The sequence below is a fragment of the Mycobacterium neumannii genome (genome assembly GCF_048452905.1).
In the GTDB taxonomy this organism is placed as follows: domain Bacteria; phylum Actinomycetota; class Actinomycetes; order Mycobacteriales; family Mycobacteriaceae; genus Mycobacterium; species Mycobacterium neumannii_B.
The window spans coordinates 57,240-114,910 of sequence record NZ_JBCGVF010000004.1 but is presented as its reverse complement, the minus strand read 5'-3'; the positions used below and the strand labels follow the sequence as shown (position 1 = coordinate 114,910).

General features: G+C 64.7%; 16 protein-coding genes and 2 pseudogenes (2 of these 18 cut by a window edge). 11 read left to right on the top strand and 7 right to left on the bottom strand.

Annotated features, from left to right (window positions below; translation table 11 throughout):
- A pseudogene (locus tag AAHH99_RS16675) lies at window positions 1-1,317 on the top strand (condensation domain-containing protein); its annotated part reaches 2,013 nt to the left of the window's first position; the annotation flags it as partial.
- Window positions 1,318-1,401: 84 nt separating this feature from the next.
- On the opposite strand, the gene pks2 reads toward AAHH99_RS16675, so the two are convergent.
- Entirely contained in the window at window positions 1,402-7,695 is a 6,294-nt protein-coding gene (gene pks2 / locus AAHH99_RS16670; protein WP_418769721.1) for a sulfolipid-1 biosynthesis phthioceranic/hydroxyphthioceranic acid synthase, read from the bottom strand.
- Window positions 7,696-8,032: 337 nt separating this feature from the next.
- Between pks2 and AAHH99_RS16665 the strand changes: the two genes are divergently transcribed.
- From AAHH99_RS16665 to AAHH99_RS16655, 3 genes are all read left to right on the top strand, one after another.
- Window positions 8,033-9,763: an AMP-binding protein gene (locus AAHH99_RS16665; protein WP_418769740.1), complete on the top strand. Its 1,731-nt coding sequence runs from the start codon at window positions 8,033-8,035 to the stop codon at window positions 9,761-9,763.
- A 118-nt stretch (window positions 9,764-9,881) separates the two neighbouring features.
- Window positions 9,882-11,816 carry an ABC transporter ATP-binding protein gene (locus AAHH99_RS16660; RefSeq protein ID WP_418769720.1) on the top strand — a complete coding sequence of 645 codons (1,935 nt, stop codon included), beginning with the start codon at window positions 9,882-9,884 and terminating at the stop codon, window positions 11,814-11,816.
- A complete protein-coding gene (locus AAHH99_RS16655; protein WP_418769719.1) occupies window positions 11,813-13,657 on the top strand; it encodes an ABC transporter ATP-binding protein in 1,845 nt (614 codons plus the stop codon). The genes AAHH99_RS16660 and AAHH99_RS16655 overlap by 4 nt, the downstream gene beginning before the upstream one ends.
- 118 nt (window positions 13,658-13,775) lie before the next feature.
- Here the strand turns inward: AAHH99_RS16655 and AAHH99_RS16650 are convergent, their stop codons facing one another.
- Entirely contained in the window at window positions 13,776-15,134 is a 1,359-nt protein-coding gene (locus AAHH99_RS16650) for a hypothetical protein (RefSeq protein ID WP_418769718.1), read from the bottom strand.
- 466 nt (window positions 15,135-15,600) lie between these two features.
- Between AAHH99_RS16650 and AAHH99_RS16645 the strand changes: the two genes are divergently transcribed.
- Window positions 15,601-16,476, top strand: a complete 876-nt coding sequence (locus AAHH99_RS16645; protein WP_418769717.1) for a sulfotransferase family protein — start codon at window positions 15,601-15,603, stop codon at window positions 16,474-16,476.
- A gap of 30 nt (window positions 16,477-16,506) precedes the next feature.
- Here AAHH99_RS16645 and AAHH99_RS16640 read toward each other — a convergent pair whose 3' ends face one another.
- The 3 genes from AAHH99_RS16640 to AAHH99_RS16630 all read right to left on the bottom strand — a co-directional run bounded on the left by AAHH99_RS16640 (window position 16,507) and on the right by AAHH99_RS16630 (window position 20,278).
- Window positions 16,507-17,277 (bottom strand): GAP family protein, encoded by a 771-nt coding sequence (locus AAHH99_RS16640; RefSeq protein WP_418769716.1) that lies wholly within the window; start codon window positions 17,275-17,277, stop codon window positions 16,507-16,509.
- 74 nt (window positions 17,278-17,351) lie between these two features.
- Window positions 17,352-18,227 (bottom strand): CbiQ family ECF transporter T component, encoded by an 876-nt coding sequence (locus AAHH99_RS16635; RefSeq protein WP_418769715.1) that lies wholly within the window; start codon window positions 18,225-18,227, stop codon window positions 17,352-17,354.
- Complete coding sequence (locus AAHH99_RS16630; RefSeq protein WP_418769714.1) at window positions 18,224-20,278, bottom strand: ATP-binding cassette domain-containing protein; 2,055 nt, start codon at window positions 20,276-20,278, stop codon at window positions 18,224-18,226. The genes AAHH99_RS16635 and AAHH99_RS16630 overlap by 4 nt, the downstream gene beginning before the upstream one ends.
- A 162-nt stretch (window positions 20,279-20,440) precedes the next feature.
- On the opposite strand from AAHH99_RS16630, the gene AAHH99_RS16625 reads away from it, so the two are divergent.
- Window positions 20,441-21,277, top strand: coding sequence for an NAD-dependent epimerase/dehydratase family protein (locus AAHH99_RS16625; RefSeq protein WP_418769713.1), 837 nt, complete (start codon window positions 20,441-20,443; stop codon window positions 21,275-21,277).
- A gap of 184 nt (window positions 21,278-21,461) precedes the next feature.
- On the top strand, window positions 21,462-22,232 hold the full coding sequence (locus tag AAHH99_RS16620) for a cephalosporin hydroxylase family protein (RefSeq protein ID WP_418769712.1): 771 nt from the start codon (window positions 21,462-21,464) through the stop codon (window positions 22,230-22,232).
- A gap of 22 nt (window positions 22,233-22,254) precedes the next feature.
- Here the strand turns inward: AAHH99_RS16620 and AAHH99_RS16615 are convergent, their stop codons facing one another.
- Complete coding sequence (locus AAHH99_RS16615) at window positions 22,255-23,109, bottom strand: hypothetical protein (RefSeq protein WP_418769711.1); 855 nt, start codon at window positions 23,107-23,109, stop codon at window positions 22,255-22,257.
- Between the two features lie 258 nt (window positions 23,110-23,367).
- Window positions 23,368-24,096 carry a hypothetical protein gene (locus AAHH99_RS16610; protein ID WP_418769710.1) on the bottom strand — a complete coding sequence of 243 codons (729 nt, stop codon included), beginning with the start codon at window positions 24,094-24,096 and terminating at the stop codon, window positions 23,368-23,370.
- Window positions 24,097-24,415: 319 nt separating this feature from the next.
- On the opposite strand from AAHH99_RS16610, the gene AAHH99_RS16605 reads away from it, so the two are divergent.
- The 4 genes and pseudogenes from AAHH99_RS16605 to AAHH99_RS16590 form a co-directional block, all read left to right on the top strand.
- Window positions 24,416-25,774, top strand: coding sequence for a wax ester/triacylglycerol synthase domain-containing protein (locus tag AAHH99_RS16605; protein WP_418769709.1), 1,359 nt, complete (start codon window positions 24,416-24,418; stop codon window positions 25,772-25,774).
- 83 nt (window positions 25,775-25,857) lie between these two features.
- Window positions 25,858-27,126 (top strand): glycosyltransferase, encoded by a 1,269-nt coding sequence (locus AAHH99_RS16600; RefSeq protein ID WP_418769708.1) that lies wholly within the window; start codon window positions 25,858-25,860, stop codon window positions 27,124-27,126.
- 67 nt (window positions 27,127-27,193) lie between these two features.
- Window positions 27,194-28,441: a glycosyltransferase gene (locus AAHH99_RS16595; protein ID WP_418769707.1), complete on the top strand. Its 1,248-nt coding sequence runs from the start codon at window positions 27,194-27,196 to the stop codon at window positions 28,439-28,441.
- 496 nt (window positions 28,442-28,937) lie between these two features.
- Window positions 28,938-57,671, top strand: a pseudogene (locus tag AAHH99_RS16590) (non-ribosomal peptide synthase/polyketide synthase); its annotated part runs 3,570 nt beyond the window's last position; the annotation flags it as partial.

Sequence of the window (57,671 nt, the reverse complement as noted above, 5' to 3'; positions counted from 1 at the left end):
CGGGCTCTGGTCTATGATCTCGCCGAACGGCCGGCCTTGCGCGTGGCGCTGGCTCGTATCGGCCGCGAGCAGCATCGGTTCATCCTGACGAACCACCACATCCTGCTCGATGGCTGGTCCATGCCGATCCTGCTCGGGGAGATCTTCGCCAGCTATTCGGGGCAGCGACTTCCCGCATCCGTGCCGTACCGCCGGTTCGTGTCCTGGCTGGCTGATCGCGATCTGGAAGCCGCCCGCGCGGCATGGCGCGAGGTGCTTACCGGATTCGAGAACCCGACGCTGGTCCGTCCCCCCGAACGGTTGGGGCTGGGGCCAAGAGACACGCGGTCCTTCCAGGTGGCAGAGGGCACGACTCAAGCACTGACCGAGTTGGCCCGATCGCGGCACATCACCGTCAGCACCGTCCTGCAGGCCGCGTGGGCACAGTTGCTGATGTCGGTGACAGGCCAGGACGATGTCGCCTTCGGTACCGTCGTTTCAGGACGGCCGGCCGACGTTGCAGGCGCGGATTCAATGGTGGGGCTCCTGATCAACACGGTGCCTGTGCGTGCGCGCATCACGTCCACGACGACGACCGTAGATCTGCTCGACCATCTCCAAGACCTGCAGGAGAAGACCTTCGAGCATCAGCACCTCGCGCTGAGCGAAATCCATCAGATCAGCGGTCAGCGCCAGTTGTTCGACACGGTGTTCGTCTACGAGAACTACCCGATCGGTGCCGGTGGTGGATTGGCAGATGGCCATGATTTGGCAGTCACCGACATCGATGTCCGCGACTATTACCACTACCCACTCACGGTCCAGGCGATGCCCGGTGACGAACTGCACTTACGCGTTCAGTTCCGCACTGATCGATTCGAGCCGCAGACCATCGAGACGCTTATGAGCCGGTTCATCCGGATCCTGGAGACCATGGTCGCTGATCCGACCGGAAGGCTCTCGATTGCCTCGCTCGGCACGCGCAACACCCGGCGATGGGAGGATTGGACTTCGACGCCGGCGATTGCTTCGGCGCCTTCATCGAAGCACCCTGATCGCCATCGCGAACCGGTCGATCTTGTCGAGCAGGTTCTCGTCGACATATTCGCCCAGGCGCTGAACGCGGACAGGGTCGGCGTTCGCGACTCCTTCTTCGATCTGGGCGGGGATTCGCTGGCCGCCACGCGGGCAATCGCTGCGGTCAACGCGGCCTTCGACATCCTCTTGCCGGTGAATACGCTGTTGGATGCGCCATCGGTTGAAAGCCTGAGCAAGCACGTGAACTGGCATGCCAGCAAGGTGGAGAAGTCGAGCGGCGAGCACGGTCAGCGACGATAGGCGTCAAACGGTCACATCACGACGCCACTCGCTCCTCATCGGTATCGATCGCGGATCGAAGAAGGTACCTAGCCGAGTAGAGGTTCAATTGGCTTGTGCGGGTACCAACTTCTCGCACAGCAGGCCTGCAAGGCCGCGGACTGTAGTGATGTCGGTGGGAGGGATGCGGACGCCGGTCTCGGTTTCGATGCGTGTGCGCAGTTCCAGTGCGCCTAACGAATCCATGCCGTACTCGGAGAGCGGGCGGTCGGGATCGACACCGCGGCGCAGGATCAAGCTGATCTGCTCGGAGATCAGATGCTGCAGACGGACAGGCCATTCGTCCATGGGCAATTGGTCAAGCTCTGCCTTCAATTTGGCCGTACCCGTGCCGTCGGCCCCGCTGGATCGGAACGCTTCGCCGAACGGACTGATTGCGGCGAACGCGGCCAACCACGGCGCATCCATTGTCGGCGCATAGCCGGTGTAGCTCCGGTCGTGCCGCAGCAGCGCTTCGAACGCGTAGGCGCCCTCGGTAGGGGCGATGGCAGCACCGGTGTCCTCAGCCAGGGCGGTGCCGCGCCCGATCTCATCCCAAGCACCCCAAGCGATTGCGGTCGCGGGCAGACCCTGGGTACGACGCCACCGCGTGAATGCGTCGAGCCAACTGTTGGCCGCTGCGTAGGCGCCCTGTCCCGGCGAGCCGACCAGTGCGGCGGCCGAGGAGAACGAGCAGAACCAGTCCAAAGGCTGCTCGACGGTGGCGGTGTGCAGGCTCCACGCTCCGTAAACCTTTGGTGCCCAATTGCGCTCGACGAGCTCGTCGGTGATGTTGCTGAGTGCAGCGTCCTCGATCACCCCGGCCGCGTGCACCACCCCCCTCACGGGAAATCCGGTGGCGGTCGCCGCGGCCACCAACCGCCGACCCGTGTGGGCATCGCCGACGTCGCCGCACTCCACCACGACCTCGCCGCCGACCTCGCGGATGCGCTCGATGGTCTCCAGCGCTTCGGTGCTCGGTTGCGACCGCGAAGAGAGCACGATACGGCCACAACCGGCGGCAGCCATGTGCTCCGCCAAGAACAAGCCCAATCCACCCAATCCGCCGGTGACGATGTAAGCGCCGTCGCTGCGGAATATCGGCGCTTGCGCCGGCGGCACCACCACCCGACTGGAGCCCGTGTGCGGGATATCGAGCACCAGTTTGCCCGTGTGCTGTGCACCGCTGATCGTCCGGATGGCGTGGACCGCGTCGGCGAGCGGATAGTGCATGGTCTGCGGCACCGGTAGCGAACCGTCTGCGGTGAGCCGATACACCGTGTCCAGCAACTCCCGGAGCCGTTCCGGATGGCTGACCGACATCAAGGCCAGGTCGACGGCGTGGAATGTGAGGTTGCGCCGGAACGGGAAGAGCCCCAGATGGGTGTCGCCGTAAATATCGCGCTTGCCGATCTCGACGAATCGTCCGCCGAAGGCCAGCAACGCGAGACCGGCGCGCTGAGCGGCCCCGGTGACCGAGTTGATAACGACGTCGACCCCGTAGCCGTCGGTGTCGCGGCGGATCCCATCGGCGAACTCAAGGCTGCGCGAGTCGTAAACATGCTCGATTCCCATGTCACGCAACAGCTGCCGACGCTCCTCGCTGCCGGCGGTGGCGAAGATCTCGGCGCCGGCGGCCCGAGCGATCCCGATGGCCGCCAGCCCCACCCCCCCGGTGGCGGAATGGATCAATACCTTCTCGCCGCTTCTGATCCGCGCCTGGTCATGCAAGCCATACCAGGCGGTGGCTGTCGCGACGGTCAGCGCGGCGGCGTCACCCTCGGCGAGGCCGTCCGGCAATGCGACGGCCAGGTTCGCATCGCAGGTGATGAACGTACCCCAACAGCCGTCGGCGCAGATCCCACCGACGCGATCGCCCACCTGGTAGCGGGTCTCACCGGGTCCGACCGCAGTCACGACCCCTGCGAAGTCGGTGCCCAGTTGTGGCAGGTGCCCCTCGAAGGCGGGATAACGGCCGAACGCGACCAACACGTCGGCGAAGTTGATGCTGGACGCGTGGACCTCGACTTCGATCTGTCCGGGACCCGGCGTAACCCTGTCGCGCGCAACCAGTTCCAGGGATTCGAGATCGCCGGGAGTGCGGATCTGTAACCGGATCCCGTCTCGCCCACGATCGGCCACCCGGGTTCGCCGCTCCTGCGGCTCCAGCGGGGCGGGCCGCAGTCGCGCCGTATACCACCGGAAGTTCCGCCAGGCCGTCTCGTCTTCTTCCGAGCCGCTCAGCAGCTGCTGCGCCAATTGCCCTGCGTCGGTGATGTCGTCGATGTCGATCTGGGTAGCCACCAGATGCTGGTGCTCATTACCGATCACCCGGACCAGACCCCGTAGGCCACCCTGCGCAAGATTGGGTCGGTCGCCCGCCAGGACGCTTTGAGCGCGGCGGGTCACCACGAAGAGGCGAGGCGGCTCGCCGGAAGTCTCGGCCAACTCACGGGCGATGCGCGCCAGCTGCTGCACATACTCACAGCCCAGCAATGCGGCGTCCGCGTCGGTGATGCCCGTGTCCGGGCCCATGAAAATGGCAATGCCGTCGAATCGGTTGCCTTTCAGATGATTTCTCAACTGCTCGGTGTTTGAGTCGTGATCGGCGCGCGGTGGCCAGGACATCACTGTGCAGTGAGCGCCGTGGGCTGTCAGAACGTCACCTACATCGGTCATGACAGCGTCGGTGGCGGTGCTGACCAACAGCCACGCCCCAGCGTCGGCGTGCGGAATTTCAGGCAACGCTCGTTGCTGCCAGTCGACGGTCAGGAGCCGTTCGGCCAACACTCGGTCTCGCCGACCTTGTTCCGCCACGCCCGTGCCGAGTCGCAGGCCCCGCACCACGAGCACCGCTGTCCCGTGTTCGTCGAGTACGTCGATGTCGGCCTCGACCCCGTCGGACTGAGCGCCGGTGACGCGGGTGTAGCAGTAGCGCGCGTTGCGTGCCGAGCCATAGGCGCGGAGCAGTCGGACACCGAGTGGCAACGCCATCACGCCGGCGCCAAGGGACTGGACTTCCGGATGGGCGGCGACCGACTGGAAGCATGCGTCCAGGAGCGCAGGGTGAACGCCGTAGGCGTCTTGCTGGGAACGAATCGAGCGGGGCAGGGCGATTTCGGCGAGCACGGCGCCACTGCTCGCGTCGCCGGTGTGCACCACGGCCAACCCCGTGAACGCGGGACCGTAGGTGACGCCGTGTCCGTCGACGCGCCTACGGACCTCATCGCCATCCAGGGCAGCGGGATGGGCGGCCAGCAGCGCGGACGTGTCGTAGGTGGGTCGTAATTCGTCATCGGCGGCATGCAGCACCGCGGAAGCGTGTCGCTGCGGTTCGCCGCCCTGGTGCGTCTGCACCATGAAATCGAGTGCCTCGGTCGGCTTGGACCATGACGCCAAGGCCGTCACCGTAGTCTGCTCGTCGAGCAGAAGTGCCTGCTCGAAACGTATGTCACGGACCTCGGAACCCTCGCCGAGCACCTCGCGTGCGGCCACGAGCGCCATTTCGCAGTAAGCCGCCCCCGGAAAAACCGGAACGTTGTGGACCTGGTGATCACCCAGCCACGGTTGCGCTGCGGTGCCGATGTCGGCCTGCCACACGTGGCGCTCCGGTTCGTCTCGCAGATGCACATGCGAGCCCAACAACGGATGCACCGCGATGGTGGACCCACCACGTACCGGGCCTTCCTGACCACCGTTGGTCAGCCAGAGGGGGCGGTGCGTCCAGGTCGGCAGCGGCGCGTCGACCAAGCGTCCGCCCGGGCAGAGAACGGAGAAGTCGATGGCAGCGCCGGCCTCGTGCAGATCCACCACGAAGCCACGCAACCCGTGGGGCAGCGGCTGCTCGCGGCGCATGGCGGCAACCGCGGCCAACGGGATCTCGCGACTGCGGGCGGTCTGTTCGAGAGCGCGGGTGAGCAGCGGGTGTGGCGACAACTCCGCGAAGACACGGTGACCATCCTCCATCGCCGCCTGCACCGCGGTGGCGAACCGCACCATCCGGCGCATGTTGGTCACCCAGTACCTGGCGTCGCACACCGGTTGCTCGCGCGGGTCGAACATGGTGGCCGAGTAGAACGGTACGTCCGGTGTCCTCGGGTCGAGGAACGCGAGGGCGTCGGTCAGCTCGGCGACTATCGGGTCAACTTGCGGTGAGTGGAAGGCCACGTCGACGGGGAGTTCCCGGGCCATCACGTCGCGCTGCTCCCAGCCAGCGATCAGATCACGGACCGTCTGGGTGGCGCCGGCCACCACCGTGGAGTCCGGAGAGGGCACCACCGCCACGACGACGTCGCTGATGCCACCAGCCGCCAGCTCCGAAAGAACCTGCTTTGCAGGTAATTCCACCGCCGCTGTGGCACCTTGGCCGGCGATGCGCGACATCAACCGTGAGCGACGACAGACCATGCGCAGGCCGTCTTCCAGTGAGAGTGCGCCTGCGGTGACAGCCGCCGCAGCCTCGCCGAGGGAATGCCCGATGACGGCGCTGGGGTGCACGCCGTATGTCTTCATCACTTCGGCAAGGCCGACCTGGAACGTGAACAGCGTCGGCTGAAGCCGCTCTTGACCGGTCACGACCTCAGGACTCGACATCGCCTCGGTCACCGAGAAGCCGGACTCATCGGCGATTATCTGCTCGGCTTGCGCCACAGTGGCGGCGAAAACCGGTTCGGTTCCCAACAAGTCGGCACCCATCCCGGCCCATTGCGAGCCTTGCCCGGAGAAGACCCATACCGGACCTCGGTCATCGCGTCCGACCGCAGGCTCAAAGGGGTCATCGCCTTCGGCGACCTCGCGCAGCGTCTTGATGAGCTCGGGCGCGCTGCTCGCGATGACTGCCGTGCGCACCGGCCGATGGGTGCGCCGAAGCGCCAATGTGTAGGCAAGATCGGGCAACAGCACGTCGTCTCGGTCATGCACCCAATCGGCCAACCGCCCGGCGGTACAACGAAGTTGCTCGGGCGAGCTGGACGACAGCGGGAACAACAACGGTGCCGTCGTCGACGATTCGGTTGACACCGGCGCCGCGGTAGCCGGAGCTTGCTCCACAACCGCGTGCACGTTGGTTCCCGAAATCCCGTATGACGACACCGCAGCGCGACGCGGATATTCCCCGTTTGTCGGCCACGGTGTATTGCTCTGTGGCACAAATAATTTCGTTTTGATCTGCGCCATCTCCGCAGGTAGTTGGGTGAAGTGAAGGTTCTGGGGAACGACGCCGTGTTGCAGCGCGAGCACCGCCTTCATCAACCCCAGCGCGCCAGAGGCCGCCTGAGTATGGCCGAAGTTGGTCTTGGAGGATGCCAGCGCACAAGGGTGATCGCTGCCGTATACCTCTGCGAGACTGGCGTATTCGATGGGGTCGCCGGTGGGTGTACCCGTGCCGTGGGCTTCCACCATGCCGACGCTTGCCGGATGCACGCCGGCCGCCGACAGCGCCTCCCGGTAGGCTGCGACCTGGGCCGGCTGCGAGGGCGTTGCGATGTTGACGGTGCGCCCGTCTTGATTGGCTGCAGTACCCTTTACCACTGCCAAGATCCGGTCACCATCGCGTTGCGCGTCGGTCAACCGCTTCAGCAGCACCACCGCGCAGCCCTCGCCGCCCACGAATCCGTCGGCGGCCGCGTCGAAGGCGTGGCAACGTCCTGTGGGGGACAGCATGCCCTCCGCGGAGCCTGCCGACCACTTGCGCGGGTCCAGGGCGAGACTGACACCGCCGGCGAAGGCGAGGTCACTCTCGCGCTCGTGGAGGCTGCGGCAGGCCAGGTGGACGGCGGTGAGGCCGGACGAACATGCGGTGTCCACGGTAAGCGCTGGACCGTGGAGGCCGAGGGAATGAGCGATCCTTCCAGACGCCAAGCTGAAGTTCGTCCCGGTGAATCCATAGGCCTGCGCGACGGCGCCGGCCTCCGCGGCCAACAACTGGTAATCGTTGTGCGTCAACCCCGCGAACACGCCCGTCAGCGTGTCGGCTACCGCGTCCCGCGTCAGACCGGCGTGCTCCATCGCCTCCCAGCAGGATTCCAGTAACAGCCGGTGCTGCGGGTCGCTCGCGGCAGCCTCGCGCTCGTTGATCCCGAAGAACTCGGCGTCAAAGCCCGCTACGTCGTCGAGGAATGCACCCCACTTCGATACCGTCCGGCCTGGTACGCCTGGCTCCGGGTCGTAGTATTCGTCGGCATCCCAGCGGTCGGGCGGAATCTCGGTGACCAAATCCTCGCCCCCGACCAGGGCCTCCCACAGCCGCTGAGGAGAGTCGATGCCTGCGGGAAGCCGGCACGCCATTCCGATGACGGCGACCGGAGTGACAGCTGAGCCCGAGTTCTCCGACGATTCGTGCGCGCTGTCGAACGACCTCATGTTTCCTCCCCGAACAACGATGCACTCCCCTGGCCGCTTCGCGGGTCAACGCCGCGTAGGTGCGAGGCGGGCGAAAGCTGCGCGATACATCACAGCAATCCTCCGGGGCTTCACATGCTGACGACACTTGTCACGACCAACCGTAATTTCGCCTGTGCCGAGTTGTCCCCGGAATACGAGTTATCGTTTCCCTCCGTCGCATGACCGAGATGGTTTGCTGCGATTTTGTGCGAATCGCCCCTCCGGGCGAGCAAGCCGGCCCCCGCGTGCCGGTTGTCTCGATGAAGTTTGCTGTGTTTCGCGGTGTGGCAGCTTTGGCCACGGTAGCCTGGCGAGCGTGGCAGATACCTCCGTTCTGGCTTTGCTGCAGGAACGCGCCAGCTTGCAGCCGGATGACACGGTGTTCACCTACATCGACTACGACCGGGATTGGGCCGGAGTCGCTGAAACGCTGACGTGGTCGGCGCTGTATCGCCGGACCGTGACGGTCGCAGACGAGCTTCGCCGAGGGAGTTCGGTCGGCGATCGAGCGCTGATCTTGGCGCCCCAGGGGATCGATTACATCGTCGCGTTTCTCGGCGCATTGCAAGCAGGACTCATCGCCGTTCCGCTCTCGGTTCCGTTCGGTGGAGTCAGCGATGAGCGCGTCAGCTCAGTGCTGCGTGACGCCGCACCATCGGTCGTGCTCACGACGTCGGCAGTGGTCGACACCGTGGCCGCATGCGTCGAGTCGGAATCCGGCGCGTCAGCCCCTCGGGTCGTCGAGGCGGACCTGTTGGGTAGCGAAGCTCCCGCCGGATTCGGCTTCGACGACGAGACTCCTGCGACGGCGTATTTGCAGTACACGTCTGGATCCACCCGCTCGCCTGCGGGCGTTGTGATGTCGCACCAGAACATCGTGGCTAATTTCCGCCAATGGATGGCGGCCTACTTCGCGGACTACGGGAAGGTGCCCCCGGCGGACGGCCACGTTGTGTCGTGGCTGCCCTTCTACCACGACATGGGTCTGTATCTGGGAGTCTTCGCGCCCATCATCACCGGGAATCCCGCGGTCCTCACCAGTCCGGTCGCGTTCCTGCAGCGGCCCGCGCGCTGGCTGCAATTGCTGGCAAGCTACAGCAAGGCCTTTACGGCGGCGCCGAATTTCGCGTTTGAATTGGCGGTGCGCAAGACGTCTGACCAAGACATGGCAGGATTCGACCTTTCGGATCTGCTTGTCATCATCACCGGTGCCGAGCGGGTGAACCCGGCGACGCTGCAGCGCTTCACGCGTAAATTCGCCCCCTTCAACCTGCGCGAGCGGGTCATACGGCCGTCATATGGGCTTGCGGAAGCAACGGTGTACGTCGCGACCCGTGCTGGAAGCGAAGCCCCGTCCATCGTGCGCTTCGACTCCGAGAAGCTGACCGCCGGCAAGGCTGAGCGCACAGAGAGCGGCGGTACATCCATGGTGAGTTACGGCAAGCCGCAGTCGCCTTCGGTCCGCATCGTCGACCCCGATACCCGAACCGAGTTGCCGGCGGGAACCGTCGGTGAGATCTGGGTGCACGGCGACAACGTCGCGATGGGGTATTGGGGCAAGCCCGACGAGACCGAAGCCACGTTCCATGGACAGATCGCGAACCCGTCCGCCGGTACACCCGAAGGGCCGTGGCTGAGGACCGGGGATCAAGGCTTCTTTTTCGATGACGAACTGTTCGTCATCGGCCGCATCAAGGATCTGTTGATCGTCTATGGGCGCAATCACTCGCCTGACGACATCGAGGCCACGGTCCAAGAGATCACGCACGGTCGATGTGTGGCGATAGCGGTTCCGGATCGGGAGACAGAGAAGCTAGTTGTCATCTTCGAGGCGAAGAAGCGCGACGGTGACCAAGAGGCAGCAGAGAAGCTTGCCGTCGTCAAGCGCGAAGTCACCTCGGCGATATCGAACTCACATGGTCTCAGCGTCGCTGACCTTGTGGCCGTGCCGCCAGGTTCCATACCTATCACGACCAGCGGAAAGGTCAGGCGGGCGGCGTGCGTCGAACAATACCGCCAGCGTCACTTCGCCCGGCTAGACGCCTAAGGCGATAGCGGGAGGAGGATGCGGGCGCGGGAAGCCGTTGACCTCATTCGTTGTTGAGGTTCTACGGTGAAATCTGTGAGCAATTATTGCGTTTGCCCAGCGTGCGGAGATGGGTTAAGTGGTTGACTACGTAGCCCCCGCCTTCGATGCCCTGCGCCGCGCGCCGGCTATCGCACCGCCACCGCAACGCCGAAGCGCGAGCTCGGACCTGTGGCGGATGCTGCCGTACCTGATGCCGTACCGGACGCGGTGGATCGCGATGGTCACCGTCGCCATCGCCAGCCTCGCCGCAACCGTGTCGATCCCGCTGATGACCAAGGCCGTCATCGACGGTCCGGTGCGTCATCAGGATCAGCAGGGACTCTGGCTGCTCGGCACCGCCGCGATGGGCGTCGGCATCACCGAGGCGGTGCTGTGGTTCATCCGCCGCTGGCTGGCGGCGCGCGCCACTATGGGCGTCGAGGCCGACATCCGCAAGGACCTCTACGCCCGGCTGCAGGTGCTGCCGATGAGTTTCCACGGGCGCTGGCAGTCCGGCCAGCTGCTGTCGCGAATCATGAACGACCTCAGCACTATTCGTCGCTTCATGTCCTTCGGTTTGCTCTTCCTCTTGCTCAACGGACTGCAGATCACCGTCGTCACGGCCATCCTGCTGGCGATGTACTGGCCGCTGGGTGTGGTCGTGTTGGTGTCGATCGTGCCGATCACCCTGACCGTTCTGCATTTCCAACAGGAGTACACCCGGCTGTCACGGCTGGCGCAGGATCAGGCGGGCCACGTCGCCACCCACGTCGAGGAGTCCGCGCTAGGGCTGCGGGTGGTGAAATCCTTCGGGCGTGAGGATTACGTCTACCACCGGTTCGACGAAGAACTCACCAATCTCTACGAAACTCAGATCGGTCGCGTGTCGGTCTCGGCGAAGTTCTGGACGCTGCTCGAAGTCATCCCGAACCTGACCTTGATCGTGGTGCTCGGTTTCGGTGCCTACGCCGCCGGCGAAGGTCACGTGACCCTGGGCACCCTGGTCGCGTTCATCACGATGATGCTGTCGCTGGTCTGGCCCATCGCCTCGCTGGGTTTCCTGTTGTCGATGACGCAGGAGGCATTCACCGCCGCCAATAGGATCACCGAGATCTTCGATACGCCAATCGATATCGTCGACGGTCCCGTGGACCAACCGCCGAGCGGCGGACGCCTGGAACTCATCGACGTCGGATTCCGATTCCCCGACTCGGACGAGTTCGCGCTGCGCCATGTCACGGTTACCGTCGAACCGGGGGAGACGCTCGCGCTCGTCGGGTCGACGGGGTCGGGGAAGTCGGTGCTGGCCGCCCTCGTTTCTCGCCTGTACGACGTGTCCGAGGGTTCCATCCGCATCGACGGGCGCGACATTCGCGAATTCACCCTGCCCGCGCTGCGTGAAGCGGTGGCCACGGCCTTCGAGGACCCAACGCTGTTCTCCATGTCGGTCGCCGAGAACCTGAGGCTCGGACGACCGGACGCCTCCGATGACGTCCTGGCCGAGGCTATCGACGTCGCGGCCGCGCACTTCGTCTACGACCTGCCGTTCGGCCTCGAGACCCGCATCGGCGAACAGGGCATGAGCCTGTCCGGTGGGCAACGGCAGCGGCTGTCGCTGGCGCGCGCGATCCTGGCGGCGCCCAAGATCCTCGTTCTCGACGACACGCTGTCCGCGCTCGACGTTCACACCGAAGCAGTCGTCGAGGAGGCGCTTCGCCGGGTGCTGCACTCCGTCACCGGAATCGTTGTGGCGCATCGCGCGTCGACGGTCCTGCTCGCCGACAAGGTGGCCCTGCTAGAGGGCGGCACCATCACCCATGTCGGCACCCACGCCGAGCTGCTCGCCGAGGTGCCGCAGTACCGGTACCTGTTGGCCGCCGATGACGAGCTGGCCGACGGCACCGAGCGCGCGTGCGCGTGGGAGGACGATCGGGACCGCAGCCGCCTCGACCACGCCGTCGAGGAGCAGGAGGCGCTGCACCGCGACCCCGCGCAGCGACGGTTTGCCGCCTCGGAGGCCGAACGCCGATGACCGCCACCGACACCCCGGACACCGCGACCGTCGAATGGCGCGGCAGGTTCGAAGAACACCAGGAAAACCTGCCGATCGACGAAAGCGTCGACCGTAGCCGGGAGGCGCGTTCGCTGCTCGGATCGCTGCTGCGGCCGTACCGGCTCACAGTTGCACTGCTCGCCCTCGTCGTCGTCGTGGAAAACGCGGCGCGTCTGTCGGTTCCGATCCTCGTGCAGCGCGGCATCGACCGGGGCATCCCGCCGATCGTCGAGGGCGGGCCGGCCCACACGCTGCTGATGATCGTCGGCACCCTCGCCATCGTCGTGGCGGTGCAGGCCACCAGCAGGATGTTCTTCCTCCGCCGCTCTGGGCGCATCGGACAGAAAGTGCTTCTGGAGTTGCGCCGCAGGGTGTTTCGGCACTTCCAGCGCCTGGACATCGCCTTCCACGACCGGTACACCTCGGGGCGGGTGGTGAGTCGGTCCACCAACGACGTCGAAGCCATCCAGGACATGCTCGAGACCGGCTTCGACAGCCTGGTCACCGCGGTGCTCACGCTGTTCGGGACCGCGGTCCTGCTCGTCGTGCTCGACTGGCGGCTCGGGTTGATGTGCCTAGGCGCCTTCCCGGTGTTGATCGGGCTGGTGTGGTGGTTCCGCAACGAGTCGGCGAGAACGTATCGGCGGGTACGCGAAAGCGCCGCGTTGGTGATCGTGCAGTTCGTCGAGACGATGACGGGCATCAAGGCCGTGCAGGCCTTCCGCCGGGAACCGCGCAACCAGCAGATCTTCGAAGACATCGCCGACCGCTACAAGGTCGACAACGAGCGAACCTTCCAACTGCTCGCGATCTTCATGCCCGGTGTCAAACTCGTCGGCAACCTCACCACCGGTGTGGTGCTGCTCTACGGCGGCTATCGAGTCCTCAACGGTGAGATGACGATCGGCACGCTGACGGCGTTCCTGCTCTACCTGCGGATGTTCTTCGAACCGATGCAGGAGATCTCGCAGTTCTTCAACACGTTTCAATCGGCGGCCTCGGCCCTCGAGAAGCTGGCGGGAGTGCTCGCCCAGCGGCCGGCCATCAAGGACCCCGAGCGCCCCGTGACGTTCACCGACGTGCTCGGCGAGATCACCTTTCGCGACGTGCGATTCCAGTATGTCGCCGACCGCCCGGTGCTGCCCGGGTTGACGCTTGAGGTGCCGGCCGGTCAGACCGTCGCGCTGGTCGGTACCACCGGCGCGGGCAAGACCACGATCGCCAAGCTGATAGCGCGGTTCTACGACCCGATATCCGGTTCGGTGTCGCTGGACGGCGTTGACCTGCGCGACCTTTCGCAGTCCGAGCTGCGTCGGCACGTCGTGATGGTCACGCAGGAGAACTTCATGTTCGACGGCACCGTCGCCGACAACATTCGGTTCGGCCGACCCGACGCCGACGATGCCGAGGTTGCCGCCGCAGCCGAAGCGGTCGGCGCCGACCGATTCATCGCGGCACTGCCCGACGGATACGACACCGACGTCGCCAAGCGGGGCGGCAGACTCTCTGCCGGGCAGCGGCAGCTCGTCGCGTTCGCGCGGGCGTTCCTCGCCGATCCCGCGGTGCTGATCCTCGACGAGGCAACGTCGTCGTTGGACATTCCCAGCGAGCGCATGGTCCAGCGCGCGCTCGAGACGGTCCTCGCCGACCGAACCGCGCTGGTGATCGCACACCGCCTGTCGACGGTGCAGATCGCCGACCGAGTGCTGGTCCTCGAGCACGGCCGCATCGTCGAGGACGGCTCGCCCAGCGACCTGATCGCCCGCGATGACGGTCGCTACGCCGCGCTGCACCGCGCCTGGGTGGAATCGCTTGCCTGACCCTTGGCCGGGAGCCGTCAAAACTAAAGAGATGCGTGATCCCGCCAAATCGTCACGCGCAGCTTCAGTTTCGTGGAGCCATGCGCTGAGGGCTTAGTGCGCGCACATTCTCAACGGGTCAGTAGATATGGCCGGTCAGCTCGAACTCGGCCAGCGTCTTCGCAATCAGCTCGTGCAAAGCGGACCTCGTTTCAACCACGCCCGCTTGATAGGAGTTCACAGTGAAGTAGATTTTGGAGCCGCCCGCGACGCGCCATGACTGCATGGTCATCTGACCGCCTCTTGCCTCGAGCCACTGTCGCGTTACGCCTTGCGGTGTGACTCGAATAAGGATGATCTCGCCATCGGTGCCGTCGGGGCGGAACACAACGGGGTCGAACTCGTCGAGGTTCGAACAAAGCGCGGGGGCGTCAGGGTCGGCGAGTCCGGCGTCCACCATCCGGCTCAATGCGCGCTTCGGCATGAAGGGGACCAGCGACCGCAACTGCAGTGCTTCGTCGGGCGCTTCCCGCAGTGCGTTCAGTGCCTGCTTGACGGCGGCGCGGAAGCCAGCCAGATCTGTCGTCACAGGCTCCGGGTCGACGCTGACGCTGGCAATCGACATTGCGTTGGCGCGGGTATCACCCTCGGTGCGTTCGTTCATGGGGAGGTGCAGGGTGACGAAGCCGTCGCCGGTACGTCGACGACCCACCCGCTCGGCGAGTTTCGCGGCCAAGGCTGCGGTCAGTGTTTTGCCGGTTGCACCCAGAGCGTTTGCCCTGGCCTCCCATTCATCCAGGTTGATTTGGATGGAGACAGCCGGCACAACGACAGCATCCTCGCCGTCGACGGCGCGGTCGGCGACGGGCTGCGGTGGCGCCGTTGGTCGGGCAGGATCCCGCCGCGTGCGACGGGCCAGTTTCGCCGCCGCGACGAGGGCACGGCCGACGTCAGGCGCCTCCCGTGCCGTCTGGACGGCGTCCTGATACATCGCGTGGCGTCGGGTACGCGACTGCGGCGGTGGATAGCCAAGATCGAGAAGATTCCCCATAGCCGCATCAGCTACGACCTGGTATCCCCCGATGCCGTCGATCACGTAGTGGGAAAGCACCAGACTGACCGCGGTCGAGCCGTCGGTGAGGGGAAGGACGCCGAGATGCCAACCAGGCCCATTCTCCGCATCAACAGGCAGCTGCGAGCGTTCATCAGCCCAGTCGCTGAGTTCGGCGCGCGGGCGGGGGGATTCGGCGACATCGATCGTCGACGGTCCCCGATCTGTTACCCACCGATGCCGGGCAAACGGCAGCGGCGAACGTTCGATGCGCCGCCCCATCAACCCGTGACGGAGGTTGTGGTGGAATCGATTCAGTCCGTCGAAGTCGATACCGTGCTCATGAAGCCACATGCATTGCATGGCCAGATTGAGACCCGCGGCGCGATGCCCCGCGAACAAAGCTTCGTCCACCCACGCCAGTCGATTGTCCAGCCGCTCATCCATGGCGGCAGGATAGACGGTTACCCGACGTTATCGCCGTGAATCGCCTTTCGGCGGATGATCGCAATGGGGCCCTCCAGCGCCGGTCATGCCGACCCCAAAGTCGTTCTCGAAGTTGGCCTCACACTCCTACCTCGGGCGGCTACCGGACCAACGGCTCTGGAGAACACACGACGAAGCTCGCCGGCAGGCGGCAAGCGTTCCTGCTCCGGCGAGGTTTTCAAGCGTCGTAATCACCACCTCAGCCCGTGATCTTGTTTGTCTGACACGGCCCGTAATTGCCGACGCAACGTTATCCTGACGCCGTGATCAATGGTCGGTATTCCGTCAAGCAGGATGCGACGCAAGTGGCACCGAGCATCAAGCTTTGCCCGTGACTTCGGCGCGAGAGTCCGGGGATGCTGCGACTCGCCCGGTTGCTTTGTTCGTTCTGGGCGTGCCCCGCTCAGGAACCTCAGCGCTCACACGCATGCTCTCATTATGTGGCGCCACGCTCCCGTCCGGACTAGTAGGCGCGAATTCGGCGAATCCCCTTGGCTATTGGGAGCCGCGCGCGTCTCACCGTCTCAACTTCGCCATCCTGCGCCGCCATGGAAGCGAGTGGTTCGACCCGACATTGCGCCTACAGGAGAACGGCGCGTTCGGTGCTGAAGAGAAGACCGCCATCATCTCCAAGATCAGGGCGTTCCTCACCGAATTGCCGGCCGCGCCGCTCGTCGTCATCAAGGATCTCCATGTAACAGCGCTGTCGGATATGTGGTTCGAGGCGGCGCGTATGACCGGGTTCGACGTCGCGGCCGCAATTACAGTGCGGCATCCACAGGAGGTAGCTGCGTCACTGGCGGCCTTCAACGGGTCCTCACCGGAACTCGCCACTGCCTTGTGGCTCAAAGCCAATCTGTTGGCAGAGCGAAATACACGCAATGTGCCGAGGGTATTTGTCGAGTACCCTAATCTGCTCGACGATTGGCGCAGGGAAGTAAAGCGAATTTCCACGGCCCTGCCGATCGACCTCACCACCGAGAACGAAGACGTAATCGACGAGTTTCTCAAACCGGATCTCCACCGACAGCGGCAGAGCGGGTGGATGAAATCGCCCTTCGGCGCACGCTGGATTTCCACGGTCTACGACACATTGTGCGAGGCAGCGCGGGACGAATCCTGGGATCAGGCCGTGCTTGATCATGTCTTCGAGGAGTATCGGGACAGCGAATACGAATTTCGCACGGCGTTCAAGGACTTCCACCGCCTCCACAAGTACAACTGGCTAGTCCGACCATCCGCTGTCAGCCTCGTCTACGAGGCCCTCGCCATAGCACACCGGCGCCGCGGTCCTTGGGCCTGAGCTGCCCAGCGGTAGTCGTCAGATCGGTCATCAGAAAACACCGATGCCCTTGGCCGCGGTGAACAGCCCGACCAACGTGAAGATGCCCACCAACACATGTCGACGGTAAGCCAGCATCCAGTCGTGCAGCGGTTGCAGTATCGCTTGGGTTTTCGCGGGCGCGACCAGATAGCTGAGGAGAGCGACCTCGACAACCGAGAACACAGCGATGACGAACACGATGACCGCGAAGATCTGGGTACCGATCCCTGTTCCCGAGGCCACGATGGTGGCGCCTACGAACAGCACCAGGAATGGTGGTGGCAACCCGAGAATGCCGAACACGAACGCGACCCACAAGGATCCGTCGTCCCAAGCCGTTTGGAGGCGGCCGAGTAGCCGCCGGATGACCGATCCATCCCCATCCGCCGCAGCGCCCAGCGGTCCCAACGGTGACGTGGCGGTTGGTGTGTTTCCGCTCGGCCCCGGAACCTTCGCCCGCTGACGCGCCAAGGAGCGCACAGTTATCGCCGCTGCGATGAAGAGCATGAGAATCCCCATGCCGAGCTGAATGTGTCGGGCGGTTGCACTCGCCGACGTGGCAGGCACGGTCATCTCTCGCGAAAAAGAAGCAAATGCCGGAATTCGGTGCAGCACCATCAGCGGAATCAACAGACAGGAGAGATAGACGATGACACCCCCCGCCCAGTAAGCCAGCAGGTTCTGCACGGGCTGAGGCCGCGAGATCATCAGCAGGATGACCGCAAGAAGGACTGGATTGATCGCCACCAGAAAGGCCAGTCCCAGCAGCGAACTCCACACGGCGGGGAACGCTACCTTGTCGTGCGTCGCATCTCAGTCGAACGGCACGCCGGCGCACCCGGACAGGTGGCGAGCTACGCCCATTGGCTGATGTGGAAGACGGTCTCGACCGCAATCGCGCCACCGCCGGCCGCTGCAGCTATCGCGAGGGTCACCCAGTCCGCCAGTTTCGGCCGCGCCGGAACAGCGGAGAACTGGCCGGTTCCGCCGCGAGCGGTGATTGCGTCGCCCATCTCGTCCGCGCGGCGCAGGGTCATGGCGAGAGCCGCAGCGATCAGGTCGATGACGTCGCGTGCCTGCTGTCGACGACGGAGCTTACGATCCAGCTGCATCTGTCTGGACCGCAGCCGGTGAGCCGCATAAAGGATCTGGAACTCCTCGATCAGCATTGGGAAGGCCCGCAGTCCGAGCGCCAACGCGACCGCCCATTCGCGGACGGGGATTCGCAGCAAGGTGAAGGGACGGGCCAAAGTCGTGATTGCAGGAACGATCTCGGCGACTTGGGTGGTCCAGGACACCATTGCGGCCAAACCAATCAAGCCGAACGCCAGCAGGGCTGCCCGCAGGGCGTACAACGCACCACCAAGTTCGATATCGACTCCACCCACCGAGATCACCGGACTGCCACCAGCCAGCGACGCGAAGATAACCGCGAGCGCGATCAGAATCCACAGCCGACGCGGCCGCGACGGCAGTGCGCCACGCGGAACGTGGGCGACCCGGGCTGCGGCCAGCACCAGGACCCACACCATCCCGATCATCACCCAACCGGGATAGAACCACAACAGAATCGAAAACCAGAGAACAACAAGCAGTTTCGTGCCAGCCCACAATCGGTGGATCGGTGAGCTTCCGGGTACCGGAACCAGGAGCAGACCCCGACGCGGAGCGCGCTTGGTAGCACGAGAAGAGCGCCTGGTCGGGCCGTGGTCGGAAGAGGTTGGGGTCATCGCCCGCTCCGCGCCGCAGAAGCTGTTTGCAGCACACCATTGTGGAGATGCAGGGTCCGCGGACAAATGTCCTCTAACCCGACGGAGTCATGCGAAACGGCCACCACCGTCAGACCCTGTTGACGGCGCAGCCTGTCCAGCAGCTGCAGCAGCGCGCGTTGGCCGTTCCTGTCTAGGCCTGCCAGCGGCTCGTCGAGAATCAATGCGCGCGGCGCGCGCGCCAGCAGCCCGGCAAGCACCACACGGCGCATCTGACCTCCGCTGAGCTGGTCGATGCGCAGATCTGCGAACGCGGGCCTCAGTCCGACCGACTCCAGCGCCGCCGCCACACGCTCATCGTCGTCGGGCGAAAATCCTGCTGCGGAAGCCACTTCCAAGCCGACGAAATTGCGCATCAACTGCAACCGAGGCGCCTGGAACGACAACGCCACCGCGCCGACATGCTCATCGGCGGGCTCGTCGTCGATCAGGCAGACTCCGGTGGTGGGGATCGTCAAGCCAGCCATGATCCACGCCAGCGTCGACTTACCCGAACCGTTCGCACCGTGAATCAAGACGGCGTCCCCTTCCTCCACAACAAAGTTGATATCGCGCAGGACGGTTTTGGCCCATGGTGTGCCACCGGCGTATTCGTGGCCGACACCCACGAGTTCTAGTACGGGCATGTCCGAGCAGTTGATGAACGCACTGGTTGGCAATGCCGTCGGCACGGTGTCGACCTCGGGGGGGTCATCGATTGAAGCGCTGAGATTGATCGTCCTGTCGGCCGATGCGGCCGCATCGTCGTCATGCGTGATGTGCACCAGGGCGGCCCGGTGCCGCTCAGTGAGACCGGACAACACCCGCAGGAGGGTCTCGCGCCCGGGTTCGTCAACCATTGCCGTGACTTCGTCGGCAATCAGTAGCGCCGGATCCCGAGCCAGGGCCGCTGCCAACGCAAGACGCTGCAGTTCCCCACCGGACAGGCTGCCGGTCTCCTGTTCGGCGAAACCCTCAAGGCCGACCTCCCTGAGCAACCCGCAGACATCGACATCGGTACCCGGCGGTAGGCCCCAGACCACATCGTCGATAACCCTTGTGCCCAGGACTTGGCTTTTCGCGTGCTGCAAGACAATCGCAGTGCCGCCCATCTGGCCGAGACCGACCGCGCCGGGCCGGTCCACCGAACCCGAAGTCGGTTCTCGACCGACGAGCACCCGCATCAACGTGGTCTTGCCGGAACCGTTCGCACCGGTGATGGCGACGTGTTCTCCGGCCCGCACGTCCAGGCTGACCTCGCCGAGTGCGTCGCGTGCGGCACCCGGATAACGGAACCGCACCTTGTCCAACCGCACCGGCACCGGCGCGATCGGAGCTCGCTCAGATGCGCCGAACCCGCTGAAGTCTGCAGCGTCCAGGTCGTACACGGGGGGGACGATGTCGCGCAGCCGCTCCAACAACCTGGAGAGCACGGACCAAGCGACGAAACACGCGATTGCAGACCCGAGGACGAGGTAGCCGAACAGCAGTAGCGGCCAGTTGTGCAGCCCTTCGGCGAGATACCGCTGCAACGCTGCACCGAGCGCCGGCAGGTGCACCCAAGCCAAAAACGCAGCGATGCCGTCCACCGTCGCGGTGATCACCACGAACATCAAGTGCCGCAGCTGAGTCGACACTGCGAAGACGCCGACCCAGAATGATGCGTTGATCACCCCGAGGAACAACGACAGGACAAGCAGCGTCACTGTGCCCCGCCCGTTGCGTTTGACGAAACCCGCCAGTCCGCCGACACTGGCGCAGTTCAGAATCGCGAACAAGCCGCCCAGCCCGGTGATCAGAAAGGTGATCACCCCACCGGCAACCGTTGCGGTGACCACCGCCCGAAGGCGGAAGCGGTAGGCCAGTAGCCCTGGCAGCACGATTCCCAGTACGCCCAGGGACTTAGCGAACGGGATCACCACGGCTATGATCACGATGACCGCGGAGAGTCCCCCTATTACCGCGGCATGCGCCAACTCGTGGGGTCGAAGCGGTCCACCCACATGGCTCCGAACACGATCACGGGCGGTCACTTTGGCGATTGTGCCAGGGCAGCGGCCTGAGTATTCCCGAAACCCCTTCTGCGCTTGCGTCACATTTGGTATGCGTAGACCTGGCCTCGCACGGCAAAGCGGAGGCAACATGGGCGACCGTCGAGCAGAATCCGACCCGGAAGACGGGAAGCTGAGGCTGCTATGACTGTCACCTTGACGGGTGCGACGGGATTCGTCGGAAGGCGCATCCTGCGCGACCTCATCGAGCGTGGCTGCGCGGTGAGAGTGCTTGTCCGCGATCCGTCCCGCGTCCATGGTCTTTCGACACATGGGGAACTAGAGGTCGTCCACACACCCGATTTGTTCGCGGAACCAACCGGCCGGTTAAAAAACTTGCTCGAAGGGTCGGAAACACTGGTACACGCCGCTTGGCATGGAAAACCAGATCATTACACGTCGCCGCTGAACATCACCTGCCTCAAGGGAACGCTCGACATCGCGAACGCATTCGCGGCAGTCGGGGGCAAACGATTCATCGGTATCGGAACCTTCGCGGAGTACGACGCGTCCGCAGACTTGATGACGACAGACACCCCATTGGCGCCCAATACGTTGTACGGCGCATGCAAGGCATCAGCTTTCCATGTGCTCCGGTGTCTTCTCAGCACTTATGGGGTGAGCTTCGCTTGGTGTCGGATCTTCAACGTGTATGGAGACGGTTCGGATGAAGATGAGCGTGGTGTGGTCTCATACATTCGCAGACAACTGCGGGCGGGGCAGGAAGTGCTCCTCACTCGCGGCGACCAGGAACGGGATTACCTCGATGTGAAAGACGCCGCCGCGATGATCACCGATATAGCGCTGGGGCAGCAGCAGGGTGCGGTGAACATCTGCTCTGGTGAAGCGGTGACCATTCGACAGCTCGCCGAGCGCATTGCCGACGAGTACGGTCGGCGCGAACTATTGCGCTTCGGGGTACGGCCCGAAAACCCTTTCGACCCGCCGCGAGCCATCGGTGTGCGGAAGGACGTGCGATGAGTGTGTGAAACAGCGGTCACTTACCGACATTTCAGAACCCGCTCACCTCTCTACGCCCAGCGGGCGGGCCTCGTGCGGGTCTGTACTAACTTGGTTCGATCACTTCTCGGCCAGCAAGGCCGCGATGGTCCGGAGGAGAATGCGACGTGACGAGAGACCGGTCCGATGTCTATCGGAGTGGGGCATGACCGATTTCGAAGACGAGGTGGTAGAGCGAATCGATGCCATGTCGCGAAATGGGCGCCTCCGGGCGCAGGCGGCTGACTTCATGCAGACCTCGGCACTTTGCAAGTACTCCTACAACTTCTTCTGGATGTCGCGGCCGATCATCCAATATCCACAGGATGTTTTCGCCATGCAGGAGTTGATCTGGCGCGTCCGTCCGGATTTGATCATCGAGACGGGCATCGCCCATGGCGGATCGATCGTCTTCAGCGCATCCATGCTGGCGCTGCTGGACATGTCTGATGCAGTGGATTCCGGTGCCACACTCGATCCGACTGAGTCTGACCGCAAGGTGCTGGGCATCGATATCGACATTCGGGCGCACAACCGTGCGGCGATTGACGCGCACCCGATGGTCTCGCGGATCCAGATGATTGAGGGCTCGAGCATCGCGCCCGAGGTGGTGGCGCAGGCGCACGAGATTGCCGCCGGCTACGACAAAGTTCTGGTGTGTCTGGACAGCAACCACACCCACGAGCACGTGCTGGCCGAGTTGGAGGCCTATGCCCCGCTGACCTCGGTAGGCAGCTACTGTGTGGTCTTCGACACCTGGGTCGATGACCTGTCCGCTGACACGTTTCCCAACCGCCCATGGGGCCCGGGCGACAACCCGAAGACCGCCGTAGACGAGTTCCTCAAGACCCACACAGAGTTTGAGATCGATAAGGGCATTCAGGACAAGCTGGCCATCACGGTGGCGCCGAATGGGTATCTGAGGAGAATTGCCTGAGCAATCGACCAGGCCGTATATACTACCGATCTGTTAATCCAGCGGAGTATTTCGATTTGCCTTCCACGATCACGGTCATATGTCCAAAAATTTCAGCCGGGATGTTATTCGAATACTTCTCGATGAGGTGACGGATCAGGAAATAAGATCCAAGCCTCTCCGCTAGAAAACCGACCGCCCGGATCTGAAACGAGTTATAGCCTTTTATGCGATTGCCGTGACGGTGGAGAAATTCCCTGCTGAGGAGCTCAATCCTCGGCAGCACCTGTGACAACCACGAGTTGGGATAGATCCCGAGCTCGACTCCCCCGGGGACGAAGTGTTTCGCCGCCAAAAATTTCGATGCCGACTCCGAATTCAATACGCCCAGCTCGACGGCGAGAGACGTGTAATCGAGAATATCGCGCTGGTGATGCACCGTCGTGTAATGGCCGAGTATAGAGTTTTTGAAGTGGAGGGGTTGCGCGACTAAAAATCCATGGTCAGGGCTGGGTATGAATACCGATAGCTCGTCCATCTTTTCGAAGTTGGCGAGGTTCAACTCCCTCATGGTTGGGTATTTGGCGGACTCGATTCCCTCCCGAGAGGGCAGGACTCGCTTTCTGTAATTGGCAATCTCGATGAACTTGGCGTCGCTAGAGAACTTCTGAATCGCAATTGGCACGACGAGCGTCCCAGCGGCGCCATATGCGATCGGTCTGGCCTCATGCCAGAATCGGTCGAGTTGTCTTACGTGAGTTGCAGAGTCGGGTTGGAATTCGCCAAGCGAGATGCAGTCGTCATACCAGCTCGCTGGTAGTAGAGGGGTTTTATGGCTGATGCAATACCTGTGGATCACGCTCTTAGTCAGGCCCTGGTCTCTGCGCAGACCGCCCACGATATCGACCGGCTTCCTGTGAGTGCGGGCAAATCCCGCAATTCTCGGTCATCAATATGACAACTGTCTGTGCTTGCCACCAAGTAATACCGCTCCGCATCTAGGTGCCTGTGCGAGGGAGTATACCAAGAGTGATTTGGGCAATGTGGGCGACGCCAACACGCCGACTCCACGCGTTGTCTTCGCTGACCCGCTCTCTCATACACCATCGTCTTAAATAAATATGTCCAGCAATAACATTGTCAGTGATGAGTGTAGTTACCACTCGGGGCTGGCGGCGCACCTTAGTGAATCTCCGGCGGCACGGCGCACAACGAGGAGGTGACCTTTTTTGAATCTAGAGATATCAGTGGCAACTTGATAGTGGCCACGCGTGAAATCAGCCAATGCTCTGACGAGATCAGTGAAGGAGAAGCCGTTATATAGCGTCCAATAGTCGCAATATACGTCTTCTGCAATGTAAACGCCGCTGTCGCGCAACGCGTTTTTGAAGAGGAATTCGAAGGCGTCCACCATGCGGGAGCTCGTTTGACTTCCAGAATCGATGATGACATCGAACGGGCCGTATTCTGCAGCTATTTCTGACAGAAGCGGAGGGTTCTGCTCGCTGCCGATGCGGACGCGAATGCTGCCTGAATCGGTGATTTTCACCAAGCTAGAATCTGTGTCAATCCCGATGATGACCGATTCGGAGTGAAGGAAGTCCTGCCACATCCGTAGCGAATCGCTGTGGAAGCTGCCAATCTCCAACATCCTGATCGGGCTTGTTCGGAATACCGCGTTTTCGAAGATCGGCGAGTAATGCGGCAGTGTGTGGACCCTTGGAATTCGGTCGATTATGTCAGCCATATCACAATGGAGCTCGGTGTCGACGGTCGACCAAGTGGTCACTGAAGCAAGATCTCGCCCCAGCGCTCTTGACATTCTCCGTACGCCCCCATAGCGGTTGCGCCGAGCGATGGGCGAATACTTCAGAATGACTTTCACAATATGCAGCCTGTCATTCGAGTGTCAGATGCCGGGGTCTGGCTCAGCGCAGCGCTGTGATGGAGTCTAGGGCCGGGGCAGCGTCTGTACAGGCGGCCATGTGGGCTTTGTCGCCTCGACACCTCGGCCACGGGAGACCGCTACATCGCAACGCACGCCATAGCTCAATCGCACATCTCATCGCGGTCCTTGGGTGACGAATCTCCCTACTTCCAGCGAACCGCAGTTGTGTCTCTGGTGCTGGGGTATTGAGCGAATGCTTGCGGTGTCCGCTGGAGTATCGCTTCTGATTAACTCGTTCGGAAGTACTGTACGACGGATGGACAACGTGCTCGATCCGCTCGACCAGTTCACTTTTGAGGCCGAGCGCGCTACGGGAGTCGCGTCGATGCCACATATTTTTTGGGTTTACGACCGCCCGGTCGACATCGACAGTCTGCGAACGTTCCAACACCTTTTACGGCAGGGATCGTTATACCGAAGAGTGCAACCGTCGCCATTGCCGTTCGGGCGCCACCGCTGGGTGTTGGCCGAGGACCCCGCGGACATCGAAATCGTCGCCATGCCCCGCCCGCGCGAAGAACTCGACGCCTGGCTCGATGAGCAGGCGACCCGTCCGATCGATCCAGAGCACGGAGCCGGATGGCATCTCGCGGTCCTGCCCTTCAGCGATGGTGGCGCGGCGGTGAGTTTGGTCATCTCGCATTGCCTCACGGACGGTATCGGGTTGTTCACGGCGATTGCGGCCGCGGCCGACGGTCACGATTCTCCGATCAGCTGGCCTGCTGCTGGGTCACGCAGGCGGTGGCAGGCTCTGCGCGAGGACGTTCGTCAAACCACGCGCGACATTCCCTCTTTCGGTCGCGGCGTCGCTGCGGCGGTACGGCTGGCCCGGCGTGCGCGGAACGACGCTGCCGGAGCCGCGGCGTCTACCCGACCGCTGAGGCTCCCCGCTGACGCCAGCGAATCCTTCACACCCTCAGTGGTAACCGCATTTGTCGATGCTGTGGAGTGGGACACGCGCGCCCAGGCGTTGGGAGGGACGAGCAGCGTGCTGCTTACTGGATTGGCAGCCCATCTGGCCCAGCGGATGGGGCGGGTCACCGAAGACGGCTCAGTCCTCATGAAGGTGCTGGTCAATGAGCGCGTCCCCGGCGATACTCGCGCCAATGCGATCAGCAGTCTCTCGGTGACGGTGAACCCCGCCACCGCGACCACGGACCTGCGCGAGATGCGGGCCGCAGTCAAACGAGCGCTGACAAGCCACCCGGAGACCCGCGACGACGAGCGGGCAGTAATGGCCTTCGTTCCTCTGTTGGGCTTGTTGCCGAAGCGATTTGTCAGGCTGTCCGACAATACGGTCGTGTCATCCAGTTTGGGCGCGGTCGAACCGGCCGTTGTCCGGCCGGACGGCGCGGACGCCGACCTTTTCGGTGCGAGAGTATCCTATCCGACCACGACAAAGGCGTCGATGGACAGTGTGGGCGGAGTGCTATACGTGTTGTCGACAACTGCGCTGGGGCGCGTCTCCGTCGCCGTCACCGCCTATCTTCCTGGTTGCACCAATGTGGGGTACAACTCGAATGAAGCCCTGCGACAGAATCTATCGAACGCCTTGAATGAATTCTCGCTGACCGGAACGTATGTCGGAGCGGCGCCAAACAACTTCCAGTCCTAAACCGGTTCCTCGGTACAGGCCATGACGTATGGTCAGTGGTTCGCGCGACAAACCGCACGAGTAGTGAAAGGCTAAGACCCGCCATGAAGTTCGCGCTGGCATGCTACGGAACTCGCGGTGATGTCGAGCCTTGCGCTGCGGTCGGTCGTGAGCTGATGCGCAGAGGTCACGAAGTATGCGCGGCAGTGGCTCCGGACCTCGTTCACTACACCGAGTCCGTTGGGCTTTCGGCGGTTGCTTACGGACCGCACGCGCGGCAATGGCAGGACCTGCATCGCGAGGTGTTGACGCATACGGTGCGCAGATTCTGGCGGCTTCCGGAGCTTGTCAGGTTGGTCCGTAGGGATCGCGAGCTCTTCGACCAGTGCTTGGAGGAGACGCGCACGACGCTGATGTCCCTCGCAGAAGGTGCAGACCTGCTACTCACGGTTGTGATCGGTGAGCAGGTCGCCGTCAACGTCGCTGAGTACTACGACATTCCGCTGGCTACGCTGCACACCTTCCCGATGAGGCCCAATGGCCAACTAGTGCCCCTCCTGCCGGCGCCGCTCGCCCGCTCGGCGATGACGGCGTCCGAGTGGCTGAGTTGGCCTGCAGTGAAGAAGCTCGACGACGCACAGCGCGGCGAGTTGGGATTGCCGAAGGTGTCGGGGCCCGCATCGCGACGGATCGTCAAGCGAGGATCGCTGGAGATCCAGGCCTACGACGAAGTTTGTTTCCCCGGCCTGCCTGCTGAATGGGCGAAATTCGACGGGCAGCGCCCGTTCGTCGGGGCGCTGTGCACCGGGTTGGCGACAGACGCCGACGAGGAGGTCGCCTCGTGGATCGCCGCGGGAACCCCGCCGATCCTGTTCGGCTTCGGCAGCACGCTGGTCAAGTCGCCCACCGATACGATTGCCATGATCAGCGCGGCCTGCGCGGAATTGGGTGAGCGGGCCTTGATCTGCGGCGGTGCCACCGATTTCAGCCAGGTTTCGAGTCCCGAACACGTGAAGGTCGTGGCCGCGGTCAACTACGCGTCCATCTTCCCGGCCTGCCGCGCTGTCGTACACCACGGCGGCGCGGGGACCACGGCCGTGGGGCTCCGCAGTGGGGTCCCCACGCTGGTGCTTTCGACCTGGGGCGATCAAACTATCTGGGGGACTCGAATCAAACGACTCAAAGTGGGCACAGCACGGCGCTTTTCGGCTACGACTCGTGCGTCGCTCGTCTCAGACCTGCGCTCCATCCTCGCGCCGGAATGCGTGGCCCGGGCTCTCGAATTCGCAACGCGGATGAGCAAACCCTCCGAAAGTGTCACCGCCGCTGCCGATCTGATGGAGAACTTCGCCCGCACACGCCGTACTGGCTGATTGGGAGAGGCGATCGGCTAAACTGCGCCCGCCGAACCGGACCGAGGCTGAGAGGCAAGGATCCGCGATGAAAATTGCGCTGGCATCCTATGGGAGCCGTGGCGATGTCGAGCCTTGCGTCGCGATCGGCCGGGAGCTGCAGCGCCGGGGCCACGACGTGCGTATGGCCGCCCCACCTGATCTTGCGGGCTTCGTCAACTCGGCGGGGCTGGCGGCGGTCCCGTACGGACCCGATGTGCAGTCGATCCTGGGAGCGCACCGCGAGTTCTGGACGTTCTTCTTCCGCAACTTTTGGAGAGTCCGGCAGGTGATCCAGATGCGACGCGAAGTCGCGAACCCCGTTCTTCAGCGGTGGGACGAGATCGGCGCCACGCTGGCGACACTCGGAGACTGGGCCGACGTCTTGGTCACGGGACTGAACTTCGAGCAACTCGCAGCCAATGTCGCGGAGCGCTACCGGATTCCGCTGGCCACCGTACATCTCTTCCCGGTCCGCGCCAACAGCCAATTCCTGTCTTTTCTGCCGGCCGCGTTGGGCCGCTTGACGATGCAGGCGTATGAGTGGCTGGGATGGCGTGCGGCGAAGAGACTCGACGACACACAGCGTCGCGAACTCGGTCTACCGAAGGCCACCGGCCCCTTGCCGCAGCGGATCGAAGAACGGGGATGGCTCGAGATCCAGGCCTACGACGGGGCTTGCTTTCCGGGCCTGGCCGCCGAATGGGACCTCGATGGGCGACGGCCTTTTGTCGGCGCGCTGGTGCTGGACTTGCCAGGCGCCGCCGACGACGAGGTGGCGGCGTGGATCTCGTCAGGGACGCCGCCCATATTCTTCGGCTTCGGCAGCCTGCCGGTGAGCTCTCCGGCAGACACGCTGGAGATGATCAGCTCGGTCTGCGCACAATTGGGCGAACGGGCGTTGGTGTGCGCTGCCGGGACCGACTTCACCGACGTCTCCCCGCCTGAGCACGTCAAGGTGGTGGACACGATGAATTACGCGGCCGCCTTCCCGAACTGCCGCGCTCTCGTGCACCACGGTGGAACCGGGACCACGGCGATCGGCCTGCGTGCCGGGGTTCCCACCCTGGTTCTTTCAACGGACATCGACCAGACGGTCTGGGGAGCCCGGGTGAAACGACTGAGGGTCGGCACCACCCGTCGCCTGTCGCGCACTACGCATGAATCGTTGGTTGCAGACCTGCGCACCATCCTCGCGCCCGAGTACGCCGACCGGGCTCATGACTTCGCCATCCGTATGACCCGACCCGCCGGAAGCGTCTCGACCGCCACCGATCTCGTCGAGAGGCTCGCGTGACGTCATCGGACCTAATGACATTGTTGTGATCGCAGGCCCACACTTGTCCGCGCAGCGAACACAGGGAAGGCAAATCTTCCGGAACGGGTCGCAAATTTACCATCGATATCCTGCATCACCGCATATCATGACAGAGCCTGCCAGATTAAAAAGCAAACGAAACGGACGTTCTAGGCAGTCTAAGCGTCAGTTCATCGAAATTGACTTTCGCGAAAGTCGGGACAAGTCCATTGTGGTCTTAGTACCGTTCGCAACGAGTATCGATTAATTGGTGTGGCATGCTGCCGGGCTTCAGCTGGTTCTCAGGACGGCGGCCACCTCTTAGTCGTGGCTAGTGATAAGGAGCAGTGAAGCGTGGGATGGGCCTTCGCCGGAGTAGACCGCACGATGCGTTCGAGCTGTCAGACGACACGCGCCAATCCACGATCGACGAGTCTGCACGAGAGGACGGCACCGGGCCCGCTTGCTGAGTGACCCTGTGCTTTAGGACAACTGGATGGAGTTGGATAACCGGGCTCTGCCGCTGACGCGCGCCCAGCTGCATATATGGCTAGCGGAGCAAACGGGTCGGTTCGGTGCTAAGTGGCAGCTAGGCGCATTTGTCCGTATCGCGGGCCCGATCGACACCGATCTCTTCGAGACGGCGATCGGACAAGCGCTGCGCGAAGCCGAACCACTGCGAGTCTCCATCTTTCAGGCGAACGGCCAAGTCTTCCAGAAGGTCGTTGAATATCCGGATGTCGAAGTCTCGCGTTTCGATCTGAGAAATGTTGAGGATCCCTCGGGGGAAGCCCACAGGATAACGGATTCGATTCAGCGCATGCCGATGCAATTCAGCGGGCCGCTTTTCAAGTTTGCTTTGTTGCAGACGAGGGCCGATGAGTTCTATTTTTTCGTTTGTTGTCATCACATAGTGGTCGACGGAATAGGTCTCGGTCTTTTTTGTCATCGAATTGCAGAGATTTATAATGCGTCAGCTTCCGGTGTGGAGACTGCTCCTGCCTTTTTCGGTTCTTTACGCGACCTGATCGAGTGCGAGTCGGCATACGAAGCGTCCACCGACTTCCAGGATGATCATGCCTACTGGGTGGAGAACCTGCCACCGGATGACGATCTGCGTGAGCGGTTGACGCCTGCCGCTTCGGGTGGCCTCGATTCAGACGAATGTTCCGAGCCGGTTCTGTTGGACCCCCTCGTGGTGACCAAGATTCAGGAAGTGTCTCAGGCGCTGAAAGTCCGTCGCTCGTCTGTGATCACGGCGGCCTGCGCACTACTGGTGCACGAATGTGACGCCGGCGGTTCGGACGTCGTGCTCGACTTCCCTGTGAATCGGCGGGTGCGTCCGGAGATACAACTGGTGCCCGGAATGATTTCCGGGGTAGTCCCGCTATCGTTCAAGACTTTGCCAGAATCTTCCGTTTCTGATTTTTGTCGACATGTTGACGCCAAATTGCGCGGGGCATTGCAACACCAGCGGTACCCGGTGCAAGCTATCGAGAACACGGCACGATTCCGTACTCCGAATCGAGTGGTCGTCAATTTCATTCCGCCCGCGTATGTGGCAGATCTCGCCGGTTCCCCGGCTTCGGCGACCCTGACGAATTCCGGGCTCGTGGACCAATTCGGGCTGCTGTTCACCAGGGTCGACGACCAGCTGTTCCTCAGTACGGCGGGTGCTGGGCCACTTTCTGCGAACGGTGACGTCCACGATCTGGCACATCGACTGGAGCGGGTGCTGGGCGCGATGGCCGCCGACCCGGCGCGGTCGTTGTCGTCGCTGGATGTACTGGATGCCGGTGAGCACGCCCAACTGGATGACTGGGGCAACCGGACGGTCTTGACCGCGGGCCCGACCGCACCGACTTCGATCCCCGAGGCCTTCGCAGCTCAAGTAGCCAGCACACCGGACGCGGTGGCGATCAGCTTCGGTGAGCGTTCGTGGACCTACCGCGAGCTTGAACAGACCGCCGATCGATTGGCTCGCCTGCTGGGGGCGCACGGTGCCGGCCCGGGCGAGTGTGTGGCACTGCTGCACTCCCGGTCTGCCGAGGCGGTCGTGGCGATGTTGGCGGTGTTGAAGACCGGGGCGGCGTACCTGCCGATTGACCCGGCTTTGCCATCGGCGCGAATCGGGTTGATGGTTTCGGATGCCGCACCGATCGCCGCGGTCTCCACTGCCGGGCTGAGCGACCTGTTGGACGGGTCGGGCTTGCGGGTCTTCGACATCGGCGATATTGGGAGCCCCGCTGTCGATACCTGCCCCTGTACCGCACTGTCGGCGCCGGTTGCGGATGATTTCGCCTACCTCATCTACACGTCCGGTACCACCGGGGTGCCCAAGGGCGTAGCCGTCACTCACCGCAACGTGCTTCAGCTGTTCGATTCACTGCACGCGGACGTGGCAGTTGGGCCTGGGACGGTGTGGTCGCAGTGGCATTCCTTGTCGTTCGACGTCTCGGTGTGGGAGATCTTCGGGGCGCTGTTGCACGGTGGGCGGCTGGTGGTCGTGCCCGAAGAGGTGGTCGCCTCGCCCGATGACCTCCACGGGTTGCTGGTTGCCGAAGAGGTCGGAGTCCTGAGCCAAACCCCTTCTGCGGTAGGGATGCTCTCGCCGCAGGGGTTGGAGCCGGCTGCCCTGGTGGTCGCAGGTGAGGCATGTCCGGCCGAGGTGGTGGATCGCTGGGCGTCGCCCGGGCGCGTGCTCATCAACGCTTACGGTCCGACCGAGACGACGGTGTATGCCGCGATGAGTGCACCGTTGAGCGCGGGATCGGGTGCACCGATCGGTTCGCCGGTGCCGGGGGCGGCGCTGTTCGTGCTGGATGGATGGTTGCGGCCGGTGCCTGCGGGTTCGGTCGGCGAGCTGTATGTGGCAGGCCGCGGCGTGGCATGTGGGTACGTGGGGCGCGGCGGTATGACGGCATCGCGGTTCGTGGCTTGTCCGTTTGGGGAAGCGGGCGGCCGGATGTATCGCACCGGCGACTTGGTGTGCTGGGGCGCCGACGGACAGTTGCAGTACCTCGGACGCGCCGACGAGCAGGTCAAGATCCGCGGGTATCGCATCGAGCTGGGCGAGGTGCAGGCGGCACTCGCTGCCGTAGTCGGGGTGGAGCAGGCGGTCGTGCTCGCCCGCGAGGACCGTCCCGGCGACAAGCGCCTGGTGGGCTACGTGACGGGAGCCGTTGACCCAGCCGCAGTGCGGAGCGCGCTATCCGAGCGGCTCCCGGCCTACATGGTGCCGGCGGCGGTGGTCGTGCTCGATGCGCTGCCGTTGACGGTCAACGGCAAACTCGATCGGCGGGCGTTGCCGGCTCCGGAATACCACGGTGTCGATCGATACCGTGCCCCGGCCAATCACATCGAGGAGACGCTGGCCGCCATCTACGCGCGGGTGCTGGGTGTTGAGCGTGTCGGTGTGGATGACTCGTTCTTTGAGTTCGGTGGTGATTCGCTGTTGGCGATGCGGGTGGTCGATGCGATCAACACCAGCCTGAACGCCGATCTCGTGGTGCGCGCGGTGTTCGAGGCGCCGACCGTGGCCGAGTTGGCGGCACGCATCGGTCGGGACACCGGTGGGGTCGAGCCGGTACTGGCCGGCGACGGGCCTGCGGTGGTGCCGTTGTCGTTTGCTCAGAGTCGGTTGTGGTTTATCGATCAGTTTGATGGTCCTTCGCCGGTTTACAACATGGCGGTGGCGTTGCGGTTGCGTGGGCGTCTTGATTTTGGGGCGTTGGGTGCGGCGTTGGGCGATGTGGTGGGTCGTCATGAGAGCTTGCGCACGGTGTTTCCTGCTGTTGATGGGGTTCCTCGGCAGGTGGTGGTGCCCGTTGAGCGGGTGCGGGTGGGGTTTGAGGTTGTTGATGCCTCGGGTTGGCCGGAGCGGCGGTTGGTGCAGGCGGTGGGTGAGGCGGCGGGTCATCCGTTTGATTTGGCCGGTGAGATCCCGTTGCGTGGATGGCTTTTCGCGGTGGCCGGGGATGAGCATGTGTTGGTGGTGGCGGTGCACCATATCGCCGCTGATGGTTGGTCGTTGGGTGTGTTGGCCGCTGATGTGGGGGTGGCTTATGAGGCTCGGTGTGTGGGGCGTGCGCCGGGGTGGGCCCCGTTGGCGGTGCAGTATGTCGATTACACGTTGTGGCAGCGTGAGCAGCTTGGTGAGTTGGCCGATCCCGATAGTGCGGTTGCTGGGCAGCTGAGGTTTTGGGAGCAGGTCCTGGCGGGGATGCCCGAGCGGTTGGCGTTGCCCACGGATCGGCCCTATCCGTTGGTTGCTGATTATCGCGGTGCCAGTGTGGTGGTGGATTGGCCGGCCGGGCTGCAGTTGGGGGTTGCCCGGTTGGCTCGTGAGCACAGTGCGACCAGTTTCATGGTGGTGCAGGCGGCGTTGGCGGTGGTGTTGTCGCGGCTCAGTGCCAGTGCTGATGTGGCGTTTGGGTTTCCGGTGGCTGGTCGTGGTGGTCCGGCGCTTGATGAGTTGGTGGGGTTTTTCGTCAACACGTTGGTGTTGCGGGTGGATTTGGGTGCGGATCTGACGGTGGCCGAGTTGTTGGGTCAGGTTCAGCAGCGCAGTTTGGCCGCTTATGAGCATCAAGATGTGCCCTTTGAGGTGTTGGTGGAGCGGCTCAATCCGGCGCGCAGTCTGGCTCATCATCCGTTGGTGCAGGTGTTGTTGGCTTGGCAGAACTTCGCCGGGGACACCGGGCAGGGCGCCGAGCGCGGGTTGGTGTTGGGTGATGTGCAGGTCGAGTCGTTGCCGGTGGATACCCGTACCGCGCGAATGGATTTGACGTTTACCCTTGCCGAACGGTGGGGCGCTGGCGGTGAGCCGGCCGGGATCGGCGGGTCGGTGGAGTTTCGCACCGATGTGTTCGATGCGGTGAGCATCGAAACGCTGATCGAGCGGTTGCAGCGGGTGTTGGAAGCGATGACCGGTGATCCGCAGCGGCGGGTTTCGTCGATTGATGTGGTCGATGAGGCCGAGTGTGCGCGTCTGGATGGGTGGGCCAACCGGGCGGTGTTGAGCGGGCCGGCGCCGGTGGTGGGGTCGATTCCGGAGTTGTTGGCTGTGCAGGTGGGGCGTGCACCGCAGGCGGTGGCGCTGCGTTGTGAAGACCGCTCGATGACCTATGGCGAGCTTGATGAGGCTGCTAACCGGTTGGCTCATCTGTTGGCCGCTCATGGGGCGGGCCCGGGTCAGTCTGTGGCGCTGCTGTTTTCGCGGTCGGTCGAGGCGATCGTCTCGATTGTGGCGGTACTCAAGACCGGGGCGGCCTATGTGCCGATCGATCCGGCGGTTCCGGCGGCGCGTCTTGAGTTCGTGGTGGCCGATGCCGCGCCGATCGCGGCGATCACCACCGCCGATCTGCGTTCGCGTCTGGATGGGTGCGATCTGGTGGTCATCGATGTGGCTGACCCCGCGGTCACGGCCCAGCCCGCCACGGCATTGCCGGCACCGGCCGCTGAGGACGTGGCTTATCTGATCTACACCTCGGGCACTACCGGGGTGCCCAAAGGGGTTGCCGTCACTCATCACAACGTGACTCGGCTGCTGGATTCGTTGTATCGGCAGTTACCCGTGCCCGGGGTGTGGTCGCAGTGGCATTCCTATGCCTTCGACGTCTCGGTGTGCGAGATCTGGGGGGCCCTGCTGAGCGGGGGACGCCTGGTAGTCGTACCCGACTCGATCGTCGGATCCCCCACCGAGTTCCACGCCCTGCTGGCCACCGAACACATCACCATCCTCAGCCAAACCCCCACGGCTGCAAGCGCGCTGTCGCCCCGAGGGTTGGAGTCGGTGGCATTGGTGGTCGCCGGTGAGCCCTGTCCGCCTGAGCTGGTGGACCGCTGGGGGCCCGGTCGGGTGATGATCAACGCCTATTGCGAGCCCGAAACGTCCTATGCGTCCTGGAGTGCGCCGCTGACCCCGGGTTTGGGTGCACCGATCGGTGCGCCGACGCCGGGTACGGCGCTCTTGGTTCTCGACCGATGGTTGCGACCGGTGCCGGCCGGTGTCGTCGGGGAACTGTACGTGGCCGGCGCTGGGCTTGCGTATGGATATGTGCGTCAGAGTCGTTCGACCGCGGCGCGATTTGTGGCGTGCCCGTTCGGCGGGCCGGGCGAGCGGATGTATCGCACAGGGAATCTGGTGAGCTGGGGTGCAGACGGACAACTGCGGTATGTCGGGAGCGCCGACAACCAGGTCACGATCAACGGAAGCGTCATCGAGCCCGGTGAGGTCCAGACCGCACTGGCCGCCCACCCGCGGGTAGCGCAGACCGCGGTCACCGCCTACTCGACGTCAGCGTCGAATACCGTTGACGGAGTTGGTGATACCCGACTGGCGGGCTATGTCGTGCTGGATCGGGAGATGAACCTGGTCCGGGAACCGCAGCGCGAAGCGCAGCTCGTCGGCCAGTGGCAGGGAGTGTACGAAGGCCTGTATTCGGAGCCGACGTCGGCCTCGAACTCGCCACCGGCGCTGGGGGAGGACTTTGGGGGCTGGAACAGCAGCTTCACCGGGGCACCCATCCCGCTGGAGGAAATGCGGGAGTGGCGGTCCGCCGCTGTGGACCGGATCCGCGGACTGGGTGTTGGGCGAGTCCTGGAAATCGGCGTGGGTTCGGGGCTGCTGCTTGCGCAACTGGCTCCGGAATGCGTCGAGTACTGGGGCACTGACTTTTCCGCGTCGACGATCGAGGCACTGCATGCGGCGGTGGCGGGACAGTCGTGGCACGACCGCGTGCGGTTGCGGGTTCAGCCGGCCAATGTCACCGACGGGTTGCCGCAGGGTCATTTCGACGTCGTCGTGCTCAACTCGGTAGTCCAGTACTTTCCGAGCGCAGGGTATCTGCTCGACGTACTGGCAGCGGCGATGCGGTTGCTGGCACCGGGTGGGGCTGTGTTCATCGGCGACGTGCGCAATCTGTCATTGCATTCGGCGTTCACCACCGCGGTGGCGTGCGCAGGCTCCAGCGGTGGACAGGACACGGCCGCGGTTGTTCGCGAGCGGGTGCGCGAACAGATGCTCGCCGAGCGGGAACTGCTGCTGGCGCCGGAGTTCTTCGCGGCACTGCCGCAGCACCTTTCCGAGATCGCCGCGGTGGACGTGCAACTCAAGCGGATGCGGGCGACCAATGAGCTCAGCGATTACCGCTACGAGGTCGTGCTGCGTAAGGCGCCGGTGCAGGTGCGCTCCCTCGCGGACATACCGACGCATCCGTGGCAGAGGTTCGGAAGCCTGGCTCGGCTGGGTGAGTATCTGCGGTCCCAGCAGCTGCCGGGCTTGCGCGTCACCGGTGCGCCACACGGCGGGATATGGTCTGATGTGGCGCTCGCCCTGGCGGTGGCCGAAGCCGGCGATCGGCTATCTGTCGGGGAATTGCGCGCCCGCCCAACGGCACCCGACGCGGTGCTGCCGCACCGGTGTCATCTGCTGGGCCACGAACTCGGATATGCCACAGCGGTGACCTGGTCGCCCGTCGCCGGGCTGGTTGACCTCATCTTTACACGCACCGACGAGGTGGCCGACCACCAGTTGGTGCCGTCGGATCTCTACGTACCGGCCGCCCCCGTGGTTTCTTTGGCGCCATACGTCAATGACCCGTCCGCCGCCGAACGCGTCGCCGAACTCCGCAGTTTCCTGGCCGGCCGGTTGCCGCAGTTCAAAGTGCCGGCCGCGATCACGGTGGTGGATGCGCTGCCGTTGACGGTCAACGGCAAACTCGACCAGCGCGCATTGCCCGACCCGGCATCCATCGGAGAAGTGCCTTATCGCGCCCCGCGTGATGATTGCGAACGGGTGCTGGCCGACCTGTTCGGTGAAGTTCTCGAGGTCACGTTGGTCGGCATCGACGACTCGTTCTTCGGCCTGGGTGGGCGCTCGCTGTCGGCGACTCGTCTGGTCGCGCGAATCCGCGCTGAACTGGGTGTGCAGGTGCCCATCCGCGCGTTGTTCGAGGCGCCGACCGTCGTTGGGTTGGCTGCGTGGATCAAGCAGCACGCCCAGGACCGGAACGCCGCGACGCTGACGGTGCGACAGCGGCCTGCGGTGGTGCCGTTGTCGTTTGCTCAGAGTCGGTTGTGGTTTATCGATCAGTTTGATGGTCCTTCGCCGGTTTACAACATGGCGGTGGCGTTGCGGTTGCGTGGGCGTCTTGATGTTGGGGCGTTGGGTGCGGCGTTGGGCGATGTGGTGGGTCGTCATGAGAGCTTGCGCACGGTGTTTCCTGCTGTTGATGGGGTTCCTCGGCAGGTGGTGGTGCCCGTTGAGCGGGTGCGGGTGGGGTTTGAGGTTGTTGATGCCTCGGGTTGGCCGGAGCGGCGGTTGGTGCAGGCGGTGGGTGAGGCGGCGGGTCATCCGTTTGATTTGGCCGGTGAGATCCCGTTGCGTGGATGGCTTTTCGCGGTGGCCGGGGATGAGCATGTGTTGGTGGTGGCGGTGCACCATATCGCCGCTGATGGTTGGTCGTTGGGTGTGTTGGCCGCTGATGTGGGGGTGGCTTATGAGGCTCGGTGTGTGGGGCGTGCGCCGGGGTGGGCCCCGTTGGCGGTGCAGTATGTCGATTACACGTTGTGGCAGCGTGAGCAGCTTGGTGAGTTGGCCGATCCCGATAGTGCGGTTGCTGGGCAGCTGAGGTTTTGGGAGCAGGTCCTGGCGGGGATGCCCGAGCGGTTGGCGTTGCCCACGGATCGGCCCTATCCGTTGGTTGCTGATTATCGCGGTGCCAGTGTGGTGGTGGATTGGCCGGCCGGGCTGCAGTTGGGGGTTGCCCGGTTGGCTCGTGAGCACAGTGCGACCAGTTTCATGGTGGTGCAGGCGGCGTTGGCGGTGGTGTTGTCGCGGCTCAGTGCCAGTGCTGATGTGGCGTTTGGGTTTCCGGTGGCTGGTCGTGGTGGTCCGGCGCTTGATGAGTTGGTGGGGTTTTTCGTCAACACGTTGGTGTTGCGGGTGGATTTGGGTGCGGATCTGACGGTGGCCGAGTTGTTGGGTCAGGTTCAGCAGCGCAGTTTGGCCGCTTATGAGCATCAAGATGTGCCCTTTGAGGTGTTGGTGGAGCGGCTCAATCCGGCGCGCAGTCTGGCTCATCATCCGTTGGTGCAGGTGTTGTTGGCTTGGCAGAACTTCGCCGGGGACACCGGGCAGGGCGCCGAGCGCGGGTTGGTGTTGGGTGATGTGCAGGTCGAGTCGTTGCCGGTGGATACCCGTACCGCGCGAATGGATTTGACGTTTACCCTTGCCGAACGGTGGGGCGCTGGCGGTGAGCCGGCCGGGATCGGCGGGTCGGTGGAGTTTCGCACCGATGTGTTCGATGCGGTGAGCATCGAAACGCTGATCGAGCGGTTGCAGCGGGTGTTGGAAGCGATGACCGGTGATCCGCAGCGGCGGGTTTCGTCGATTGATGTGGTCGATGAGGCCGAGTGTGCGCGTCTGGATGGGTGGGCCAACCGGGCGGTGTTGAGCGGGCCGGCGCCGGTGGTGGGGTCGATTCCGGAGTTGTTGGCTGTGCAGGTGGGGCGTGCACCGCAGGCGGTGGCGCTGCGTTGTGAAGACCGCTCGATGACCTATGGCGAGCTTGATGAGGCTGCTAACCGGTTGGCTCATCTGTTGGCCGCTCATGGGGCGGGCCCGGGTCAGTCTGTGGCGCTGCTGTTTTCGCGGTCGGTCGAGGCGATCGTCTCGATTGTGGCGGTACTCAAGACCGGGGCGGCCTATGTGCCGATCGATCCGGCGGTTCCGGCGGCGCGTCTTGAGTTCGTGGTGGCCGATGCCGCGCCGATCGCAGCGATCACCACCGCCGATCTGCGTTCGCGTCTGGATGGGTGCGATCTGGTGGTCATCGATGTGGCTGACCCCGCGGTCACGGCCCAGCCCGCCGCGGCATTGCCGGCACCGGCCGCTGAGGACGTGGCTTATCTGATCTACACCTCGGGCACTACCGGGGTACCCAAAGGGGTTGCCGTCACTCACCACAACGTGACCCGGCTGCTGGATTCGTTGTATCGGCAGTTACCCGTGCCCGGGGTGTGGTCGCAGTGGCATTCCTATGCCTTCGACGTCTCGGTGTGCGAGATCTGGGGGGCCCTGCTGAGCGGGGGACGCCTGGTAGTCGTACCCGACTCGATCGTCGGATCCCCCACAGAGTTCCACGCCCTGCTGGCCACCGAACACATCACCATCCTCAGCCAAACCCCCACGGCCTTCTATGCGCTGCAGACAGCCGATGCGATGGCCCCTGAGCTGGGGCGGCAGCTCGAACTCGAGGCCGTGGTGTTTGCCGGGGAAGCGCTGGAACCCCAGCGGCTCAGGACGTGGCTTGATCACCACCCCGAATCGCCGCGCCTGATCAACATGTACGGCACCACCGAGACGACGGTGCATGCCTCGTTCCGGGAACTCCTCGACAGCGACATCCGAAGCGACCCCGACGGCGATGCCAGCCCGATCGGCGTGCCGTTGCCGCATCTTGGCTTTTTCGTGCTGGACAGGTGGCTGCGCCCCGTGCCGGCCGGTGTCGTCGGGGAACTCTATGTCGCAGGCACCGGACAGGGATACGGGTACGTGGGTCGATCCGGCCTGACCGGGACGCGCTTCGTGGCGTGTCCGTTCGCAGGACCGGGCGAGCGGATGTATCGCACCGGCGATTTGGTGCGCTGGGGCGCCGACGGACAACTGCGGTATCTGGGGCGCGCCGACAACCAGGTCAAAATACGGGGATACCGAATCGAACTCGGTGAGGTCCAGACCGCGTTGGCGGCGCTGGATGGCGTCGACCAAGTGGTGGTGACCGCGCGCGAGGACCGCCCTGGCGACAAGCGCCTCGTGGCATACATCACCGGCACCGCCGAACCGGCGGGACTGCGCGCCGCGCTGGCAGAGCAGCTCCCGCCGTACATGGTGCCGGCGGCGGTCGTGACGATGGACGCGCTGCCGCTGACGGTCAACGGCAAGCTCGACACGCGAGCCCTGCCCGAACCCGACTACCCCGACACTGATCAGCAGCGCACCCCCGGGAGTGCGGTCGAGGAGATTCTGGCCGGCATCTTCGCCCACGTGCTCGGCGTCGCCCGGGTCGGTGTCGACGACTCCTTCTTCGAGCTCGGCGGCGATTCGCTGTCCGCGATGCGTCTCGTCGCCGCGATCAACAGGTCGCTGGATTCAAGCGTTACGGTGCGTACCGTCTTCGATGCGCCCACGGTTGCCCAGCTGGCGCTCCGGATCGGCGACGAGGCGTCCGGCCTTGACCCGCTGGTCGCGGTCGAGCGGCCTTTGGAGGTCCCGCTCTCGTTCGCCCAGGCGAGGTTGTGGTTCATCGACCAGTTGCAGGGCGCCTCACCGGTTTACAACATGACAGCGGCGTTGCGACTCGACGGACACCTGGAGATCGATTCGCTGGGTGCGGCGTTCACCGATGTGGTGGATCGTCATGAGAGCCTCCGCACGCTGTTCACCGATGTGGACGGGCGCCCCCGGCAGGTAGTTGTGCCGGTGGAGCGGGTGGATGTCGACTACCGGGTGATCGATGCCACGGGTTGGTCGACCGCCCGTCTCGACGAGGCCGTCAGCGCGACGGCACGGGCCACGTTCGACTTGGCGACTGAGATTCCTCTGCGGGCAACACTTTTCCGTCTCGCCGATGACGAGCATGTGCTGGTGGCGGTGGTGCACCATATCGCCGCGGATGGTTGGTCGATCGCCCCGTTCGTGCGTGACCTGGGGGTGGCCTATGCCAGCCGGTGCGTGGGGGAGGCGCCGGGTTGGGCGCCGCTGCCGGTGCAGTATGTCGATTTCACGTTGTGGCAGCGCGCGCAGTTGGGTGACCTCGCCGATCGTGACAGCCGCATCGCCGCACAGGTGAACTATTGGGAGTCGGAGCTGGCAGATATGCCTGAGCGACTGGCGCTTCCCACAGATCGGCCGTATCCGTTGGTGGCTGATCAGCGCGGCGCCACGGTGGTGGTGGACTGGCCTGCCGACTTGCAGCAACGGGTGCAGGCAGTGGCCCGCGAGCACGGTGCGACCAGTTTCATGCTGCTGCAAGCGGCGTTGGCGGTGCTGATGGCTAGACTCAGCGCGAGTTCCGATGTGCCCATTGGCTTTCCGATCGCAGGGCGCCGTGACCCCGCCCTGGACGACTTGGTCGGGTTCTTCGTCAACACCTTGGTGTTGCGCGTCGATCTGGCCGGTGATGCCACCGTCGCCGACGTGCTGGCTCAGGTCCGCCAGCGCAGCCTGGCTGCCTACGAGCACCAAGACGTGCCGTTCGAGGTGCTCGTAGAGCGACTCAACCCGACGCGAAGCCTGACCCACCATCCACTGGTACAGGTGATGCTGGCCTGGCAGAACAATGCCTCTCCCACACTGGATCTGGGTGACTTGAAGGTCACGCCGCTGGGGGTGGACACCCAGACTGCGCGCATGGATCTGTCGTTCTCGCTGGCCGAACGATTCGAGGCCGGTGAGCCCGCCGGGATCGACGGCAGCGTGGAATTCCGCACTGACGTGTTCGACGCGGCGAGCGTCGAGACATTGGTCGAGCGGTTCCGTCGGGTGGTCGAGGCGATGACTGCCGATCCTGGGGCGAGATTGTCGTCGATCGATGTGGTCGACGAGCACGAGCACGCCCGCCTGGACGGGTGGAGCAACCGAGCGGCACTGACCGGGCCCCCCGAGAGCGAGATGTCGGTGCCGGGGGTGTTCGCCGAACAGGTGAGGCGAGCGCCGGAGGCGGTAGCGATCACCAGTGGAGCGCAATCGTGGACCTACCGCGAACTCGACCGCGCCGCCAATCGGTTGGCGCACTCGATGATCGGCCACGGAATCGGTCCGGGTGAGTGTGTGGCGCTGCTGTTGGAGCGGTCGGCCGAGGCGATCGTCGCCATGCTGGCGGTACTCAAGACGGGGGCGGCGTATCTGCCGATCGACGCGGCGGTGCCCGATGCGCGAATGAAATTCTTGCTCTCCGATGCCGCGCCGATCGCCGCGATCACGACCGCGGTGTTGGCCGAGCGGTTGGACGGGGCCGGCGTGTTGGTGATCGATGTCGACGACCCGCGTATCGACCGCCAACCCAGCACCGCATTACCGGATTCGTCCCCCGATGACATCGCTTACCTCATCTACACCTCGGGGACCACCGGTGTGCCGAAGGGCGTTGCGATCACTCACCGAAACGTGACCCAGCTGCTGGAGTCACTGGATGCCGGGCTGCCGTCCGCGGGTGTCTGGCCGCTGTGTCACTCGCTGGCCTTCGACGTGTCGGTGTGGGAGATCTTCGGAGCGCTCTTGCGCGGTGGGCGAGTGGTGGTGGTGCCCGAAGATGTGGTGGGTTCGCCGGAGGACTTCCACGCGCTGCTGATCGATGAAGGTGTCGATGTATTGACCCAGACCCCTTCTGCGGTAAGGGCTTTGCCGCACGAGGGGTTGGAGTCGGCGGCGGTTGTCGTGGTCGGTGAAGCCTGCCCCTCCGAGGTGGTGGATCAATGGGCGCCGGGTCGGCTGATGATCAATGCCTATGGTCCGACCGAGACCACGATGTGCGTGGCGATCAGTGCGCCGCTGAGCCGCGGGTCGGGCGTGCCGATCGGTGCGCCGGTGGCCGGGGCGGCGTTGTTCGTGCTCGACGAGTGGCTGCATCCGGTGCCGGCCGGCGTGGTCGGCGAGTTGTATGTGGCCGGTGCCGGTGTTGGCGTCGGGTATGTGGGCAGGGCCGGCTTGACCGGGTCGAGGTTCGTGCCGTGTCCGTTCGGAGGGCCCGGCACACGCATGTACCGCACCGGGGATCTGGTGTGTTGGCGCCCTGACGGGCAGCTGGATTATCTGGGTCGCGCCGACGAGCAGGTCAAGATCCGCGGCTATCGCATCGAGCTCGGTGAGATCCAGGCCGCCCTGGCCGCCCTCGACGGGGTGGGCCAGACGGCGGTGATCGCCCGCGAGGACCGTCCCGGCGACAAACGGTTGGTCGGTTACATCACCGGGTCCGCCGATCCGGCCGTCCTTCGTGCCGAGTTGGCCGACCGGTTGCCGGGCTACCTGGTGCCGACGGCGGTGGTGACGCTCGACGCGCTGCCGCTGACCCCCAACGGCAAACTCGACATTCGCGCGCTGCCCGCTCCCGACTACGGGGAAGGCGATCGGTACCGGGCCCCGTCTGACGCCGTCGAGGAAATCCTGGCCGGCATTTACGCTCAGGTCCTCGGGCTCGAGCGGGTCGGAGTCGACGACTCGTTCTTCGATCTGGGCGGGGACAGCATCTTGTCGATGCAGGTCGTATCCCGCGCCCGCGCCGCCGGGCTGGCGTGTCGCCCGCGCGATGTCTTCGTCGAGCAGACAGTGGCCAGGTTGGCCCGGGTTGCCGGGGTGACGCGCGGAGCGCAGGGCCCTGTCGATGAGGGCCTCGGGTCCGTCGTCGCGACGCCGATCATGCGGTGGTTGGCGAGCGTGGCCGGCCCCGTCGGCGAGTTCAACCAGACCATGGTGGTCCAGGCCCCGGCCGGGGTGACCGAGGCCGACGTGGCGGCGATGTTGCAGGTTCTGCTGGATCGCCATGCCATGCTGCGGCTGCGGGTTGGCGCCGCGGACAACAGCGGCGAATCCATCGGGGAGGGCACCGCGGGCTGGTCGCTCCACGTGCCCGAGCCGGGATCCGTCGACGCCCGCGCTTGCCTGCAATCGGTCGACGTGCTGTCCGACGAGGCGTTGGTGCAGGCGCGGTCGCGATTGAACCCGGCCGCCGGGGCGATGCTGAGCGCGCTGTGGGTGACGTCCGCGAATCAGCTCGTGGTGACCATTCACCACCTTGCCGTCGACGGGGTGTCGTGGCGCATCCTGCTCGATGACCTCAACATCGCCTGGGCCCAGCATCGCGCGGGGCAGCAGGCGGTGTTGCCGGTCACGGGGACATCGTTCCAGCGATGGGCCGAGGTGCTGGTCGAACACGCGCGCCGCCCGGAAGTACGCGCCCATGAAAAGGTGTGGCGACAGGTGGCTGCCACCCCTGCCGTATTGCCTGCAGTGCAGCCGGCGACGGACACATTCGCCACGGCCGGGCGCCTCTCGGAGTTGTTGGATGTCGAGACGACCCGAATGCTGTTCGACCAAGTGCCTGCGGCGTTTCACACTGGGACGCAGGACATTCTGTTGATCGCGCTCGGTTTGGCAGCGGCTGAGTCGTTCGGTGCCGGCAGCGCGCCGATCGGCATCGATGTGGAGAGCCACGGCCGCGCCGAGGAAATCGCTGCTGACGTCGACCTGTCCCGCGCGGTGGGCTGGTTCACCGCCAAGTACCCGGTTTCCTTGGATTTCGGGGGCCGCGCCGGCGGATTGTCTTGGGCTCAGGTTACTTCCGGTGATGCGGCCCTCGGTGCGGTCATCAAGGACGCCAAGGAGCAACTCCGTGCCCTGCCCGACGGGCTGACCTACGGTCTGCTGCGCTACCTGAACCCGGGGGTGGAACTGCAGGCTGCCGACCCACCGATCGGCTTCAACTATCTGGGGCGCATGGGGGTCCCGGGAGTCGACGGCTCAGGCGACGCGTGGCGGAGTTGCCCGGAGAGTCTGTCGTTGACCGGCGCCAGCGCGGCGGTGCCCATGCCGCTGGCGCACACCGTGGAGTTGAACGCCGTCGCGGAAGATACGGACAGCGGGCCGCGCCTGCGTGCCGACTGGACGTGGGCGCTCTCGGCGCTCGATCACGGGCGGGTCAGTCGGCTGAACCGTTTGTGGGTCGAGGCGCTGGCCGGCATCTGCGCACACGTGCGCAATGGCGGGGGCGGATTGACCCCGTCGGATATCGCGCCTGCCCGGTTGAGCCAGCAGCAGATCGACGAGTTGCAACGCCGGCTCCCGGTCGCCGACGTCCTGCCGCTCAGTCCGGTGCAGCAGGGGCTGCTGTTCCACGCGAACACCGCCCTGCTCAGCGAGGACCTGTACACGGGGCAGCTGGATATCACCCTTACCGGTTCGCTCGACCGTGACCGGCTGCGCGATGCGGTGCAGGCGGTGATCGTCCGGCATCCGAATCTGGTGGCTCGGTTCTACCGAGAGTTCGACGATCCGGTACAGGTCGTCCCCGCTGCTCCCGAAATCGAGTGGCGCTACGTGGATCTCGCCGGCGGGACCGCCGATGAGGAGATCGACCGGCTTTGTGCCGACGAACGCGCCGCCGTGTGCGACCTGGCCGGCGCGCCGCCGTTTCGGGTGGCGCTGGTCTGCACTGATTCGGACCAGCACCGGTTGATACTGACCAATCACCACATCGTGCTCGATGGCTGGTCGCTTCCGATCCTGCTGCAGGAGATCTTCGCCGGTTATCACGGGATGCGCCTACCGACGCCTGCGCCGTATCGCAGCTTCATTACCTGGCTGGCCGATCGCGACCTCGAGACCGCTTACGCGGCCTGGCGGGGCATGTTCGCCGGGTTCGACACCCCCACCTTGGTCAGTCCCAAGGGCCGGTCGGGGATCGGGCGAAGAGGCACCGCATCGTTCTCGGTGTCTGCCCAGACCACCCACGCGCTCGGCGAGTTGGCGCGCTCGCATCACACCACCGTGAACATCGCACTTCAGGCCGCGTTCGCGCGGCTGTTGTGTGGCCTGACCGGTCAGCACGACGTCGCGTTCGGCACCGTCGTCTCGGGCAGGCCGGCCGACGTCGCCGACGCGGAGTCGATGGTGGGCCTGCTGATCAACACGGTGCCGGTGCGGGCGTCGTTCACGGCGGCCACCACCACCGCAGACCTGCTGGTTCAACTGCGTCGCGCCCACAATGACACGCTCGAACACCAGCACTTGGCGCTCAGCGAGATTCATCGCATCACCGGTCAGGACAAGCTGTTCGACACGCTCTTCGTGTACGAGAACTACCCGGTCGACACTGCCACCGCGTTGGGCGACCACCAGTTGGCTGTCACCGATGTCTCCTTCCGGGAGTCGACCCACTACCCGTTGGCGGTGCAAGCCGTGCCGGGACAGGAGCTCGGTCTCCGTATCGAATACGACACCGATGTGTTCGATGCGGCTGCCATCGCAGCGCTCGGAGCCCGGCTGGAGACGGTGTTGGCGGCGATGACCGCCGACCCGGGACGGCGGCTCTCGCAGGTGGACGTGCTCGACGAGGCCGAGCTCGGTCGCCTGGACGAGTGGGGTAATCGGGCGGTGCTGTCTCAGCCGGTGTCCGGTACGTCGGTTCCGGCGTTGTTCGCCGCACAGACGGCCCGCACCCCGGAGGCGGTTGCACTGGTGTGGGAAGAGCACTCGTGGACTTATCGCCAGGTTGACGAGGCGGCTAACCGGTTGGCGCACTTGCTGATCCGCCGCGGCGCGGGCCCGGGTGAGCGGGTGGCGGTGCTGTTCAACCGTTCGGCGGAGGCGATCGTCGCGATTCTGGCGGTGATGAAGGCGGGGGCGGCGTACCTGCCGATCGACCCGGCGGTGCCGAGAGCGCGGATCGAGTTCATGGTCGGTGATGCTGCGCCGGTCGTGGCGGTGACCACCGCGGACCTGGTGGCGCGCTTGGACGGGTTCGACTTGGCCGTTGTCGATGTCGATGATGCCGAGGTCGGCGCCCAGCCGGTCACGGCGCCGCCCGGACCGGCCCCCGACGACCTTGCCCACATCATCTATACGTCGGGCACCACCGGGACTCCCAAGGGTGTGGCGGTCACTCAACGCAATGTGACCCAGTTGTTCGACTCGCTGCGGATCGGTGTGGCGCTCTCGGCCGATCAGGTGTGGACGCAGTTCCATTCGTATGCCTTCGATTTCTCGGTGTGGGAGATCTGGGGTGCGCTGCTGCACGGCGGGCGGTTGGTGGTGGTACCCGAGTTGGTGGCGCGTTCACCGCACGAGTTCCACCGGTTGCTGGTGCGCGAACGGGTCACTGTGTTGACGCAGACTCCGTCGGCGGCGGGGACGCTGCCGGTCGAGGGATTGGACGCGGCGGCCTTGGTGATCGGCGCGGAACCCTGTCCGCCCGAGTTGGTGGACCGGTGGGCGCCCGGGCGGGTGATGGTCAACGTCTACGGGCCCACTGAGACCACGATGTGGTTGTGCGCGAGCGTCCCACTGGCCGAGGGGTCCGGCCCACCGCCCATCGGCTCGCCCACGGCGTGGGCGTCGTTCTTCGTGCTCGATGGTTGGTTGCGTCCGGTACCTGTGGGTGTGGTCGGTGAGTTGTACCTGGCTGGCCGCGGGGTGGGTGTCGGGTACTGGCGTCGTCCGGGGTTGAGTGCGTCGCGGTTTGTGGCGTGTCCGTTTGGGGTGGTTGGGCAGCGGATGTATCGCACTGGGGATTTGGTGCGTTGGCGTGCTGATGGGCAGCTTGATTATTTGGGTCGTGCTGATGAGCAGGTCAAGATTCGGGGGTATCGCATCGAGCTGGGTGAGATCCGGTCGGCGTTGACGGCGTTGGACGGTGTCGAGCAGGCGGCGGTGATCGCGCGTGAGGATCAGCCTGGTGTGAAGCGGTTGGTGGGTTATGTCACCGGCAGTGTTGATCCGGTCAAGGTGCGTGTGGCGCTGGGTGATCGGTTGCCTGGGTATATGGTTCCCGCGGCGGTGGTGGCGTTGGATGCGTTGCCGGTGACGGTCAACGGCAAGCTTGATGCGCGTGCGTTGCCGGTGCCCGATTACGGCGATGGTGATCGGTACCGGGCTCCTTCTGATGCGGTCGAGGAGATCTTGGCCGGTATCTATGCCCAGGTCCTTGGACTCCAACGTGTCGGTGTTGATGACTCCTTCTTCGACCTGGGCGGGGATTCGATATCGGCGATGCGGTTGGTCGCGGCGATCAATGCCGGGTTGGGTGTTGATCTTGGGGTGCGTGCGGTGTTCGAGGCGCCCACGGTTGCTCAGTTGGCGTCGTGTGTGGGTGAGGGTGGGGGTCGGCTGGAGCCGTTGGTGGCTGTGGAGCGGCCGGCGGTGGTTCCGTTGTCGTTTGCGCAGAACCGGTTGTGGTTCATCGATCAATTGCAGGGTCCCTCACCGGTTTACAACATGCCGGTGGCGCTTCGGATCAGTGGTGGGCTGGATGTCGAGGCGTTGGGTGCGGCGTTGGGTGATGTGGTCGGCCGTCATGAGAGTCTGCGCACCTTGTTCTCGGTGGTTGAGGGGGTGCCGCGGCAGGTGGTGGTGGCCCTCGACGGGGTTGATTTCGGCTGGGATGTCGTTGATGGCGTCGGTTGGTCGGCGGGGCAGTTGGGGGAGGCTGTTGGTGCCGCGGCGCGGTACGTGTTCGATTTGACTTCTGAGATTCCTTTGCGGGCAAGGCTTTTCCGTCTTGCCGAGGATGAGTATGTGTTGGTGGTGGTGGTGCACCATATCGCCGCGGATGGTTGGTCGATCGCCCCGTTCGTGCGTGACCTGGGGGTGGCTTATGCCAGCCGGTGCGTGGGGCAGGCGCCGGGTTGGGCGCCGTTGCCGGTGCAGTATGTCGATTTCACGTTGTGGCAGCGCGCGCAGTTGGGTGATCTCGACGACGGTCAGAGTCGTATCGCTGCGCAGTTGGCCTATTGGCAGGATGTGTTGGCCGGGATGCCCGAGCGTGTGCAGCTTCCCACTGATCGGCCTTATCCGTTGGTGGCTGATCAGCGTGGCGCCTCGGTGGCGGTGGATTGGCCTGCGCAGTTGCAGCAGCAGGTGGTGCGGGTGGCGCGCGAGCACAATGCGACCAGTTTCATGGTGCTGCAGGCCGCTTTGGGGGTGTTGCTGTCGCAGTTGAGCGCCAGTTCTGATGTGGCGGTGGGTTTCCCGATCGCCGGGCGCCGTGATGCCGCGCTCGATGAGTTGGTCGGGTTTTTCGTCAACACGTTGGTGTTGCGGCTTGATTTGGCCGGTGATCCCACTGTGGCCGAGGTGCTGGCTCAGGTGCGTGCCCGCAGCCTGGCCGCCTATGAGCATCAGGATGTGCCCTTTGAGGTGCTTGTCGAGCGGCTCAACCCGGCCCGCAGTCTGGCTCATCATCCGTTGGTTCAGGTGGCGTTGGCGTGGCAGAACTTCGCTGGCGATCCCGGGGCGGGGTTGGCGTTGGGTGATGTGGAGGTCAGCCAGGTGGCGGTGGATACTCACACCGCCCGCATGGATGTGAGTTTCTCGCTGGCTGAACGGTTCAGCGAGGCCGGTGAGCCTGCCGGGATCGGCGGGGCGGTGGAGTTTCGCACCGATGTGTTTGATGCGGCCAGCATCGAGGTGTTGATCGAGCGGTTGCAGGCGGTGTTGGTGGCGATGACCGCCGATGCGGGTCGGCGGCTGTCATCGATCGATCTGCTTGATGTCGGTGAGCATGCCCGCCTCGATGAGATGGGTAATCGGGCGGTGTTGACCCAGCCGCAGACGGTGTCGGTGTCGGTTCCGGTGTTGTTGGCTGCGCAGGTCAGCCGTTTCCCGGATGCGGTGGCGGTGACGTCGGGTGCTCAGTCGCTGACCTATCGCGAACTCGATGAGGCCGCCGACCGGTTGGCGCAGGTGTTGGCCGGGCGGGGGGCAGGCCCGGGGCAGTGCGTGGCGCTGCTGTTGGAGCGTTCGGCGCAGGCGATCGTGGCGATGCTGGCGGTGTTGAAGACCGGGGCGGCGTATCTGGCGATCGACCCGGCGGCGCCGGGGGCGCGCATCGAGTTCATGGTCGGTGATGCTGCGCCGGTCGTGGCGGTGACCACCGCGGACCTGGTGGCGCGCTTGGACGGGTTCGACTTGGCCGTTGTCGATGTCGATGATGCCGAGGTCGGCGCCCAGCGCGTTTCGGCGCTGCCCGCGCCGGGGCCCGACGATATCGCCTATCTCATCTACACCTCGGGCACCACCGGAACTCCCAAGGGTGTGGCCGTCACGCACCGCAATCTGGCGCACTTGGCGCAGTCATCGTCTGAGCACTTGCCGGCCGATCAGGTGTGGACGCAATGCCATTCGTATGCCTTCGATTTCTCGGTGTGGGAGATCTGGGGTGCGCTGCTGGGTGGGGCGCGGTTGGTGGTGGTGCCCGAGTCGGTGACGACCTCGCCCGAGGATTTCCATGCCTTGCTGGTCGGTGAGCGGGTCAACGTGCTCACCCAGACCCCCTCGGCGGTGGCGGCGTTGTCTCCGCAGGGGCTCGAGTCGGTGGCGTTGCTGCTCGGCGGTGAGGCCTGCCCGGCTGATGTGGTGGACCGGTGGGCGCCCGGGCGGGTGGTGATCAACGCCTACGGGCCCACAGAGATCACGGTGTATGCGTCGATGAGCGCGCCGCTGACACCGGGATCGGGCCCGGCCCCAATCGGGGCGCCGGTATCGACTGCGGCGCTGTTTGTGCTCGACGAGTGGTTGCGCCCGGTTCCGGCCGGGGTGGTCGGTGAGTTGTATGTCGCCGGCGCTGGCGTGGCGATGGGTTATCTCGGCCGGTCGGCCTTGACCGGGTCGCGGTTTGTGGCGTGTCCGTTTGGGGTGGTTGGGCAGCGGATGTATCGCACTGGGGATTTGGTGCGTTGGCGTGCTGATGGGCAGCTTGATTATTTGGGTCGTGCTGATGAGCAGGTCAAGATTCGGGGGTATCGCATCGAGCTGGGTGAGATCCGGTCGGCGTTGACGGCGTTGGACGGTGTCGAGCAGGCGGCGGTGATCGCGCGTGAGGATCAGCCTGGTGTGAAGCGGTTGGTGGGTTATGTCACCGGCAGTGTTGATCCGGTCAAGGTGCGTGTGGCGCTGGGTGATCGGTTGCCTGGGTATATGGTTCCCGCGGCGGTGGTGGCGTTGGATGCGTTGCCGGTGACGGTCAACGGCAAGCTTGATGCGCGTGCGTTGCCGGTGCCCGATTACGGCGATGGTGATCGGTACCGGGCTCCTTCTGATGCGGTCGAGGAGATCTTGGCCGGTATCTATGCCCAGGTCCTTGGACTCCAACGTGTCGGTGTTGATGACTCCTTCTTCGACCTGGGCGGGGACAGCATTCTGTCCATGCAGGTGGTGTCGCGGGCCCGGGCATCGGGCATGCTGTGCCGGCCGCGTGACATCTTCGTCGAGCAAACCGTAGCCCGGTTGGCGCGGGTGGTCGCAGTGGCCGGCGATGACGTCGGCCTTGCCGATGAGGGCGTCGGGCCCATCGCGGCGACGCCGATCATCCACTGGTTGCGTGAGGTGGAGCGCGCAGGCGGCCCGGTTGAACATTTCAACCAGACGATGGTGATCCAAGCTCCGACCGACGCCACCGAGGCCGACGTCGAAGTCGTCGTGCAGGCCCTGTTGAACCGGCATGCCATGCTGCGGCTGCGCGCCACCGACGATGGCGCCGGGGGCTGGTCGCTCGTGGTGCCCGAGGCGGGGTCGGTGCACCCGGGCCTGGAGTCGGTGGACGTACTGACCGATGAGGCATTGGTTGCGGCGCGATCCCGGCTCGACCCGGCCGCCGGGACGATGGTCAGCCCGTTGTGGGTGGCCTCGTCCGGGCAGCTGGTGCTGATCGTTCATCACCTGGCCGTGGACGCGGTGTCCTGGCGGATTCTGCTCGAAGACCTCAACATCGCCTGGGCCCAACAGCGCCTCGGCCAACCCGTCGCGTTGCCCGCGCCCGGAACCTCCTTCGCACGGTGGGCTTCACTCCTCGGCGAACGAGCTCGCGCTTCGGCGGTGGTGAACGAGGCCGACCAGTGGCGACGAGTCCTGGCGACCCCGGCCGCCCTGCCCGAAGTCCAGCCAGAGCTGGACACTTATGAATCCGCCGGGCATCTGACGGCATCCCTGGACGTCGACACCACCAGGATGCTGCTCGGTGAGGTCCCGGCGGCCTTCCACACCGGGATCCAGGACATCCTGCTGATCGCCTTCGGACTGGCTGTCACGCAGTTCCTGGGTACCGGCGCTACGCGGGTCGGCATCGATGTCGAAGGCCACGGTCGCATCGAGGAGATCGCGGATGCCGAGGAACCACGAGGCCTCTCCACCCCGATCGACCTGTCCCGCACCGTCGGCTGGTTCACCACCAAGTACCCGGTCGCCCTGGACGTCGGTGGGTTGCGCTGGTCCCAGGTTGTGGCCGGGGAGCCGGCGCTGGGCCCCGTCATCAAGAGCGCGAAGGAACAACTGCGTGCTTTGCCCGACGGTCTGACCTACGGACTGTTGCGCTACCTCAACCCCGAGGTCGACCTGCGCGGGTCCGACCCCACCATCGCGTTCAACTACCTCGGCAGGTTGGTCGACACCGCGGCCGGCGAGGACTTCGCCGAATTGTGGCGGGTCAGCCCGGACGGCTTGTCACACGCCGCCGTCACCGGGGCCATACCCATGCCGCTGGGGCACACCGTGGAACTCAACGCCAGCACGGTGGACACCGAGACCGGGCCGGGTCTGTACGCAGCGTGGACGTGGGCACCCTCGGCGCTCGACGACGCCCAGGTAAGTCGGCTCAATCAGTTGTGGTTCGACGCCCTGACCGGCATCTGCGCGCACGTCGCCGCCGGGGGCGGCGGCCTGACACCTTCCGACATCACCCCCGCCCGGCTCACTCAGGGGGAACTCGACGAGCTGAGCCGCCAACACCAGATAGCGGACGTCTTGCCCCTGACACCGTTGCAACAGGGGCTGCTGTTCCACTCCAGCGCCACCGTCGGCGACGACCGCGACGATCTCTATGCCATGCAGCTCGACCTCACCGTCTCCGGCCCGTTGGATGCCCGACGGCTGCGCGAGGCCGTGCACACGGTCGTCAACCGTCACCCCCACCTGGTGGCCCGGTTCAACCAACAGTTCGACGAACCGGTGCAGATCATCGCGGGCGACCCCGCCGTGCCGTGGCAATACCTCGAGATCGAAACGGACGACCCCGGGGCGCCCGAACAGATCCGACGGCTGTGTGCCGCCGAACGCGCCGCGGTCTGCGACGTCCTTCACCAGCCTGCCTTCCGCGCGGCACTGATCCGCACCGCGCGCCACGAGCACCGATTCGTGATGACTTACCACCACATCGTGCTTGACGGGTGGTCGCTGCCGATCCTGCTGCAGGAAGTGTTCGCCAGCTACTACGGGCAGCGACTCCCGGCCGCCGCACGGTACCGCAGGTTCGTCACCTGGCTGGCCGACCAGGACGTCGACTCGGCCCACACCGCCTGGCGCGATATTCTCGCCGGTTTCGACACCCCCACGCTGGTCGCTCCGAAAAACCGGTCCCGACCGGGACGCCGAGCCGCCGAATCGTTCCGTCTGCCCGCCGAGACCACGCAGGCCGTCAACGAGCTGGCACGCAGTTGCCACACCACCGCCAACACCGTGCTCCAAGCCGCCTGGGCGCAGGTACTGATGTGGCTGACCGGCCGGCACGATGTGGCCTTCGGCGTAGCGGTCTCCGGGCGGTCGGCTGAGGTGGCGGATGCGGACTCGATGATCGGGTTGCTGATCAACACGGTGCCGGTACGGGCAACCGTCACCCCGGCCACCACAATCGTCGAGCTGCTCGATGAGCTGCAGCGCCGACACAGCGAAACACTCGATCACCAACACCTTGCGCTCAACGAGATTCACCGCGCCACCGGTCACGATCAACTCTTCGACACGCTGTTCGTCTATCAGAACTATCCGGTGCAGACCGCGGCGATGTCGATGGCCGATGGGCTGGCCGTCACCGCCGTCAACGCCCGCGAGTTCAACCACTATCCGCTGACCCTCCAGGCGATGCCGGGCCCCGAGCTGGTTCTGCGGGTCGAATTCGACACCGAACTTTTCGACACCGATCGCATTGGGCAGATCATCGCGCGGTTCGAGCGAGCGGTCGTCAGCGCCACCCGGCGCGACCTACCGATCGATCTGCTCGACGACGATGAACGCGCGGCTCTGGAGAAGTGGGGCAATCGGGTGGCGCTGACGCGGCCCGCCACGGTGTCGACGGCGATCCCGGCGTTGTTCGCCAGGCAGGTCGCTCGTGATCCCGAGGCAGTGGCGGTCAGTTTCGGTCGCCGCACTATGACCTACCGGGAGCTGGACGAGGCGTCGAACCGGTTGGCGCACTTGCTGATCGCTCGGGGTGTGGGTGCCGGTGACCGGGTGGCGTTGTTGTCCCCCAGGACCGTCGAGGCGATCGTGGCGATTGTCGCCGTGCTCAAGACCGGGGCGGCATATGTCCCGATCGATCCGGCGGTGCCCGATGCGCGGATAACCTTCGTCCTGGGCGATGCCGCGCCGGTGGCGGCGATCACCACTACTGATCTGGCCGATCGGTTGGCCGGGTACGGTATCGCGGTCATCGAGGTCGACGATCCCGCAGTGGAGGGCCAATCGAGTACGGCGCTGCCGGTGCCGAGTGCCGATGACGTGGCCTATCTGATCTACACCTCGGGCACGACGGGAGCGCCCAAGGGCGTGGCTATTCCGCATCACAACGTGACGCGACTATTGGACGCGATCGATGCGCGCCTGCAACTGCGGCCGGGCCAGGTCTGGACGCTGTGCCACTCGCTGGCATTCGACGTCTCGGTGTGCGAGATGTGGGGCGCGCTGCTGCGCGGTGGGCGACTCGAGGTGGTGCCCGAGTCGGTGGTGCGCTCGCCCGAGGACTTCTACGCCCTGTTGGTCCGCCGACGGGTCAGTGTGTTGAGTCAGACCCCATCGGCGTTCTATGCGCTGCAATCCGTCGATGCCCAGCAGCAGGCGCTGCACGATCAACTGCGTCTCGAAGCGGTGTTGTTCGCCGGGGAGGCGCTGGAGCCGTCGCGTCTCGGCTCGTGGTTGGACAACCATCCGGGTTCGCCGCGTCTGATCAATCTGTACGGGATCACCGAGACGACGGTGCACGCGTCGTTCCGCGAGATCGACCACACCGATGTCGACAGTCCGGCCAGCCCGATCGGGGTACCGCTGCCCTCCCTTGCCTTCTTCGTGCTCGACGGTTGGCTGAGGCCGGTGTCGCCAGGTGTGGTGGGCGAGCTGTATGTCGCCGGCGCCGGCCTGGGATACGGCTATGTGGGCCGGGCGGGCCTGAGCGCCACACGGTTCGTGGCCTGTCCGTTCGGCGGCGCAGGTGCACCGGGGCGGCAGATGTATCGCAGTGGGGACCTGGTCCGCTGGCGCGCCGATGGGCAACTGGACTATCTAGGCCGCGCCGACGAGCAGGTCAAGGTGCGCGGGTACCGCATTGAGCTCGGCGAGATCGAGGCTGCCCTGATTAGTTTGGACGGAGTCGAGCAGGCGGTGGTCATCGCGCGCGAGGACCAGCCCGGCGACAAGCGGCTCGTAGGCTACATCACCGGCACTGCTGATCCCGCAGTGTCGCGCGCCGCGCTCGGCGAGCAGCTGCCGGCCTACATGGTGCCGGCGGCGGTGGTGGCGATCGAGGCGATGCCGTTGACCGTCAACGGCAAACTCGACAAACGGGCACTGCCCGCGCCCGAGTATCGGACCGTCGACCGCTATCGTGCCCCCGCGAACGCGGCCGAAGAGATCCTGGCCGGCATCTACGCCCAGGTCCTCGGACTGGCTCGCGTCGGCGTCGACGAGTCCTTCTTCGAACTGGGCGGAGATTCCCTGTCAGCGATGCGGCTGGTCGCGGCGATCAACAAGTCATCAGAGAGCGCCGTCGCGGTCAAGGCTGTGTTCGACGCTCCGACGGTCGCCCAGTTGGCGCTCCGCATGGGAGGAGACGCCGACCGTTTTGAGCCGCTGGTGGCGGGTGAGCGGCCTGCGGTGATGCCGCTGTCGTATGCTCAGAACCGGTTGTGGTTCATCGATGAATTGCAGGGCCCCTCACCGGTTTACAACCTGACAGTGGGGTTGCGGCTCAAAGGGCACATCGATGTCGACGCGTTGGGTGCGGCGTTCGCCGATGTGGTCGATCGCCATGAAAGCTTGCGCACCGTGTTCCCGGCAGTCGACGGCATACCTCAGCAGTTGATTCTCCCGAGCGAGAACGCTGAATTCGGTTGGGAAATAGTCGATGCGACCGACTGGCAGGCCTGCGAGTTGGAGGAGGCGGTCGAAGAAACGGCGCGGCACAGCTTCGTCCTGTCCGAGGAGATCCCGCTGCGGGCACGCCTTTTCCGCCTCGCCGAGGACGAACACGTGCTGGTGGCCGTGGTGCATCACATTGCCGCCGATGGGTGGTCGATCCGGCCGCTGGTGACCGATCTCGGCGTGGCGTATGCCAGTCGGAGCGCAGGACACGCGCCAGGCTGGGCACCCCTGGCGGTCCAGTATGCCGACTACACATTGTGGCAGCGCGCGCAGCTTGGTGATCTCGAGGACGATGACAGTCGCATCACGACGCAACTCCGATACTGGGATGAAGTGTTGGGCGGGATGCCCGAGCGCTTGATGCTCCCGACCGACCGGCCCTATCCGTTGGTGGCCGACCAGCACGGTGCCAGGGTGGCGGTGGAGTGGCCTGCGGAGCTACAGCAACGGGTACGGGCAGTGGCTCGTGAGCACGGCGCAACCAGCTTCATGGTGGTGCAGGCCGCGCTGGCGGTGCTGCTCTCCAAGCTCAGTGCGAGTTCCGATGTGGCGGTGGGTTTCCCGATTGCTGGACGGCGCGATCCCGCGCTCGACGAGCTGGTCGGGTTCTTCGTCAACACGTTGGTGCTGCGGGTAGATCTCGCCGGAGATCCCAATGTCGCCGACGTGCTCGCTCAGGTGCGGGCCCGCAGCCTGGCGGCCTACGAGCATCAGGACGTTCCCTTCGAAGTGCTCGTCGAGCGGATCAACCCGGCGCGGTCCCTGACCCACCATCCGATGGTGCAGGTGATCCTGGCTTGGCAGAACTTCGCAGGCGAAGCGGCGGACGAATTCGCGTTGGGCGATCTGGAGGCCACCCCGTTGCCGCTGGACACGCATACAGCTCGCATGGATCTGTCTTTCTCGTTGGCCGAACGCTGGACCGAAACCGGCGACGCTGCCGGGATATCGGGGACGGTGGAGTTCCGAACCGACGTGTTCGACGCGGTCAGCATCGAGAGTCTGATCGAGCGATTGCATCGGGTGCTCGAGGCGATGACAACCCACCCCGCCCGACCGTTGTCGGCGATCGATGTTCTCGATGCCGCCGAGCGTGCCCGCGTTGACGAGCTGAGTAATCGGACGGCCCTGGTCGAGTCGACGGCCACGTCATCGATTGTGGCGTTGTTCGAAGCGCAGGTCGCTCGGGCGCCCGAGGCGGCGGCCGTCAGCTTCGAAGGCCGCGACATCACGTATCGCGAACTGGATGAGGCGGCAAACCGGTTGGCGCACTTGCTCGTTGGTCGCGGTGTCGGAGCTGGGCAGCGAGTCGCTTTGCTGTTCGGACGCTCGATCGAAGCGGTCGTGGCGATTTTTGCGGTTCTCAAGACAGGTGCGGCCTATGTGCCGATCGATCCGTCGGTGCCCGATGCGCGGTTGGAGTTCGTGCTCGGTGACGCGGCACCGGCGGCCGTTGTGACGACCGCGGATCTTGCCGAGAGGCTGGTCGGGCGTGGGCTCACGGTCATCGACGCGGATGACCCGGCGCTCGACGACCAACCCGTCAGCGCGCTTGTTGGGCCGCGTCCAAACGACATCGCATATCACATCTACACCTCGGGCACGACCGGTGTGCCCAAGGGCGTGGCGATCCCGCACCACAACGTCACCGGACTGTTCGAGGCCATCGACACCCGGCTGGAGCTGCCGCCGAAACAGGTCTGGGCCCAGAGTCATTCGTTGGCTTTCGACTTCTCCGTCTGGGAGGTCTTCGGCGCCCTGACCCATGGTGGGCGGCTGGTGATCGTCTCGGATTCGGTGGCCCGGTCGCCGGAAGAGTTCCACGACTTGCTGATCGACGAGCAGGTCAACGTGTTGAGTCAGACGCCGTCGGCGTTCTACGCGCTGCAGTCCATCGATGAACTGACCCTTGAGGACTCGGCGTCGGAGCTCGCACTCGACGTGGTGGTGTTCGGTGGTGAGGCGCTCGAGCCGTCGCGCCTCAAGGCGTGGCTGGATCACCATCCCGAATCGCCGCGGTTGATCAATATGTACGGGATCACTGAGACGACGGTGCACGCCTCGTTCCGCGAGATCCTGCCCGACGACATCGACAACGTGGTCAGCCCGATCGGGGTGCCACTGGCGCATCTCGGTTTCTTCGTCCTCAACGCCCAGCTGCAACCGGTGCCGATCGGTGTCGTCGGGGAGCTGTACGTGGCCGGTGCGGGGGTAGGAGCCGGATATGTAGGCCGCTCCGGGTTGAGCGCGACGCGGTTCGTGGCATGTCCTTTCGGCGGCCTGGGCAGCCGCATGTATCGCACCGGGGATCTGGTGAGTTGGGGCACGGATGGA

Excerpts from the sequence above, each read along its gene's own strand:
- AAHH99_RS16605 (WP_418769709.1), top strand. The coding sequence starts at position 24,416 with ATGGACAACGTGCTCGATCCGCTCGACCAGTTCACTTTTGAGGCCGAG.
- AAHH99_RS16595 (WP_418769707.1), top strand. The coding sequence starts at position 27,194 with ATGAAAATTGCGCTGGCATCCTATGGGAGCCGTGGCGATGTCGAGCCT.
- AAHH99_RS16655 (WP_418769719.1), top strand. The coding sequence starts at position 11,813 with ATGACCGCCACCGACACCCCGGACACCGCGACCGTCGAATGGCGCGGC.
- AAHH99_RS16600 (WP_418769708.1), top strand. The coding sequence starts at position 25,858 with ATGAAGTTCGCGCTGGCATGCTACGGAACTCGCGGTGATGTCGAGCCT.
- AAHH99_RS16625 (WP_418769713.1), top strand. The coding sequence starts at position 20,441 with ATGACTGTCACCTTGACGGGTGCGACGGGATTCGTCGGAAGGCGCATC.
- AAHH99_RS16645 (WP_418769717.1), top strand. The coding sequence starts at position 15,601 with ATGCTCTCATTATGTGGCGCCACGCTCCCGTCCGGACTAGTAGGCGCG.
- AAHH99_RS16620 (WP_418769712.1), top strand. The coding sequence starts at position 21,462 with ATGACCGATTTCGAAGACGAGGTGGTAGAGCGAATCGATGCCATGTCG.
- AAHH99_RS16635 (WP_418769715.1), bottom strand. The coding sequence starts at position 18,227 with ATGACCCCAACCTCTTCCGACCACGGCCCGACCAGGCGCTCTTCTCGT.
- pks2 (WP_418769721.1), bottom strand. The coding sequence starts at position 7,695 with ATGAGGTCGTTCGACAGCGCGCACGAATCGTCGGAGAACTCGGGCTCA.
- AAHH99_RS16650 (WP_418769718.1), bottom strand. The coding sequence starts at position 15,134 with ATGGATGAGCGGCTGGACAATCGACTGGCGTGGGTGGACGAAGCTTTG.